The sequence below is a fragment of the Dyella flava genome, assembly GCF_016904955.1.
Classification (GTDB): domain Bacteria; phylum Pseudomonadota; class Gammaproteobacteria; order Xanthomonadales; family Rhodanobacteraceae; genus Dyella_B; species Dyella_B flava.
Genome location: NZ_JADIKE010000035.1, coordinates 1 through 55,888 on the forward strand (window position 1 = coordinate 1; position 55,888 = coordinate 55,888).

The following is a 55,888-nucleotide window of genomic DNA, read 5'->3' on the forward strand; positions in this document are numbered from 1 at the left end:
CGCACGCCCAAGTCGAACCGAAGGGGCCGTATCAAGGGCGTTACAACGGGGAGTACGTGAGGTTGAATCCAGAGATCAAGGATTACCTCAAAACCCACGCCATCCCCTATGACTCCTGGAAATGCCCAGGCTTGTAACAGGAAACCCTGGAGATCATGGAGATGCTCAAATGCCCCCATTGTTGGGGAATCGAATATTAGCCAGTCACCTCGACGCGCGAGGGGCCAGGCCAAAGGCCGTAAATGTCGAATTTTGCCTTGCCCCGCGGAAGCTCGGTGCTGGGTGTCGCATACTCATAACGGTATAACGGGCCCAATATGAGTTGTATTTCGACAATGAGGTTCAATGCATCGCTCGGAATACCTTCGAGGGGTTTCACTTGCCCACCCGTGAGCTGGCAATTCATCGGTGACTTCGAGGGTTCCGATGCACTGTCGAAGGTGACCTTGCATCTGGCGGGGTAGCTGCCACGGTCTTCAAAGATCATTGAGAAGCTGTTCAAGCGTTGTCCCCTGTTCGTCATTGACGTCGGATGACAATAACGTGGCGATACAGGCGCCTACAACCCTGAAATCAGTGGCTGCCCGCCCCCCCCAACACCTTGAAGCTCTGCCCACCGCTTCTCTTACGGCTGCTTTTGACTTTCGTTCGCTCGGATATATGCCGCTCCGACCTGTGCGGCGTGCCAGGCCAGCGCATCTATCTGGCGTCGGTAGATTTGACAGGCTGGCATGCTCGCATCCACTTGATGGTCTTTCAGGTAGACCTGATACGCGGTCTGCTCCGCTTCCTTTGCCTCACCGGGCTTCCTCCCCAATTGGCGGTAGCGCGCCTCAACGATGTAACGCGCTGTCGCCATGACATCCAACGCTGTTTGGCGAAGGTCCGTTCGCTGGATGTGGCAGATGTCGAAAGACGCCCGGGTGGCGCCCAAAATCTGGATGAGTGAGATTTCGTCCATGTTGTCTTGGACGGGATCCTGAGCCCAGGCGCACGTCATCGTGAGCGCGGCCATCCCCAGCACGCCTACTGCCTGGACCACCCGTTTCATCGCATCGCCCCCTTTTGACCGTTCCTGCCCATTAGACGCCCGAAAAGTGGATTTTCAGTACGCGGAGGGTGACGTCGCCGTGGCTGGTGGTCGGCTTGCCAAGCGTCTAAAAACTGCTTCGATGGACCCCGGAAAATACGAGTCCATCGCCATGCGTAAAAACGAGGCCTGACTCCGCCGTTGACTGATGGCTGATTTTTAGGCGGATACCTCCCGGTGATAGGCTTTTGCTGCCAGCAAGAAGCCAATCAACCGGGAGGAATCCATGAGCAAGTGCCCGAAGTGCGAAATGACGATCTCGCGATTCAGAATGGAGCGAATCAAAGCACAGGAATCAGGCTCAGCATTGCTTTGGAACTGCCTGGCGTACAACTGCCCGCACTGCGGGACTGTGGTGTCCATGCAGATAGACCCCATCCTGGTTCGCGATGAGATAGTCGCCGAGGTCAAGGCGTCTCTCAGTCGTCAGTAGCAACCTAGTGCGTCGTATTGCATGGGCATGAAGTCGGATCACCGCCAGTGCCGCACGTCGGCTTGTGGTGCGGCTTCGTGTTCCAGGCATCGACTGGGCGGACCGTTGTTGTGCGGCCTCTGCGTTCGATCCCGAGTGACTTTGACGAATGGAAGGAAGCACGCCGCGATCTTTTCTCCATCGGGATCTCGTCAAGCACGATCAATGATCCCGCGCCGGGGTCGCCTGATAAAACACATTCAACCAGTGGCCACTCCGTTTCATCCATAGCGACGAGGCGTAACTTTCGAGCGTGAATGCTTTCCCATGATCAAGCCCGGAAGCCTTCACGTGATAAGTGAGAAGTGCGGCGTCCCCCGCCACAAAATGCACGTTGAACCCAGAAAGTTCGCACTGATCGAAACGCACCTGTGAGTCCATGGCGGATGCTTCACTGGGGATTCTGTCCACCACGCCGGTGCCGGTGACCGTAAAGAAATCCGAAGCATGAAAGGCTTTATACGCTACCGCATTTCGCTGGATGGCCAGGTTCCAGCTCGCCCGTTCTTCGCCCATCAAGCGTTGCCCGATCGCGCCGTTTACCGTGGCCGGCGTGAGACCGGGATCTGCCGTGGCATTACAAACGGCCGATGGGCCCGCATGGAGTGTCCATGGCAGCACCAGGCTGGCCAGCGCCAGCTCTATAAATAATATTCGCTTATTTGTCATGCAAATAGAATGATATTAGGATCATTAAATCGTCAAACGAATGATTTTCGACATTATGGCCGCCAGTATCGAGCTCGACCGAATAGATTTCGCCATACTGGGCCTTTTGATGAAGGACGCATGGCTCTCCAATAAGCAGATCGCAGCGGCGGTCGGCCTTGCGCCATCGAGCTGCCATGAGCGGATCAAGTCCTTAAGGGCGAGCGGGGTCCTGCTGGGGGGCTCACGCCGAGGTCGATCTCCAGGCGATCGGATTCCCCTTGGAGGCGGTGCTATTTGTGCAGCTGGGCAAGCTGGAAACGGCGGTGGTCGACCATTTCGTAAACGCCGTCGCCACCGTATCGGAAGTCCGCGGCGTGTTTCTCGTGTCTGGCCGCGCCGACTTGATTGTCCACGTCGTCGTACGCGATATGCAGCATTTGAAAGAGATTATTTCCGAGCATTTCAATCGCGATGCGGCCGTGCTGCGCGTGGAAACGTCTGTGGTGTTCGATCGTCGGCAACAGAGCACCATGCCGATTGTTCCCGCAAAGCGGAGTCAGGCTCGCTTTTGACGTTCTGAGAAGTCAAGCTAACCCCCTTGTTCGATTCCCACTCTTCAGCGAACTTTCAAGACTGGAGCTGCTCTGGAATGTGGAAACCCAGGATATAGACTGAAGTTCACTTTTTGGCCGACCGCAGGCGGTCCACCAAAAAACTCGCTAAGGTGGAAAAACAGGCGGCGCTGAACATCTAAATCGTCAATGTAACCGGACTTGCTCTTACCGCCGCTTGGGTAAGGAACCGCGTAAGACTTCACAACCCCTATATGACGATCTGCAGTCGAATAACACCATGAGCCACAACTCCGCAAAACATCCTCTGCCGTCGGCCTGCTATTTGGGTCGACTTGAATGCAGGAAGTAATAAGGGACCACAAGTCCTTCTCTAGTGCCGCAGTCGCTTCATGTTTCCCAAAGGCAACCGGGTGGACCAACTCAACCTTTCCGCTCTGCTCAGCGAAGACGACCTTTGCAATCGCTCCTCGACCGACACCAAACGGGGTTTCGCCCGTGACCAACTGGTAAGCGATACATCCTAGAGCCCAAATATCCATGGGTTGTCCTGCCCCCTTCCAGTTGGCCCAACATTCTGGCGCCATGTAGGGCACTGCGCCGAGCAGTGTATTTGACGTAGTAAGCGTAGAGTTATCTTCATCGAAACGCTGCATCTCTACCGCGAGTTCGGCTTCCGCCAACTTCGCGATACCGAAGTCAGTCAATTTAATGAAACGCATCCCGGGATCGGGAGATGTCATCACATTCCCTGGTTTCAGATCCCGGTGGCAGATTCCGACTCTGTGGGCCTCATATAGAGCACGCGCGATGTTGTGAATGACGTGCGCCGCTAAGAACGGATCGAGAAAATAGAAATCAGTATTTAATCGCTTACCTAGATCAAAACCGTTGATAAACTCTTCGACCATGTAAGTGCGCTTTTCATCTTCGAAATAATCGAAGGTAGCAGCCACGTTATGGTGACTAATCCGTGCACCCATCTCTGCACCGCGCCGAAACCTTCGATCACTGACACCGCCCTTTGGCGTTTTCAATACCACCCGTCTACCGAGCGACCTATCGTGGCAAATATAGACCTCCTGCATACCGCCTGAGGTCAAATATTGCTCAATCACATAGCGCTCAATCAGAACATGGCCATTCGGAATCAACAAATCACTCATAGAACGAGCTCAGGCTTTGAGGAGATAAAAGTGACCCATTGACGACTAGAACCAAGATCAGGAGTACCGTAAGTAAGCACACAAGCGTCGTGAAGAATCGCGCCGCTTTGAGCCGGAACGTTGTTGATATATACAGCGCCGCTAACTGCCGCCACACGAAAGGAAAGTCCGTCATAAGCGACTCGCAGATCGCCGAGCGTTCCAATCTTTATGCCCACATTCGGCTTTTCTGCCGAGAGCTCATAAATTGTCTCACTTCCCTGGACAAACAAGCCGCGATGTGCGCCCTTCAAAAGGTGTCGCTCCAATAGCTCACATATCTCGACTGCGCTTGGCCGACCAGAAGGATCCGGATGCAGGCAATTGTCCAACACAGCTAAAACAGCAGGGTTGATAGTGGTTCCGAACAAGGACTGTAAAGATGAGGCTCGACCACTCGTTTGCGGCGGGCGCTTAAGAAGTATTTCAGGCAGCTGGCTGGACGCCAGCGTCCAACAGCAAACTCCCAATGCGTAGATGTCCATAGCAGGGGTAATCTTCACACCTGCCTGATAGAGCTCAGGAGCAGCGTAGACCAGGGTGCCTCTGTTCTGAGTTGTGTGATAATCAGTGCCAGCGCAAGAGATGCCAAAATCGAAAACCTTAAGTATCCCAGCACTGGATTCCTTCATGTTTTCGAGTTTTATATCCCGATGGACAATTCCGGCTCCATGGAGATCTTTTAAGGCAACAGCAATTTGATATATCAACGTAAGATATTTTACAGGATCGCCAACAGCCTCAGTGTGGAACCCCAAATAATCCCGCCCGGTAAGCTGCTCGATGATTATTCCAACCACATTTCCATGAGTATCGTAGATCACATCATAAATATCGATGATATGCCTTGAACGAACAGATGACAGACCGCGAATTTCCTTTTCGAGCTGCGCATTCTCCTCTGGCACATGCATCGATTTGAACAATACCGATCGATCAAGATACTCGTCATGAACTGGGCGCACACTACCGAAGCCGCCAGGAATACGATTTTGCTGATTTGCTACATACCGTGTGGGCAACATTCAAGCATCATCCTGATAGGGTTAATCTTCGTTCGTTGAATCTTCTTTCTTTGAATCATTGCCCGTCGAAATTTCGACCTTTGGGCGCGCAGGAGTATGACGATGTAGCTGCGCCTCAGGCTCGGTCAGATCAAGCTGTGGATTTTTATTATCAGATTTTCGAGATTTTCGACGAACCTTCTTCTTTTGCTCTTTAGGGCCAGGGCTCGGTTCCTCATCCCCCAGTGGCCTGGCAGGTGCCGCGTTCACGCCCAAATTGACATGTTCGCCAGCTGTCAACCCGCCCTCCCTCAGGATAACTTTAGTATCGCCATACCAAGCGGTCACCACTGGCGCACTATATAAATACTTCCTTTGTTGAACGAACAGACGCCTGTCCGACACATCCTTCAGTGCGACAATTGACGCGTTATCTAGCCCCCCGCACCAAGCGGCAAGCGTGAGAGCGCGACGGACCAACTCCAGGGGACTGGAAGCATGCTTGGCAATTGCAGTGAACCCACCTTCAGAGCCCTTCCAAATGCCATCGCTGGCCAGAACCAATCCAGCATCGCCGAATCGCTCCTTTGGGATTACATTAAGGTGTAGATCAGCTGACGTTCGACCGGCCTGACCTAATGCCTGCGAAAGACTCCCTTTCAGCCCCCTCACATTGAGAACCGTAGGATCCTTAATATCGAGACCCTTTAGCTCATTCTCTAACGTATCATCAGTGCTTAGTTGAATGAGATCTCGGCCAGCACTCCAACTGAAGATCCTACTATCACCTACATTTACGGCGGCGGCATCGCCATCGTCTGAACATATCCAGATGCTGGCAGTCGTGGTTCCTCTTCCACTGAGGGATTCACGGATCACATCATCCATTCGGCGCACGAGCCGAACAATGAGATCCCTTGCCGGTAATCTACGCTTTAACTGTGCAATCTGATCAACGAGCGCGACCAAAGCCGTAGTCGCAGCCGCATCTCCCATTTCTGAGCCACCCACGCCATCACATACCGCAGCCACTGTGTAAATTTGGCCATTGGGGCAATTGACCTGAGCTAGCAGCGATCTATCTTCGTTTCGAGTGCGCCGCTGGCCGAGATGGGTACCAATGGCCGCGCCAAGTCCATCGACGGCACGTAAGGAGGGTGTGTCCCATGGTGTAGCGAGTAGCTCAGTCAGAAATTGATAGGCAAGATCACTGGTACCGCGAAATTCTGTCATTGGGTGATGTCCATCTTCGTCAACATGTCCCGGTTTAAACATGTGCGTTGCTATTAGCGAGCGCCCGAAGGCGAGAGGGTTTGCAGCCAAGTCAGCACATCTTGGAGTAATGGCATCGCCCCGCCATTAACCCATCTTCCCATGATTGTCATACAAACTGGTCCCGCGGGCACGCCCAGGCACTCAACCCCGACGTGACCGGCTCCGAAGGGCTTCTATGAGGTTATCCCCAACGCCTTTATCGCGCCCGGCATATCATCTGCCCAACGTAGCGTCGAAAGCGAACTAGGAAATTACCCAACTTGGAAGCCCGGATCAACGGTGACGAATGATTCTCGGGCAGCTTCAATGTCGATTTTTCCCTTAATAACGGGACCCACTCAGGCCGATGAGCTGAGATATCGTCGCTTGGAGCATTTGGGCAACGCGCTAGTTCGCGGCATTGGCATCTTGTTGCCGATCCCGCGTATGAAATTCTCGATCTTCTTTTGCAATGCGCAGCGCCTTTTCTGCTGCCCTATAGCTGGCCCAAGCAGCAGCAAATCCACCAAAGGCTGCAGCCAAACCAATCGCAACAGCTGCGCATGCGGCTTGCTTAGCAGCATTTAGGCCTAGCCACCAATAGATGCCAGGTACTGCATGATTTAAAGGTGGCTGCATGCAATTAAGGCAAATCATGTACGCCCCCTGCTATTCCGTATCGCGTTGGTGAAGGAAGTCATCTATCCCGGCAAGGCCCTGCCCCCGTGCGGCATATCCACGGGTACGCCTAACTCCCTACGGCTTAAGTGCGGCGAGACTCAGTCTGCACAGATCAGTATCAAAACAGAGACGCGGAGGTAATTAAGCGTACGTCCGCGCTGTAAGTGGATATGAAGCCGCTTTTACCGCCCCATCGCCCGCACAGCCAAGACTATTTATTCGTCTTACTTAAGGCCATCCAAAACCGCTTGACCCAAAGCGGATCGAGTTTTACTTTGGCCTAGTCGCTGCTAAATCAGCGACCGGGTGTAGGAACCCGTTGCTACGGCGCAGAAGCGCCAACTGGCGCTTTTTTCATGCGCTAACACTCCCGCGTTTATGGCGGGCGTGTCGGGCAGGCTTCGGCCTGACCGGTGACGTAGCTCCGGTTTCCTACCCCGGCACGTCCGCCGCCCGCGCTGTGCGAGCGGCGGCTTTCCGCATCGCAAGGAGCGAACGATGGAACAACACTTCTCCGGTCCCTGGATCCGTCTCAACACCACCTACTACGTGGCACCGGTTGGTGACCCCGCCGAGTTGCTGGAAGACGCCCAGCTGTTGCTTGGTGGGGCGAACGGCATTGCGCAGAGCCTGTCGGATTTATTGAGCCAGGATCTGGATGCAAATCCCGCTGATCTGGCCAACGCTTTATGGAGCGCGGCCTTGTTGGTGAAAATGGGGCAACGCAATACGCTGGAGGCGCAGTATCGTCTTCGTCAGTTGCGGGGTCCGATGGACGATGTTGATGAGGAAGAAGTTGCTGAGTCGTGAGTTCTTAGGCGACGTCAAAACTGCGGTATCGACAATGCCCCGCGAGGGGCATTGCCTTGTACCAGGGATGGTTTGAACGAGCCGGCCAGCTCGGCCCTTCACGTGGCGCGCGGATGAATGAGCCTGAGTGCGGCGCCTAACTCCCGGCGAGCGCATTCCAGCTCATAGCGCTGCTGGAGATTCAGCCAGAATTCGGCCGAATTACCGAAATAACGGGAAAGACGCAAAGCCATGTCGGCGCTAATGCCACGCTTTTCCTGCACGATCTCGTTGATGCGCGCGGCGGTCACGCCCAGCTCTGTAGCCAGCACGTTACCTGACAGCACAAGTGGCAGCATGAATTCTTCGCGAAGCATTTCGCCGGGATGAATGGGAGGCAGCAACTTTTTACTCATGGTCAATGCCTTTCAGTGATAGTTCCCTGATCGCTTCTTGACCGTATGTCGATCAAGGCACATGCAAAAAGTCATGCTAACTAACTAGCGTCCAAGGCTGACGCGTTGAACGGTTTATTTCAGACAAAAAGAAACCCGCCGTTTGGCGGGTTTCTTTTTGCTTGCGATGTTCCCGCTAAGGAACCCGAAGCTTTCGATTGGTGCCCAAGGGGGCAACCAAATTGGCTTAGTGGCGCGGCTTACGGGCCATCGAGTGCAAAATATGTGCAGTGAAATGCGTGTGCCTTACGCATGAACACCTTGTAGTTCCTTAGTGCCACGTCAACTGCGGACACTCGTACACCAGTCTTCAATGGAGTGATAATCAGAAGTATCGCTAAATCTGGATGCAGAGATATGATTATTTTTTTTGTTATAAATCAAACAATTAATTCATAAAAAATGTCCATATGATCATTTTTGATCAATCCGTATGAGTATCAGTTGCGCAACTCATAGGAAACAGGTAGGCTATCTCCCAACTTACCGGACTTACGCATATGAGCGACTCGACCGAGACCAGTGCCAGCGTTGCTGACTCCAAATCAAGCGCCCCAAAAAAGGCTGTCAAATCCGGCTTGGCGAAAGTAATCCCAACTGATCGAGTTAGTTTCGACAAGCAAGCGTCAGCCCTTCGCGCGTATGCAGCCGCCAGTGGCCGCGAAAAAAAAGCAGTTACTAATGAAGAAGTGTCCGCAGTAATGTCGGACCTTGTTGCTTCATCCATATCGTTGTGTAACCCGTTTTTTTCAGACGCGGGACTATTGGTTCAAGAAGGGCGCAAATTGCGGCCCGTTGAAGCTGTATTTGATTTCCAGCATGCGTACGAATGGAATGCGGATACAGCGGGGCACAAGCTAGGTCCGGTGTTTAGCCAGCACTGGGCAACAAAATGTCTCGTTCCTAAGCTGGCATTTCGGCAATTGAGCAAAGACGAAGCAATTTCATTCTTGGCCGAAGAGTCGAAGGCCACGACAAGCCATCGGAAGAATTTGGAAACGCTGCTTGAGTTCCTGAGTTTCGCGGGGGTAATTCGATTAGACGGCAATGCGGTTTTCAAAACAGCGAATCAAAACCCGCCTGCAACAGGTAAGGAAGCTACAGCTGCTGCAACGCCCTCCCCCTCAGAACCTCCGCCCACTGCAAAGGCCATTGATGATCCCACTGCGGATCTAGACCCGATGATTCAAGGGCTTTTTAAAAAGCTTCCAAAATCGGGGGACTGGGGCGTGGCTGATCGGATCAAGTGGTTACAAACGGCAGCCAGCATTTTTGGGTTGATCTATACCAACAGTGACACAGACGTATCAGATGAGATCAGCGTGATGGGAAAGAGCTCCAACAACAAGAACAAGGACCCGCAACCATGAGGAGACAATGAGCCTTTGCACACCGCTCTCCGCGAGCGACCGGGCATCCCGTGTGTAAAGGCCCAAAATGAAGCGACCCCGAACTGGTCAGAGTCCGAGGTCGCGTGGGAAGCGAGTCGCTCACCTTGTTTCAACATGCCCGTGTGGCGGAACGGTAGACGCAGCGGTCTTTAAAACCGATAGCTGGCAGGCTGTGTGGGTTCGAATCCCACCGCGGGCACATCTCAATACTAGCAAATTAAATCGAAAGCCGTGTGCATTTGCGTGTGCAGCGTATGTGCAACATGTGCAATTTTTAGCAATTTAAAGCAACTCAAAACAACTTAGGCCACCTTGATAAGGTGGCCTAAGTATGTATTTTTCAGAGAATTGCTGCTTTTAGCCAACTTCTGCTAACTACAGCAACTCTAAATGTGGTGCCCAAGGGGGGACTCGAACCCCCACGACTTGCGTCGCTACCACCTCAAGGTAGTGCGTCTACCAATTCCGCCACCTGGGCAGGTGTTGTTACGTTTTTTAGTGCTTACTCGTCGCTGCCGCTGCCGGAGCCGTGGCTGCCGGGACTTCGCCCTGCTGCGCCTTGGCCGGAGCCGGTTGCGCGGCGGGGACTTCACCGTTGCCTGCGGCCGGGGCGGTGGGCGCCGGGATCGCTGCCTGAGGCTGGGCCGGGGCGGCGGGCTGCGCATTTTGCGGTGTCGCGGACTTGTTGCCAAGACCCGCCATGACGCCGAGATCATGATTGGCCTGCTCGGCACGAATGGTGCTGCCGTTCGACTTCAGGTAGATGCCCATGCCGAGGCTTAGCGCAAAGAACAATGCGGCGAGCACGGCGGTGGAGCGGGACAGGAAGTTGGCCGAACCGCGGGCACCGAAGACCGTGGCGGAAGCACCGGCGCCGAAGCCGGAACCGGCATCAGCACCTGCGCCGCGCTGCATCAGGATCAGCACGATCATCGATGCAGCGATCAGGATGTAGAACACGCTGAGGATGACGAACATGGTGTCTCGCGTAGGGTTCGAGTCGCTTAGTGGGCGGCGTTGCAGATGGCCAGAAAATCGGCTGCGACAAGTGACGCGCCCCCGATCAAACCTCCATCCACGTCCGGCTGCGCAAAGAGCTCTGCAGCATTGGCCGCCTTGACGCTGCCGCCATAAAGCAGCCGAGTCAGACGGGCGATCATAGCATCCCCTTGGGCGAGTTGGCTACGGATGAATGCGTGCACATCCTGGGCCTGCTGGGGTGTGGCGGTCTGGCCGGTGCCGATGGCCCAGACGGGTTCGTAGGCAATGACGGCGGTGTCGAAGCTGGCGATGTCGTTGAGCGCGAACACCGCTTGCAGCTGGCGGGCGATGACGGTTTCGGTTTCGCCGGCCTCGCGCTGTTCCAGGGTTTCGCCGACGCAGAGGATGGGGGTGAGGCCGGCAGCCCGGGCGGCAGCGAATTTGCGGGCCACCTGTTCGTTGGTTTCGCGGTGGTACTGGCGGCGCTCGGAATGGCCGACCAGGGTCCATTGGGCGCCGACGTCGGCCACCATCGCCGCGGCCACTTCGCCGGTATAGGCACCCTGCCCCTCGTGCTCGCTGACGTCCTGCGCACCGAAGCCCACCCCGGCGCCGGCATGGGCGGCGGTGAGCCCGGCCAGATAAGGAAACGGCGGGCAGACCAGCACATCGGCGTGGGCGGGCTTGGTTCGTACGATCTCGTTGACCAGGCCTTCGGCCATGGAGCGGCTGCCGTGCATTTTCCAGTTGGCGGCGACGAGTTTCTTGCGCATAGCAGCATCCCCTGCGGCGAAAACGGGCAAGCTTAACCAGCGTCAATGTACGCGGCAATTCAGTTATTCGGCTGGTATTACAAAGGTTTTGCTGTATCGACTCGTGTGCATGTTAGTGCTTGTGCGTCGACATCGTTGTCATCCCTGGTGCAGCGGGTTGCTTTCAAACAAGGCCGATAACGCACCAAGGCGCGGGAACATTCACTGCCATCGTGCATGCGGGTTTTAAACAGCACGAAGTGATCGCCTTCACCGCACGACTTCGATGCGGGCATGTACTTCGATCTTTCACGCGCATGCTTTGCAGCCAACTGGGATCTGGATGAGCGCCGCCGTCGGTGACATGCTCACAGCCTTGCCGCATCGCGGCCACCGCCCTTCTGCCGCCCAAAGGACATGTCATGTCTCAAGCTCGACCGCTCAGCCTGATTACAGGTGCTTCCGCCGGTATTGGCGAAGCCTTCGCCCGCGCGCTTGCCGCACGTGGCCATGATGTGGTGCTTACCGCGCGGCGTACCGAGCGCCTGGAAACGTTGGCGGTGGATTTGCGCAAGGCACACCGTGTGAATGCCACGGTTATCACCAACGATCTGGCCGATCCGCATGCGGTGGAGCAGCTTTGTCGGACATTGGATGAGCGTGGCCTGCAAGTGGACTGGTTGATCAACAATGCCGGTTATGGCGTGCCGGGGCGTTTCGATCAGGTGGATTGGCCGGTGCATGCGGATTTCATCCGGGTGTTGATGACGGCGCCAACGGAACTGGCGTGGCGATTGATTTCTGGCATGCGTGAGCGGCGCTTTGGGCGCATCGTGAATGTGGCGTCGCTGGCCGGGCATGTGCCGGGTACGGCGGGTCATACGCTGTATGCGGCGAGCAAGGCGTACATGATCAAGTTTTCACAATCGCTGGCGCTGGAAGGGCGAGCGCTGAATGTGCATGCGTGTGCGTTGTGTCCGGGGTTTACCAAGTCGGAGTTTCATGACGTGACTGGCACGCGCGACATGATGAACAAGCTGCCGGGGTTTATGTGGCAGACGTCGGAGCAAGTGGTGCAGGAAGGGATTGATGCGGTGGAGCGTGGGGATGCGGTTTATGTGACGGGGCGGTTTAATCGGACGGTGAAGAGCTTGTTCAAGTTGATGCCGGACAAGATGGCGATGAAGGTGTCGGCGCGGCAGTCGAAGCGGTATCGGGCGCAGTAGTTGTTGAGCCTACGAGTCGTAGGCTGCGTTAGCACGGCGCTTTTCTTCCTCTCCCCTCCGGGGAGAGGATCGAGGTGAGGGGTCAACCTCGCGAAGAAGTCACTTACGTAGCTTCGAAACATCGAAGCAAAGATGTGTCGCAACGACGGCGTGTATGGCAAGCGCGGCCCCTCACCCCAGCCCTCTCCCCGGAGGGTAGAGGGAGTAGTACAAGGCGGCGTTAGAACTGCCCGCAAGCTTGACGCTTTTCTTCCTCTCCCCTTCGGGGAGAGGACCGAGGTGAGGGGGGCAACCTCGCGATGAAGTCACTTGCGTAGCTTCGAAACATCGAAGCAAAGCTGCGTCGTAACGACGGCGTGTATGGCAAGCGCGGCCCCTCACCCCAACCCTCTCCCCGGAGGGTAGAGGGAGTAGTACAAGGCGGCGTTAGAACTGCCCGCAAGCTTGACGCTTTGCTCCCTCTCCCCGGAGGGGAGAGGGAGCAAAGCGGCTACGAGCCGATCCAGCGAGCGAGCAGGAATGCGGCGGCGGATGCCAGGCCGCCTACCAGCACAGTTTGCATGGCGCCGCGCCACATATTGATACCGGTGAAGCGACTCTTGGCTGCACCAAACAAAGCCAGCGCGATCAGCGTGCAGATGACGGATACGCGCAGCGCCGGCTGCAAGCCTTCGATCAACATGTAAGGCGCCAAGGGTACGAGACCGCCAACGATGTAGGCACCGCCAATAGTCAACGCGCTGCGCAGTGCGCGGCCTGGCTCCGGCTTTTCGAGGCCAAGCTCGAACCGCATCATGAAATCGACCCAGGCTTCATGGTCCTGATGAAAATGCGCGAGCACGGGTTTGCAGGCTTCGCGGTCGAGACCGTATTGGGCGAAGATCTGCACGATTTCCAGTTCTTCTTCGCGCGCCAACTCGCGTACTTCATGCACTTCGCGACGACGTTCGGCAGCGTAGTGATCGGCGTCGCCGCGTGCGGCGAGGTAGCCGCCCAGGCCCATGGCGATGGCGCCGGCGGCGATTTCTGCCACGCCTGCCACCACCACGACGCGGCTGGCTACGGCAGCGCCGGACAAGCCGGCCGCGAGTGCGAAGGGTACGGTGAGGCCGTCGGCCATGCCGATGACGAGGTCACGTACGACGTCGGAGGCGGTGAAGTGTTTTTCGGTATGGCGATGTTTGGCGGCCATGGCTGTGCTCCCTGGAACGGGGCGTAATGTAGCGGCTGATGGTTGGGAGTGGGGCAATGAGAAGCGCACGCATTGCGGTTTGCAATGGGGTTTTGTTTGGGGGGACGTAACGCAAGCTGCGAGTGAATGCAGAGTCACTGTGCACCGTCGTCCCGGCGAAGGCCGGGACCCAGCGACTTGCAGAGCCCCAAAGACACTAGATCCCGGCCTTCCTCGCTCCTCAAAGCCGGGCACATCCATGTGCCCTCTCCGCGTGCGCCGGGGCGACGGGGTGTGGTTTGAGGTGTGGTTTGGGCTCGAAGAGTGCGAGTTCTAAGCGCGCTGGTGACGCAGCGCTCAGATCAACTTGATCTCACGCAAGCGCTGCATCAGGTAATCGTGCGAGCTGATCGCATCGTCGTAGCGCCGAGGGTTATCCGGTGTAATGCACTGCGGCAGTGGGTCGAGCATCACGTCGGGGTTCGGATGCAGGAAGTACGGCACCGAGTAGCGCGGCTTGCGGGCGTTGCTGTTCTGCGGATTCACCACGCGGTGGGTAGTGGATGGATATACGTGGTTGGTGAGGCGTTGCAGCATGTCGCCGATGTTCACGACGATGGCATCGCCTTCGCTGGTAATGGGCAGCCAGTTGCCTTCGTGGGTGAGCACTTCCAGGCCTTCGGCGCTGGCGCCGACCAGCAAGGTGATGAAGTTGATGTCTTCGTGGGCGCCCGCGCGCACATTGGGAATGTTTGCTTCGGTGATCGGCGGGTAATGGATCGGACGCAGGATGGAGTTGCCCTGGTCGATCTTGTTGTCGAAGTAGTCTTCCGGCAGGTCGATATGCAGGGCCAGCGCGCGCAGCACGCGGGTGCCGAGCAGATCCAGCGCATCGAACAGTTCGTAGCTGAATTCACGGAAGCCTGGCACTTCAGCCGGCCAGATGTTCGGCGGCATGACCGCGGCAAAGGGGGAGTTGCGATCGATCTCGCGGCCGATATGCCAGAACTCCTTGAGATCGGGATAACGGCTGTCCTTGGCGGTTTCGATCTTGAATGGCGTGTAGCCGCGCGCACCGCCGGTACCGGGCACGTGGTATTTCATCTTGGTTTCGGTGGGTAGCGCGAAGAAACGCTGGAACGCGTCATACGCGCCATCGATCAGATGCGGGGTAATGCCGTGGCCGCTGATGCAGCAGAAACCAAACTCGCGATAGGCCGCGCCCAGCTCGGCGACGAAGGCGTCGCGGTCGGTGTCGTAGCGGCGGATGTCGAGGGTCGGAACCTTTTTGATGCGTGAGTCCATGACGATTTCCACAGGTAGGCGTGCGGTCAGTTTGTGTTCCGCCACCGCAGGGGCGGTGCACGTCGGGCCTCGGAGTCTGTCTGGATGCAACGTTAGACAGGCTCCACTCCATGGCGACCTGGGGACCTGGGTGTAATGCACGCCCGTTGTCGGGGCGGGCATTACTGGTTCACGAGCGTTCGGCTACGGATTTTACGACGGCAGCGAGCTGTTCTGCCAAGTGCCTGACTTGCGCCTCGTCGGCGGCTTCCACCGTGACGCGAACCATGGGTTCGGTGCCGGAGGCGCGTAGCACGACGCGGCCACGGCCTTGCAGTGCTTGTTCCGTCGCGGCCAGCGCCTGCTGCACGGCGTCGCTTTGCAGGGCTTGCTTGGCGCCGGCAGCGCGCACGTTGATCATTACCTGCGGCAATTTGTGCAGGCCCTGGCGGGCAGTGGCCAGATCCTGGCCATCGAGCTTCAGCGCTTCGAGTACGGCCAGTGCCGCCACGATGCCGTCGCCGGTGGTGGCGCGATCCAGGCACAGCAAATGGCCGGAGGTTTCGCCGCCCAGCACGCCGCGATGTTCCTTCAGTTTCTGCAACACGAACCGGTCGCCGACATTGGCGCGAATCAGTTCGACGCTGAATTCGCCCAGCGCGAGTTGCAGGCCGAAGTTGCTCATCAGGGTGCCGACGACCGGACCTTTCAGCAGGCCGCGCTTGTGCCAGTTGCGCGCAAGCACGTAGAGCATGTCGTCGCCGTCGCCGAGCACACCGTTGCGATCGACCATCTGCACCCGATCACCGTCGCCGTCGAAAGCGAAGCCGATATCGGCGTGATGGGCCAGCACGGCGCGTTGCAGCGCATGCGGATGCATGGAGCCGACGTCGTGATTGATGTTGAAACCATCGGGCTTGTCACCGATCACGTGCAGCTCGGCGCCCAGCTCGGCGAAGACCTTGGGCGCGACCTGATAGGTGGCGCCATGCGCGCAGTCCAGCACGATTTTCATGCCGGCCAGGCTGAAATCTTCCGGTACGGTGGATTTGCAGAATTCGGCATAACGCGTAATAGCGTCGGTGACGCGTACGACCTTGCCGAGGTTTTCCGAATCGACGGTGGTGAATTCGGCGTCGACTTCGCGCTCGATGGCTTCCTCGATCTCGTCGGAAAGTTTTTCACCGAAGGCAGAGAAGAATTTGATGCCATTGTCGTGATGCGGATTGTGCGACGCGCTGATCACGATGCCGGCATCGGCGCGCAGGCTGCGGGTGAGATAGGCCACGGCGGGGGTCGGCATCGGGCCAAACAGGCGGACGTCGACGCCGGCTGCCGCGAGGCCGGCTTCCAGCGCGGATTCGAACATGTAGCCGGAGACGCGGGTGTCCTTGCCGATCAGTACCAATGGGCGGCCCGGCGTCTTTTTCTGTGCGCTGAGCACTACGCCGAGCGCGCGCCCCAGGCGCAGCATGAAGTCCGCGCTGATGGGCCATTGCCCAACCCTGCCGCGGATGCCATCGGTACCGAAGTATTTGCGTTGCGTCATGAAACGTCCTGCTTTACTGCTGTTTTTTTACTTTCTCCCCTGTTGACAGGAGAGGCTGGGGTTGGATCCAACAATCCGGTGATAAAGCAGCCTAAGCGTTTTACTCTCTGCTGTCCCAATAATGCGCACTCAAGGCTTGCACATTCAAAGGGTCACTTCCTTACACCGATCGTCGTCCCGGCGCAGGCAAGGATCCAGTGTCTTTCCGCACCGAAGTCGCTGGGTCCCGGCCTGCGCCGGGACGACGGGGTGGCAACATGGTGGCCAGGTTCAAGCTTGGAGCATGGCCTCCTGGCTTCGTCCTGCAAAGCCCGGACCGATAAATATGAAGAGCGCTGCCGGCACTCAATCATCATCCGGCCAGCGCGGTGCCTTGGGCACATCCTTCCGCTCCGGCTTGTCGCCGGACTGCACGGCATGCCACACCTTCAACGCATCCACCGTGGCGGCGACATCGTGCACGCGCACCATGCGCGCACCGCGTTGCACGGCGATCAAGGCCGCGGCCACCGAACCGGCGGCGCGGTCGGCGGGGTTGGTGTGGCCGGTGATCGTGCCGATCATCGATTTGCGTGACAGGCCAACGTAGACACCGCTGCCCAGGTCGCTGAAGCGTTCCAGCTTGCGTAGCAGTTCCAGGTTATGTTCGAGGTCTTTGCCGAAGCCGAAGCCGGGATCGACCATCACTTTGCGCCGGTCGATACCCGCCAGCTCGCAGGCGAACAGGCGGTCGGTGAGGAAGCGATGGACTTCGCCCACCACGTCGTCGTAATGCGGTTCGTCCTGCATGCTGCGCGGTTCGCCTTGCATGTGCATCAGGCAGACCGGCACGCGCAGTTCGGCCACGGCATCCATCGCACCTTCGCGGCGCAGGCCGTAGACGTCGTTGATCATGCCGGCGCCGGCGGCCACGGCGGCGCGCATCACCTCGGGCTTGGAGGTATCGACGGCGATGGGCAGGGACGTGCGCGCGACGAGTTGTTCGATGACCGGAATGACGCGCTGCAATTCGTCTTCGACGGATACATCGGCCGCACCGGGGCGCGTGGATTCGCCGCCGATGTCGAGCATGTCCGCACCCTCTTCCGTCAGTCGCAAACCGTGGGCGACAGCCGATTCCAGATCGGCAAACTGGCCGCCATCGGAAAACGAATCGGGGGTGACGTTGACGATGCCGACCACGCGCGGGCGGTCCAGCGTCAAGGGACGGCCGTTGCAGTCGAGCACGGTGGCGAACAGATCGATCGACATGCCGCCTTACTCCGCGCCGCCCAGTTGGCCCATGAACTGCCGGTAGTAGCGCAGCTCGTCGATGGAGTCGCGGATATCCGACAAGGCCGTATGCGCCGAATCCTTGTTGAAGCCACGGGCCACGCTCGGTGACCAGCGGCGGGCCAGTTCCTTGAGCGTGGATACATCAAGATTGCGGTAGTGGAAAAAGCGCTCCAGCAGCGGCATCTGCCGGTGCATGAAACGGCGGTCCTGGCAGATGGAATTGCCGCACATCGGCGACTTGCCCTGGACCACCCATGGCTTGAGGAATTCCAGCGTGGCCTGCTCGGCCTCCGCGTGGGTGACGCTGGAGTTGATCACCTGCTCCCACAGGCCGGAACGGCGATGCTGGTTGCGGTTCCAGGTATCCATGGCCTCCAGCCGCTCCACCTCGTGGCGTATCGCGAAGACAGGACCCTCGGCCAGGATGACCAGATCCTTGTCGGTGACGATGGTGGCGATTTCGAGGATCGAATCGTTATCGGTATCCAGACCGGTCATTTCCAGATCGATCCAGATGAGATTGTCTTCGTTGGCTTGACTCATGCACCCTCCCGAGGCGGGCAGTCTAGCAAAGCGGGGGTGAGGGATGGCCCCTCACATGCCCCGTCTCGTACGCGGGTTGCCCCCTTGCCGCTTCATGCGATCATTCCGGGCATGCAGACCCTCTTCTGGCACGACTACGAAACCTTCGGTACGGACACGCGACGGGATCGTCCGGTGCAATTTGCCGGTATCCGTACCAATCTGGAGCTGGAAATCATCGATGAACCGGTGATGTTCTACGGCAAGCCGCCCCACGAGATGCCGCCCGGCCCGATCTCCTGCCTGATCACCGGCATCACCCCGCAGAAGGCCGAGCAGGAAGGCGTGATCGAAGCCGAGTTCGCCGCGCGCGTGCACGAGCAGCTGGCGGCACCGGGGACCTGTGGCGTGGGCTATAACTCGCTGCGCTTTGACGATGAATTCTCACGCCAGCTGTTCTACCGCAACTTCTTCGAGCCCTATGCACGCGAATGGGAAAACAGCAATTCGCGCTGGGATCTGATCGACCTGGTGCGCATGTGCGCGGCCTTGCGCCCGGAGGGCATTGTGTGGCCGACGCATGACGATGGCGCGCCGAGCTTCAAGCTGGAGCATCTGGCCACCGCCAATCACCTGCAACAGGAACGCGCGCACGATGCCTTGTCGGACGTGCATGCGCTGATCGATCTGGCCCGGCTGATCCGGGTGCGCCAGCCGCGACTGTGGGATTGGCATTACGCGTTGCGCCGCAAGCAGCGCGTATTCGAACTGCTGGATGTGACCAGCATGACGCCGCTGGTGCATGTGTCTTCGCGCTATCCGGCCAGCCGCTACTGCCTTGCGGTGATCGTGCCGCTGGCTGTGCATCCGAGCCGCTCGGGTGAAATTATTGTGTACGACCTGGCACAGGATCCGAGCGACCTGCTCAGCCTGGATGTCGAGGAGATCGCCGACCGCATGTTCACACCGCGCGCCGATCTGCCCGAAGGCGTGGAGCGGATTCCGCTGCGTACCATCCATGCCAACCGCTCGCCTGCACTGGCGCCGCTGTCGGTGCTGAAAGGCGCGGATATGCAGCGACTGCAACTGGATCTGGATCGTTGTCTTGCGCATGCCGACACCTTGCGTGCCGCGGCCGGCCTGGGCGATAAGCTGCGGCGCATCTTTCAGCAGGCTGCCGACTTGCCACCACCGGAAGATCCGGAACTGGCGCTTTACGGCAGCTTCCTGCCCGATGCCGACAAGCGCCTGCTGCGCGACGTGCGTACGACACCACCGGAGCAACTGGCGCAGCAAGCGTTCCCATTTCGCGACCCGCGCTACGCCGAACTGCTATTTCGCTATCGCGCGCGCAACTGGCCGAACACCTTGTCTGCCGACGAACGCGCGCGCTGGGAGAGTTTCCGCACCGAACGTCTTACACGCCCTACCCCGCTGACTACGCTGACGCTGAGTGACTACTTTGAGCAGCTGAACACGCTGCGCAGCGATCCCGCCCACAACGATAAACATGCCCTGCTCGACCAGCTTCAGGCCTGGGGCGAACAGCTCGCCGCCGAAGCCGGCATTGCCGCCTGACCCTCGGATTTGGACCCATGCCCAGCGCTTATTTCACGCCCGCCACTTTCAAGTTTCTACGTGCCTTGGCACGCAACAACAATCGCGAATGGTTTCTGAAACACAAGGCCGAATACGAACGCGACGTGCGCGACCCCTTCCTGCAACTGATTACCGATATGCAGGGTCCGCTGGCGAAGATCAGCCAGCATTACCGTGCCGATCCGCGCAAGAACGGTGGTTCGCTGTTTCGCATTTATCGCGATACGCGTTTTTCGGGTGACAAGGATCCGTACAAACCGTGGGCTAGCGCGCGTTTTTTTCATGAGCGTCGGCATGAGATTCCGGCGCCGTCGTTTTATGTGCACATCCAGCCGGGTGATTGTTTTGTCGGCGGTGGCATGTGGCATCCGGAGTCGGATGCGTTGAAGCGGATTCGTGCTTTTCTGGCGGACAATCCGGCGGCGTGGAAACGCGCGACGCAGAGCAAGGTTTTCCGCGAGCATTTCGAGTTCGGGGGTGAGTCGCTTACGCGTCCGCCGCGTGGCTTCGATCCGGAGCACGAGTTGATGGAGGATTTGAAGCGCAAGGATTTTGCGGCGGGGGAAGGTTTTGACGAATCGCTGGCCTGCTCGGCGGAGCTGCTGCCGTATATGGTGGAGAGCTATAAGCGGATTGCGCCGATGATTGATTATTTGTGTGCGGCGCAGGAGCTGGATTTCTAGCGTTTACTCCCTCTCCCCGGAGGGGAGAGGGAGTATTAGCGTTCGTACTTTTCTTCATCGCCCCTTTGGAGAGAGGGAGAGCGCGCATTACGCTTCAGGGCGCATGTACGGGAACAACAACACATCGCGAATCGATGCGGAATTGGTGAGCAACATCACCACACGATCGATGCCGATGCCCAGACCACCGGTGGGCGGCAAGCCCACTTCCAGCGCACGGATGTAATCGGCATCGAAGTGCATGGCTTCGTCATCGCCGGAATCCTTCGCATCCACCTGCGCCTGGAAGCGCGCAGCCTGATCTTCCGGATCGTTCAATTCGGAGAAGCCGTTGGCGAGCTCCTTGCCGTTGATGAACAGTTCGAAGCGATCGGTGATGCCCTTGTCGGTGTCGTTTTCGCGGGCGAGCGGCGACACTTCCACCGGGTGGTCGGTGATGAAGGTGGGTTGCACCAGGGTGTGTTCCACCGTCTTCTCGAAGATTTCCAGCAGCAGCTTGCCCCAGCCATAACCCGGCTTGACCTGCGCACCCAGGCGCTTGGCATGGGCAGCCATGGCTTCGCGATCGCGCAGTTCTTCGCGCTTGATCTCGGGGTTGAGTTCGAGCACGGCATCTTCCATGCGCCAGCGGCGGAACGCCGGGCCAACGTCGATGTTCGTGCCTTCCCAGCTGAGCTCGGTGGTGCCGAGCACGTTCTTCGCGGTGTCTCGGATCACGGACTCGGTGAGGTCCATGATCTCGTGATAGGTGGCGTAGGCCTGGTACAGCTCCAGCATGGTGAATTCGGGGTTGTGCCGGGTGGACACGCCCTCGTTGCGGAAGTTGCGGTTGATTTCGTAGACGCGATCGAAGCCGCCCACGACCAGACGCTTCAGATACAGCTCCGGCGCGACGCGCAGGTACAGATCGATATCCAGTGCGTTGTGATGGGTGATGAACGGGCGTGCGGTGGCGCCGCCGGGGATGATGTGCATCATCGGCGTTTCCACTTCCATGAAGCGGCGCGGCTCGGCTTCCAGCCACTTGCGCATGTAGCCGATGATCTTCGAGCGCAGCGCGAAGGTGCGGCGTGCTTCCTCGGTGACGATCAGGTCGACGTAACGCTGGCGATAACGCTGTTCCACATCGGACAGACCATGGAACTTGTCCGGCAGTGGACGCAGGCTCTTGGTCAGCAGGCGCAGCTCATTGACCTTGATCGACAGCTCGCCGGTCTTGGTGCGCATGAGCACGCCTTCGGCGCCGACGATGTCACCGACGTCCCAGCTCTTGAACGCTTCGTACACGTCACCGACCGTACCGGCGTGGATGAACAGCTGGATGCGGCCGGAGAAGTCCTGCATCTGCACGAAGCTGACCTTGCCCTGCACGCGCTTGAGCACGATGCGGCCGGCGACTTTGACGCGGCGGCCAGCGGCTTCGATCGCTTCGGCGGTGTGGGTGTCTTTGTCCGCAAATTCCGTTTGCAGATCGCCGGCAAAGGCGTCGACCTTGAAGTCGTTCGGAAATGCGATGCCCTGCTCCCGCAGCGCCCGCAGCTTTTCGCGGCGCTCGGCGATCAGCTTGTTTTCGTCGATGGGCAGGTTGTCGGTGGGTTCGGTCATGGAGATTCCATTGGCAGCCGACGCTCGCAGCAGCTGCCGAACGCCTTGTTATATGTCGCTTGGTTGTAAAAACAGTGCGGGCAAGCTTTCATCCAGAACAGCACACTCGTCAATCACCGCTGTGGAACACGTGCTTGACCGCGTGCGTGGTGGCGTTCCAGCCCTCGCGTGCACCGTGCGCAATGCCGTGACCGACGTCCGCGGCGCCATGTCCAACCGTCCTGGCGGCGTTCGCCGTGCCATGGCCGATCGATTTGGCGACGTTTGCAGTGCCGTGGCCCACTTCGCGCGCGCCGTTGCCGATACCCTTGCCGGCATCCTTCGCATCCTGCTTGACGGTCTGGGCGGGTTGCGCATCGGCCTGATAAGTGACCAACGCGAACACGGAGCACACTAGCAGGATTGCGCAGATCTTCTTGCCGTTCATGCGGTGACTCCATGCTCGGGGGTCAGGTCAGGCACACCTATTATTCATGCATCGAGACGCTTGGCTCCGGCATCCAGGCCGGATTTCAAGCTGGCTTCGACGAATTCGTCCAGATCGCCATCGAGCACTTTCTGCGTATCGGTGCGCTCGATGCCGGTACGCAGGTCCTTGATGCGGCTCTGGTCCAGTACGTAGTTGCGGATCTGGCTGCCCCAGCCGATGTCGGATTTGGTTGCTTCCAGCGCGTCCTTCTCGGCGTTGCGCTTTTGTATCTCGATCTCGTACAGCTTGGCTTTCAGCATCTTCATCGCGCGGTCGCGGTTGGCGTGCTGGCTGCGTTCGGTCTGGCAGGCCACCACGACGCCGCTGGGCACGTGGGTGATACGTACGGCCGATTCGGTCTTGTTGACGTGCTGACCACCGGCGCCGGACGAGCGGTACACGTCGGTCTTGAGGTCGGCCGGGTTGATCTCGATGTCGATGTCGTCGTCGACTTCGGGCGAGACGAAGACCGAGGTGAAGCTGGTGTGGCGGCGGTTGTCGGAGTCGAACGGGCTTTTGCGCACCAGGCGATGCACGCCGATTTCGGTCTTGAGCCAGCCATAGGCGTAATCGCCTTCCACGCGAAAGGTGGCGGACTTGATGCCAGCCACTTCGCCCGCGCTTGCTTCCATCAGCTCGACCTTCCAGCCGCGCGCTTCGCACCACCGCAAATACATGCGCAGCAGCATTTCGGCCCAGTCCTGCGCTTCGGTGCCGCCGGCGCCGGCCTGGATGTCGACGAAGGCGTTGGCCGAGTCCATCTTGCCGGAGAACATGCGCTGGAATTCCAGCTTGCTGACGTCGGCGTCGATCTTGGTGACGTCTTCGACCACGGACTGCACGGTGGCCTCGTCGCCATCGGCGGCGGCCATTTCCAGCAGTTCGCCGGCGTCGTCGAGGCCGGAGGTGATGCGGTCGATGCCGCTGACGATGGTGTCGAGGCGGGCGCGTTCACGGCCCAGTTCCTGTGCGCGCGGCGGATCGTCCCAGACAGTGGGGCTTTCCAGTTCGCGGCTTACTTCTTCCAGACGCTCACGCTTGGTGGCGTAGTCAAAGATACCCCCTAAGCGACTCGATGCGGCCCTTGAGGTCCGCGATCTGCGCAAGGATCGGATTGGTTTCGATCATGTTGGGCTAAACCTGATATGGCGGGCGCCCATGCGGGCGCGAATCAAACGGTTATCGTAGCAAACCCGCCATTCACACGCCTAGCTGAGCCGCGCCCCTTGCGCACCGCAGGTGGTTTCCCGGAGTACGCAGGGGGCGGCGGTGTTTTGCAAGAGGGTTACGCGGTGGCCTCCAGTGCGTGCGCATGGACGTCACGCACGGCACGCCCGGATGGATCGGCCATCGCGGCAAACGCGGGATCCCATGCCAGCGCCGCCGGCGAGGAACACGCAATCGACTTGCCGCCCGGCACCGTGGCCGCGCAGGCTTCGCCTGGAAAATGCTTCTCGAAGATCCGGCGATACAGATACGCCTCTTTGGTGGCCGGCGTGTTGAAGGGATAACGCGCCGCGGCGGCGGCAAATTCGCGATCGCTGATCGCCTGTTCCGCATGCGCCTTCAGGCCATCGATCCAGCCATAGCCGACACCATCGCTGAACTGTTCCTTCTGCCGCCACAGGATCGACTCCGGCAATGCGCCATCGAAGGCTTCGCGCAGTACGGCTTTTTCGATGCGACGCTTACCCACCATCTTGTGCGCGGCGTCCATGCCCATGGCCACTTCCATGAATTCCAGATCGAGGAAGGGAACGCGCGCTTCCACGCCCCAGGCCATCATCGATTTGTTGGCACGCAGACAGTCGTAGCTGTGCAAGGCGTCGATCTTGCGTACGGTTTCTTCATGGAAGGCTTCGGCGGATGGTGCTTTGTGGAAATACAGGTAGCCGCCGAAGATTTCGTCCGAGCCTTCACCCGACAGGACCATCTTCACGCCCATCGCCTTGATGCGGCGTGCCAGCAGGTACATGGGGGTGGATGCGCGAATGGTGGTGACGTCATAGGTTTCGATATGGCGGATCACTTCCGGCAGCGCGTCCAGCCCTTCCCAGAAGGTGTAGACAAAACCGTGATGCACGGTGCCCAGCGCATCGGCCACCACTTTCGCGGCCGCCAGATCGGGCGAGCCGTCCAGGCCAATGGCGAAGGAATGCAGGCGCGGCCACCAGGCTTCGCTGCGGTCTCCGTCTTCGATTCGCTCGCGGGCAAAGCGGGCCGCGCACGCGGCGACCAGCGAGGAATCGAGGCCGCCGGATAGCAGCACGCCGTAAGGTACGTCGGTCATCAGCTGGCGATGCACGGCTTGCTCGAACGCCTTGCGCAGTTCGCCCGGTCCCGGTGACTGGCCTTTCGTCGCGGCGTAATCGCGCCAGGGACGTTGGTAATAACGTTGCAATTCGCCGCTGGCGCTGTCGTAGACATGCCCGGGTGGAAATGGTGTGACGTCAGCGCAGATGCCGACCAGCGCTTTCATTTCCGAGGCGACGCAAAGGCGCCCTTGCCCATCGTGTCCCCAATACAGCGGGCAAACGCCGATCGGGTCGCGCGCGATCAGGTAACGCTGCGCATCGCCGTCCCATAAGGCGAAGGCAAAAATGCCGTTGAGCTTGTTGAGGAATTCCGCGCCGTGTTGCTGGTAGAGCGCGTTGATCACTTCGCAATCCGAACCGGTGGTGAAGTCGTAGTCGCTTTTCGCCCGCCATTCGCGGTGGTTGTAGATTTCGCCGTTTACCGCCAGGGCCAGATGGCCATCGCGCGAGCGCAGCGGCTGGGCGCCGCTGGCCGGATCGACAATGGCCAGGCGTTCATGGACCAGGATCACGCCGGCATCGACGTAGACACCGCTCCAGTCCGGTCCGCGATGACGCTGGCGTTGCGAGAGTTCCAACGCCAGCTGGCGTAACGCAGCCAGGTCGTCGCCCGGCTGAAGGTCGAAGATTCCGAAGATGGCACACATGGCAGGTTCCTTTGATCCGTCGGTCGTTGGGTGGATCGGCAAGCGGTGGTGAAGCGACAAAAACAAAAGGGCCCGCACTTGGCGGGCCCTTTTGCGTGTGTATGGTTGTTGCTTTCGTCTACACGCCGGCCCACCCGTAGTGACGGGTATTGTTATTGGCGTTGTTATTCAGGCCGACGGCAGCCATGCACATAGCCACCGCGAGAGCGGTAAGGCTGAAAAGCAGGGTGGTGGCGAAAGTGTCCATGGCTCGACTACAGCACATGCCAGGCTCGCGCGCAAGCTGTAACAGCTTTGATACAGGCAACCACGCGCCGCCTCCATGACAAGCCGTGGGACAAACAACCGGCCGCCATTTTTCACGCGGTGTTAGCCTCACATTTGCTGAGATTGGGGCTATAGCCGTCCAATCCCGGCCTAGCGCCGGTCGATCAAGATGGCCAGGGGACATTGAAGTGCCGCAGTAGAACGTTGGTGTGCATTGCCTCACTACCTTCGGTGCAGGTCGTACGCTCAATAAAGGGAGCGAGCGATGCGAATGAAATGTCTGACGGCCTTGCTGCTTCTCGCTGCGCTCTCGCCTGCCCATGCGCAGGACCAGACGCAAACGCAGAAACTGCAAAAAGAAGTGGATGACCTGCAAGCCACGGTCAAGGAACTGCAGGCCGAGGTGAAAGAACTGCGCGCTGAAAAAGCTCCGGCGACGTCAGCAGCCCTACCCGCCACGGCAGCTAACGCACCACCGGCAGGCGCCGCCAGCCCAGCTCCTGCTGCGGTAACGCCACCTGCCGCCAAGCTCACCGAAGTGCCTAGCGGACAGGTCAACGCATTGGAACTCTCCGATGCGGAACGCTCGCCCCTGCCACCGGAGCAAAGCGTTTCTGAAAACGAGGATTCTGCCTCGCGTATCGATAACGAGGCGCCGCCGACCAATCCGGATCTGAAAGGCTTCGTGCAGATCCCTGGCACTGAAACACTGATTCGTCTGGGTGGCTACGCCAAGCTTGATGCCATCTACGACACCGGCGCCATTGGCTACCCCGATGCGTTTGTCACTTCGACCATCCCCGTGCCCAAGCCGCATGACGACAGCGGCAACTTCACCATGCAGGCGCGCCAGACCCGCCTCAGCATGGAAATCCGGCGGCCGACGATTTTCGACGAAAGCCTGCGCTTCTATTTCGAGACCGACCTGTTCGGCGGCGGTGCGGGCAACTATGGATTACGCCTGCGCCAAGCTTATGGGCAACTCGGCAACACCTACGCAGGCTTTGGCTGGTCAGCCTTTGCCGATCTGGATTCGCTGCCCGACACGCTGGATTTTGAAGGTCCGCCCGGCGCCATCGCACCGCGTCAGGCCGGCATCCACCAGTTTTTCCGGCTGGGTGAAAACAGCAGCCTGACGATTGCAGCCGAGCAACCGACTTCGGAAGTCAGCCTGTATCAACCGGTTGCTCCCGATGTGGTCGTCGACACCCCGCATGGCACGCAGCACGTACCCGATCTGGTTCTGGCCGTACGCACGGAGGGTGGTTGGGGGCATGTGCAATTTGGCGGTGTGGTGCGGCAGCTCGGCTATACCGATTACCAGCAAAGCGATCGCGTGGTCGGCGGGGGCGCACAGCTGAGCGGCTCGTTCAAGGTCGGCCCTTCCGATCCCTACAGCGACTTGCTGATGTTCGGGGCTGCCTGGGGCAGAGGCATCGCACGCTATCTGGCCGATACCGGCGGCCTCAATCTGGATGCCGTGGTGGGGCCGGATGGCAAGCTCCATCCGCTCGACGGCGTGGGCGCGCATGTGGCCTTTGCACACTATTGGAGCAGCAACTGGCGCAGCAATCTGGTGTACGGCATTGCGCGCATCCAGAACTCACCCTTGCTGGCCGACGACGTGTTCCATCACAGCGATTACGGCGCGCTCAATCTGCTTTGGACGCCCGCTCCCACCTTTACCGCGGGCGTCGAAGTGCTGCATGGCCGCTTGTGGGAACAGGACAATCGCACCAACGACGACACGCGCATCCAGGGCTCGGTGCAGTACAGCTTCATCAAGTGAGGTTGCGGGCAGGTCAACCGGCCTGCCCCACACTTGCCTGCCTGCTGGCCTAAGGCGTTGCCATCCAGCGCAGCGCCTCGTCGAATTGGGCATTGGTGAAAAGCTTGAAATGTGTCGGCATGGCAAAGCCGAACATGCTCGACATCACGCGTACCCAGCCGACATCGGTGACCAGGGCGGTGCGTTCCCAGCCGGAGATATGGCGAAAACCCAGTTTGACATCGTCCCACATGGCGCCCGGCGCAAAGCCGGTGAAATCCTCGCCGAGGTGGATCACCAGGCGCAGCTTGCGATTGAGTGCAAAGGCCGCCTCGATATCGGGCACCATCACACTCTCATAGTCGTCAGCGGTAACAATGCCGCGCATGCGAAAACCCAGGATGCCGGCTGGCAGATTGGGCAGTTGCTCGATCATGGCGATCACCCCTTGCAGCGGTTTGCGTTATCCAAACGCGATTTGCACAGCGGCACAAGTGACGAGATGTGAAAGATGCGTTCAGCACAGCCTGAAAACGATCAAACCGCCTCGATATAGCGCAGCAACAAGCGTGGCGATTCGCGCCCCTGCCAATCATTGATGGTCAACTCATACGCCGCACGCAACATGCTTGGCGGTGGCGTTCCGTCGTAGGCGTTGAACATCACGGCGTCATAGAGTGCAGCGTCGCGCGGATCGCGCAAACTCATGCGCAGATGCTTTTCGCCCATCTGCTTCCAGCTGAAACACTCGAACCGGTTTTCGAACACCGGCTCCGGAAAAGCCTGGCCCCACGGGCCGGCATAGCGCAGCATGCGCGCCATATCCAGGGTAAACAGACCGGCAGGCATTTCGCCGTCGGTGTAAAGCACGGCCTGCAGCTGTTCCTCGCTCAGCCATTCGCTGGCGATGGCATCGAAAGCGGTGGCGAAGCGTGGATAGTCCTGCGCACGCAAGCTCAGGCCGGCAGCCATGGCGTGTCCGCCGAAGCGCTCGATCAGGCCGGGATGCTGCGCGTCGACCGCCGCCAGGGCGTCGCGGATATGAAACCCGGCAATCGAACGCGCCGAGCCGCGCAAATGATCAGGATCGTCTTCAGCTGCCGGGGCGAAGGCGATCACCGGACGATGCAGCCGCTCTTTCAGTTTCGAGGCGACCAAGCCGACCACGCCCGCATGCCAGCTCGGCTCAAACAAGCTCACGCCAACGACGCGATCGTCCACCCGAGCGGCCTGGGCGACCATGATCTCCGCCTCGGCCACCATCGTCGCTTGCAGCTCGCGGCGCTCCTGATTGATCGAACTGAGCAACTCGGCGTAATGGCGCGCCTGCCGGGCGTCATCGGTCAGCAGGGATTCCACGCCAAGCCGCATGTCTTCCAGGCGCCCGGCGGCATTCAAGCGCGGGCCGACTGCATAGCCGAGATCGCTGGTGCAGAGCGTGGCAACGTTGCGCTGGCTAGCCTCGATCAGCGCCGTAATGCCCGCGCAACCGCGGCCACTGCGTAGACGCTTCATGCCGGCTTCGACCAGCACACGGTTGTTGAAATCCAGTGGCACCAGATCCGCTACCGTGCCCAGCGCAACCAGATCCAGCAACACCGACAGATCCGGCGCGGCATTCTCACCGAAGCGGCCTTGTTCGCGCAGGTGTGCGCGCAAGGCGAGCAGCACATAAAACATCACCCCGACACCGGCCAGCGCCTTGCTGGGAAAACCATCGCCGTGCAGATTGGGATTGACGATGGCGTCGGCCGCAGGCAGGTATTCGCCCGGTAGATGATGATCCGTGACGATGACGCGCATGCCACGCGCCCGCGCGGCGGCAACGCCCGCCACACTGGCAACACCGTTATCGACCGTGACGATAAGCTGCACGTGATCGGGTAACGACGCCACCAGCTCCGGCGTCAAACCGTAGCCATGCACGAACCGGTTTGGCACCGTGTAATCGACCCGGCGCGCGCCGAGCAAGCGCAGACCACGTACCGCGACCGCGGTGCCGGTGGCGCCATCGCAATCGTAGTCACCGGCGATCATGATCGACGCCTCATCGCCGATCGCCTGTGCCAGCAAATCGACGGCCTGCTGCATGCCGCCGAGCTGTTGCGGCGAAAGCATGCGGTTCAGACGATGCTCGGCCTGCTCCGGACTGAATACGCCGCGCGCGGCATAAATGCGTTGCAGCAGCGGATGCAGGCTATCGCCCCATCCCGCCGGTTCGCCCAGCAATGGACGCCGCCGCAGTTGCAGTTTGCTCATCGTGCGGCCCGCCGCCAGAAGCGCAGGTGATGCCAGGGGCGTATAAGCCAGCGTTCGCCGCTGGCAAAGCTCAACATCAGCGGCTGGCGCCTGGTCTGCACCTGCAACAGCGGCCACCAGTTGGCGGCGATATCGTCGGCGGTCAGATCCTGCAGATCGATCAACCAACCCGCTTGTGCGGCGCTCACGGACGCTTGATCACGGGGCTGCACCGCAATGCCGGCCCGCTTTGCCAGGGCAAGTAAAAGCACGTCTTCGCCCATCACGCCCGACAACGTTGTGCCCACACGCGAAGGCAGCGCACCACCACCCCACAGCCACACGCTGTTGACCGGCGGCAAACCGCGCGCACGGCGCTGCGCATTGGCCGGATGCTGATGCAGCAACACCTGTACCTCATTCAACAGGACACGCCAGCGGCGGCCATCCGGTCCCTGTGGCAGATGTTCGTAGAGGTCCTCGCCCAGCGCCTGTTCCGGCGCAGCGAAATCCGGCAAAGGCATTGGCGTCAGCAAGCGCAGGTGCCAGCGGTCGGGCGATGAAATTTCCAGTTCCATGCCGGCGTCGCTAAACACCGGCTTCAAGGGTTCAGCCAATGCCTGCGCTTCAGCCATGCTCAGTTGCAATTGGCCACAGGCAAGCAGTCGCGCGCCGCTGAGATCCGGCTGCACCCAGGCCGGATCGGCACCCAGCCAACTGGCGGTACCGGCATCGCCTAGCAGGTGTTCGCGCGTAAGCGCGGCCGCGGGCATGCCCTCAGTGCATTGAAAATAGCCGGCGAGGCCACCGAGATAACCGACGGCGCCGTTATCCAACCGATCCGCGCGTGGCAGCAGCGCTCGCACCGGATGCGCCGAATCAAAACGCTGCAGGTCGGGCAGCCAGCATTCCAATGGACGAGAGGCTAGATCCGCCATTGGCTCAGGCTTCCAATAGTTCGTAAAGCTCCAGCCACTCGGCTTCGAGCGTGTCCTTTTCCTTGCGCAGTTCGGCTTGGCGCTGACCCAGCTTCATCAACTCGGCGGTGGAACCGTTATAGGTTTCCGGATCGGCGAGCTTCTGCTCCAGTGCGGTCAGGTCGGCATCGATTGCGGCGACGCGCGTCTCGATTTTCTTCACACGCTGACGGGTGGTTTTTTCGTTTTCGCGTTGCGCGGCAGCGGCGCGACGCCGATCAGCGGCCGATTCAACCGGCTTCGCGTCAGCTTCGGCGGTTTTCTTGGGCGCCCCGCCACGCGCACGCAACCAGCGCGCGTAGTCGTCCAGATCGCCATCGAACGGCTCGACCTTGCCATCAGCCACACGCCAGAAACTGTCGCAGACCATGCCGAGCAGATGGCGATCGTGCGACACCAGCACGAGCGCGCCGTCGAAATCGGCCAGCGCATCGGCCAGGGCTTCGCGCATGTCCAGATCGAGATGGTTGGTCGGTTCGTCGAGCAGCAGGAGGTTCGGCTTTTCCCAGGCGATCAGCGCCAGGGCGAGACGGGCGCGTTCGCCGCCGGAAAATCCGTCCACCGATTCGAAGGCGCGATCGCCGGCGAAATTCCAGTTGCCGAGAAAATCGCGCAGCACCTGTGCCGAAACACCGGGCGCCTTGTCCTGCAGATGGTCGAACGGACTGGCGCCCTCGCGCAGGCTTTCGACGGTGTGCTGGGCGAAGTAGCCGATCTTCAGGTCCTTGTGCGCCTTGCGCTCGCCACCCAAGGCCGGGAGTTCGCCGACCAGGGTTTTGACCATGGTGGATTTACCCGCTCCGTTGGGGCCGAGCAGGCCGATGCGCTCGCCGGCTTCCAGGCGGAAACGTACGTCCGATAGAACAATCTTTGCTCCTTCTCCCCTCTGGAGAGAGGGTTGGGATGAGGGGACACTTTCGCGATGATTTATATCAACGCCGCGCTCTGATGCTGGTTCATCGCCAGATTGGCCCCTCACCCCAGCCCTCTCCCCGGAGGGGAGAGGGGGAAGAGCATAACCGGCCTGAATTTCTTCCAGTTGCAGCATGGAATCGGGCACACGCTCCGGCACGGCAAACTGGAACCGGAATGGCCGCTCGGCCCGAACCGCTTCGGTACCGGCCATTTTTTCCAGCCGCTTCATGCGCGACTGCGCCTGCTTCGCCTTGCTGGCCTTGGCCTTGAAGCGGTCGATAAACGATTGCAGATGCGCGCGTTCGACCTGTTCGCGTTCGTGGGCGATCTGTTGCAGGCGCAGTTGCTCGGCACGCTGCAATTCGAATGCGCTGTAGTTGCCGGTGTAGAGCTTTGCCCTGCCCTCATTGAGATGCAGGGTGTGGGTGATGACGCCGTCGAGGAATTCACGGTCGTGCGAAATCACCAGCAAGGTGCCCTGGTACCGGCGCAGCCATTCCTCCAGCCACAGCACGGCGTCGAGATCGAGGTGGTTGGTGGGCTCGTCGAGCAGCAACAACTCGGACGGCGCCATCAGCGCGCGCGCCAGGTTCAGGCGCACGCGCCAGCCACCGGAGAATTCGCGCACGGCGAGTTCGTGCGTTTCGGGACTGAAGCCCAAGCCATGCAGCAGGCGGCCGGCGCGCGCCCGCGCGTCATAGCCATGCAGTTCCTCGATGCGGTGATGGGCACGCGCCATCGCTTCGGTGTCGCCGCGGGCCTGGGCATCGAACTCGTCGCGCAGCGCGGCGGCCAATTCCACATCGCCGCCCATCACGTATTCGATCGCCGGATCGGGCAAGGCGGGGGTTTCCTGCGCTACCGATGCCAGGCGCAGCCTGGACGGCATGTCCAGCTCCCCGGCATCGGCTTCCAGTTGCCCCTGCAGGGCAGCGAACAGGCTGGACTTGCCGCAGCCGTTGCGACCGATCACACCCAGGCGCCAGCCGCTCTGGATGACCAGGTCGATATCGGAAAGCAGCAACCGGCTGCCGCGGCGCAAAGCGAAGTGGCGAAAGGCAATCATTGGAGCGGACTCGAGCCGGGCCTGAACGCCCGTAGCCGCCCATGATAACGGTTGGCGGGCATACCCACCGAAGGCCGTGCAAAGCGTTTCGGATCATGCCCAGGTCACATCTGCCGGCTTTGCTCGTGGCGTGGCGCAGACAGTTCTGATACAACGGCGCAGCAACGCTTTTGCGTGGAGAGGGGATCATGTTCAAGCACCGTTACCACCTGCCCTTGCTGGCAGCCGTCGCCATCAGCACCGGCCTGGCCGTGACGCAGGTGGCCCATGCCCAGGAAACGCTGACCCAGCGGGTGCAGGACGAGAAAGGCATGAACCTGCCGGCGCGTGGCCTGTCCATGGCCCAGGTCGAGAAGGACTACGGCGCGCCGTTGCGCAAACTTTCGCCGCGCGGCGGCGACTCGGCCAAGCATCCCACCATCAATCGCTGGGAATACTCCAATTTCATCGTGTATTTCGAAGGCAGCCACGTGATTCATTCGGTGCTGAATACGCCGGCCGGTAATAACCAGAATCCCGGGGCCGTGAATTAAGCGGAGCGAGTAGGCCCGTTGCGCAAGGCGAGCCGGCGCACGCTCACTACTCGCCCCTCGCACCTGCTTGTAAACTTGCGCACTTGCCTAGCCCGGATCCTTCCGGGCATCACCCCTGCGCGAGTGTCATCCCCATGACTGATTCCAGCTTGCGCCTGCCGGCCGAATGGGAGCCGCAGGCCGCCGTCCTGATTGCCTGGCCCCATGCCGATACCGACTGGGCCGAGCGGCTCGACGAGGTGGAATCCACCTATGTCGCGCTCGCAGCGGCGGTGACGCGCTTTCAGCCGCTGATCATCGTGGTCGCCGACGCCACCCTGCACGCGCATGTCGAGGCAAAGCTGCAAGCGATCGGAGCGGACCTGACGCGGATTCGTTTCGTTGAGCTGCCTTATGACGATACCTGGCTGCGCGACTCCGGCCCGATCACCTTGCGCGACGGCAATCGTTTCCAGCTCACCGATTTTCATTTCACCGGCTGGGGCGGCAAGTTTGGCGCCGAACAGGATGATGCGCTGATCGCAGGGCTGGTCGACGCTGGCGTGTTCGGCTCGGCCTCACACCAGCGCATCGACTGGGCGCTGGAAGGCGGCGGCATCGAGAGCGATGGCGAAGGCACGATCCTCACTACCTGGCGTTGCCTTACGCAGCGTCACCCGGAGCAGTCTCGCGCGGACATGAGCAGCATCCTGCGCGACAGCCTGCACGCCAAGCGCGTGCTGTGGCTCGATTACGGTTATCTGGAAGGCGACGACACCGACGCGCATATCGACACGCTGGCACGGTTTGCGCCAGGTGAACGCATCGTCTATCAGGCTTGCAACGATGCCGGCGATGCGCACCACGACGAACTGCAGCGCATGGGCGAGGAACTCGCCGCGCTTCGTACCTCCGATGGCAAGCCGTACACGCTTTATCCGTTGCCGTGGGCCAAGCCGATCGTCGACGAGGGCCGCCGCCTGGCGGCGTCGTATGCGAATTACCTGATCGTCAACGGTGCCGTGCTGGTGCCGGCGTATGGCGACGCGATGGATAACGAAGCGGCCCGCATCATCGGCCAGGCGCATCCCGGCCGCGAGGTGGTGCAAGTGCCCTGCCGTCCGCTGATCTGGCAGAACGGCAGCCTGCATTGCATCACCATGCAGTTGCCGGCAGGCTTGATCGGCTGATTTCCGCGCCCCATCTCACTGGGCGCAACCTGGAGATCCCGAGTCTGGCCCATGCGTGTCGCAAGACGGTAAAGGGCCGGCCCGCTACACTATTGCGCTTTCGCCAGCGTGGCGAACAGGACACAAGCATGACCCGCAAGACACTCAAGGTCGCGCTGCTGCAGGAGACCCACCGCGGCAGCCGCGATGCGAATCTCGACGCCATTGAAACCGGCCTGCGCGAAGCCGCCGCCGCCGGTGTTGAACTGGTACTGCTGCAGGAACTGCATAACGGGCCGTATTTCTGCCAGCACGAATCGGTCAAGGAATTCGACCTCGCCGAAAGCATTCCCGGCCCCAGCACGGCGCGCATCGGCAAGCTGGCGGAAGAGCTGAAGCTGGTGGTGGTGTCGTCGCTGTTCGAAAAACGCGCAGCAGGGCTGTATCACAACACCGCCGTGGTCTTCGACCGTTCGGCGAACATCGCCGGCAAGTATCGCAAGATGCATATTCCGGACGATCCGGCGTTCTATGAGAAGTTCTACTTCACGCCGGGCGACCTGGGTTTCGAGCCGATCGATACCTCGGTGGGCCGCCTTGGCGTCCTGGTGTGCTGGGACCAGTGGTATCCGGAAGGCGCGCGCCTGATGGCGCTGGCCGGCGCGGAACTGTTGCTCTATCCCACCGCCATCGGCTGGGATCCGAACGACGACCAGGCGGAAAAGGATCGCCAGCGCGACGCGTGGATCACCGTGCAGCGTGGTCACGCGGTCGCCAATGGTCTGCCGCTGCTGTCCTGCAACCGCACCGGCTACGAGGCCGACCCGGCCGGCGTGGGCGCGGGCATTCAGTTCTGGGGCAGCAGCTTCGTCGCCGGCCCGCAGGGCGAATTCCTGGCCCTGGCGGGCACGGACCAGCGCCAGCTGCTGGTCACCGAGATCGATATGGAGCGCAGCGAGCACGTGCGCCGGATCTGGCCGTTCCTGCGCGATCGCCGGATCGACGCCTATAGCGACCTGCTTCGCCGTTTTCGTGATTAACTGCGCTTCAGCGCGCTAGGCTTGGCAAGTCGGAAACGTCCGGCTTGCGCCGCGTTTCCCGCATCCCCATGCTTGGTTCATCCCCACCCCTGGTTGCATCGACTGCATGAGCGTTACCGAGACCGCCGTTCTCTCCACTCCCGGCCTGCACGGCCAGCCGATCGAGCGCGTGCACCGCGATGGCGTGGAGTATGTGGTGCTCGGCACGGCGCATGTCTCGCGCAGCAGCGTGGAAGCGGTGCAGGCCCTGCTGGCGACCGAAAAGTTCGACGCCATCGCCGTGGAGCTGTGTGAAAGCCGCGCCCAGGGCATGCGCGATCCCGAGTCCTTCAAGCAGATGGATCTGTTCCGGGTGATCCGCCAGGGCAAGGCCGGCATGGTGGCGGCGAGCCTGGTGCTGTCCACCTTCCAGAAACGGCTGGCCGACCAGTACGGCATCGAGCCTGGCGCCGAAATGAAAGCGGGCATGGATGGCGCGCAGGCGCACAACGTTCCGTTGTGGCTGATCGACCGCGAAGTGGGCACCACGCTCAAGCGCGCCTGGCATAGCGTCAGTTTCTGGCAGCGCTTCGGCCTGCTTGGCGGTTTGCTCGCCAGTGTGTTCGAGCGCGAAACGATCGACGAAAAGGAAATCGAAAAGCTCAAGCAGGGCGATATGCTGGAAAGCGCATTCAGCGAATTCGCCACCGAATCGGCGCCGCTTTATCGCAGCCTGATCGCCGAGCGCGATGCCTTCATGGCCGCACGCCTGCGCGAAGAAGCCGGGCGTTCGATCACCGCCAACCCGTGTCGCGTGCTGGTCGTGATCGGCGCCGGTCACCTCAAGGGGCTGTGCGAACATCTGCGCATCCAGCAATCCGATCCGGCTGCCACAGTGACCGAGTTGGCGCAGACACCGCCCAAGGCGCAGTGGCCGAAATGGCTGGCCATCAGCGTGGTGCTGCTGATATTTGCCGCGATTGGCTATGCGTTCCATCGCAATACCGCGCTTGGCGCACAGGCGCTGCGCGATTGGGTGTTGTTCACCGGCGGGTTCGCAGCGCTGGGCGCCATCGCAGCACGTGCTCACCCATTGAGCATTGTGGCGGCGTTTATCGCTGCGCCGATCAAACCTTTCCGTCCAGGCATTCCTTCCGGTGGCATCAGCGCCATGGTCGAAGCATGGGTGCGTCGCCCACGCGTGGCGGATTTCGAATCGCTGCGCGATGACATCGTGCATTGGAGCGGCTGGTGGACCAACCGCGTTGCGCGCACCTTGCTCAACTTTTTCCTGGTCTGCCTGGGCACGATCGTCGGCGAGTACGCTGCCGGCATCCATATCCTGAAAAGCCTGTTCTGACCTTCCAGAACCGTCTGGGCCAAGACCGAAGCGGCCGAAAGGAGCGCGGCTTTTTGCCGCGATCCAGCCCTTGCCACATCCCATTGTGACGGCTAAGGGGCACCTCTATACTCGGCCAAATACGTTGCATGCGTCCGCTGGAACCGTGGGGATCCTCTTGATGACTCGATTGCAATTGTTTGGCCTGGCTGCTGCCGCTCTGCTTCTCTCAGGTACCGCTCACGCCACTGGCGACAAAGCCAATGGCCGCACATTGATCTACACCTGCAATGGTTGCCACGGCATTCCCGGCACCAACAACGCCTATCCGCAGTATCCCGTCCCGAAGATCGCTGGCCAGAACGCGCAGTACATCATCAGTGCGCTGCATGAGTACAAATCAGGCGACCGCACGCATCCGACCATGATGGCGCAGGCACAGAGCCTCTCCGACCAGGAAATCGAGGACATCGCCGCCTATCTTTCCAGCATCTCTCCGAAGTAATCGGCTCAAGGATTCCACTGCATGAAATGCACGCTTACGCTGCTCTCGTTCGGCATGGCCCTTGTGCTGGTTTCGACGCCGATTTTCGCCAGCGGCAATATAGAGAACGGCAAGACCAAGGCCGCTGCCTGCGTCGCCTGCCACGGTACGGATGGCAATGCGGTCGATCCGCAATATCCTCGTCTCGCCGGCCAATACAACGAATACATTCAGCAGGCCTTGCACGAATACAAGGACGGCCGCCGCAACAATCCGATCATGAAGGGTTTTGCCGGCACGCTTTCCGATCAGGATATCGAGGACATCGCGGCTTACTTCTCGTCCATGCCGACCAAGCTGGATACGCTGAAAGGCCACATCCAGGGCGATTGATCCCGCGCGACAACCATGCCTGGTCGACGCTCGACGACTGTCAGGTGAAAACACGAAAGCCCGCGCCATCAGTTGCGGGCTTTTGTTTTGCGCGTGAAGATGCACCCTTGCGTTTCAGGAGAGCGGCCATGGGTTGCCTGCCCTTGATTATTCTGTTCGTGCTGGGCGCGCTGATCGGCCGCGTATTCTGGGGCAATACGGGATTGCTGTGGGGCAGCGGTATCGGCTTGGCGCTCGGCGTGATTTCAGCTGCCTGGCTGGTCTGGTTGATACGCAAAGCCAAGGGAGAATAGCCGCGCTATCAGGCTTAACAGCTCAGCCCATCGCGGACTGCCCTTCCTTCTTGCGGTAATACGGATTGGCGCCACCTTTGTGATCCGTCGCGTCACGCACTTCGGTGATTTCCGGCACACGTTCGCGCAGCGTTTTTTCCACACCGTGCTTGAGCGTGACATCAACCATGCCGCAACCGTGGCAACCGCCACCGAACTGCAGCAGCACCACGCCGTCGGCATCGATCTCCAGCAGACTCACGCGGCCACCGTGCGCGGCAATGCGCGGATTCACTTCGGCATCCAGCACGTAACGCACACGCTCGACCAGACCTGCTTCCATGCCAGGAAGCTCGCCCTTGATCTTCGGTGCACGGATATTCAACTGACCGCCGGTCTGGTTCGGCTCGAAGTCGATGGTGGCGCCTTCCAGCCAGGATGCGCTATCGCCTTCGATATGAAAATCGAAGCCGCTGCATTCGACCGTCCACTCACCGCCGGTGAGTTCCTGCGGCTCGCAGAATTCCAGCTCGCAATCGGCCGCCGGGGTGCCGGGCGCGATAACGCGCAGGCGAATACTCAGCCCCTCGATGCCTTGTTGCGAAAGAAGGCGCAGGAAGTGCTGCTGCGCGCGCTCGGAAATCTCGATCATGCCTGCTCCGGAACCAGCTTTTTGACCCGGTCTGGCCGGGCTATACCGCACCATTTTAGTCCTGTTTCGCCATGAATGTCCGATTTCATTTTTTTCGCGTACAGTTTCGACGCTTCAGCGAATGACTTTGGAGATCGCCATGACCAGCCTTCCACTCGCCACCCAACACTGCCAGCCCCGTAAAGGCAAAGAGCACGCGTTGGACGAGGCGGCCATCGCCGCCCTGTTGCCGATGGTGCACGGCTGGAAGCTCAGCGAACAAGGTGATGCTTTGGTGAAGGATTACCGCTTCGAGAACTTCCATCACACGCTGGGCTTTATCAACGCCGTCGGCTTCATGGCCAATCACGAAGATCACCACCCGGACATCGAGGCGGGCTACGGCCATTGCAAGCTGCGCTGGTCTACACACGATGTCGGTGGATTGTCGTTGAACGATTTCATCTGCGCTGCGCGCGCCGACGCCCTGCTCGCTCGCTAAACGGCGCCTCCATTGGACTGGCGGCGGCGTCTGCACAAGCTATGGATGCTCGCCAGCTACGTGCTGGCCGCGATCTGTATATGTGCGGCGCTGAGCTGGCTGGCGGCGCGAATCACCTCGGCCCGCCTGCTGCAACAGGCCGATCAGCAATTGGCGCGCGTCGAATCGGACCAGCCATTGTGGCAATGGCATCTGCGCAAGCCCCGCGACCTGATTGCCGGGCGCGCGTTTGGTCACGCCACGGTGACCAGCGATGCAGACACGCTGAGCATCACCAGCATCGATGGCACGCCGTTCGAACTCGGCCTGCCGGTGGACTGGGCGCTGGACCTTGCACACTGGCCGATTCTGCAAATGCAACTGCAAAGCAGCGCAGCGGGCTCGCTCGGGCTGCTATGGGGTAGCGGCCACACGTCGACATGCCTGGCAGCCACAGCCAGTGTGCTGACGCCAGATGCTCGGACCTTGCGCATCAATCTGCGCGGCCTGGCCTGGCAATCGGTTGCGCGGGATGCCTGTACGTCACCAGGTATCGCACAGATGTTGCGACTGCGCGTACAGATTCCTGCTCACGCAACCTTGCGCCTGGCATCGGTCGCACTACTGACGAACGAACCGATGGGGCATGCGCAAAACGCCGCCATCGATCTGCCCAAGGGCGACATCCAACCCGCTCTCGCCCTCGCCCAAAACTTGCCGATGCCGCTGTTTCGTCTTCCGGAGGGCTTGAGCGTGGAAGCCATGCTGACGTTGCGCGATCAGTTGCGGTCACACTGGCCTGCGGCATTGATCGTACCTGCCGGCGCGATGCCACAGCCGGCGCCGCGAACATCGCATGCCACCGCAAGCTGGTTCGGCTGCATCCTTTATTTGTGTGCCCTGGTCTGGCTCGCGCTACGGCCGGTGAAAGGCGCGCTGCGGCCGTGGCTGGAGATAACCGGCTGCCTGTTGGGGCCCTTATGGCTGGTGATTGGGCTCAATTGGGGCCTGTATCCCACCCCGCTGGGTGTACTCGCCTTCGGCGGAGGCCTCGCCTACGCGCTGTTCATTGAGCGACGGCATTTGCCGCGACTATGGCGGTGGCCCGCCAGCGGGCGCGACTGGCTCCGGCCACTGGCTACCTTGCCGGTCGCCCTGCTGCTGATTGCGCTTCATGGCCACCGGCTGCAGCCGCTGCCGCTGGCACATGTCCTCACCTATTTTGGCTGGGCCTGGCTGCAACAGTGGCTGATGCTGGTAGTGCTACTGCGGCGTTTCGAGCAAGTCGGCCACCAGCGGGCGGCCCTGGCCATCGTCGCCACGGCCGTTGCCTTCGCCCTGCTCCACACGCCGAATGGCATGTTGATGCAACTGTGTTTCGTGGCTGAGCTGTGGTGGGGCTGGTGCTTTCTGCGTTCGCGTAGCGTCTTGCCAATCGGGGTGGCTCACGCCTTGGCTGCTCTGCTGGTCGAATCCGGGCTGGTGGGCGGACTGGTGCGGTCGCTGGAAGTCAGCGCCCGCTTCTTCTTTTAGCCGCCAGCGTATCGAGGAAGTTCTTCAGATCCTCTGGCAGCGGCGCCGAGAATCCATACGCGCGCCCGTCGAGTTCGAAGGACATATGTGACGCGTGCAGGAACAGGCGATGCAGTCCCAGTTCGCGAAAGCGCTTGTTCGCGTCACGATCGCCGTACTTCGTGTCACCTGCCAGCGGATGACCGATGTGGGCCGCATGCACGCGGATCTGGTGCGTGCGGCCGGTGCCCAGGGTCGCCTGCATCAGGCGGGCGCCCGGGTACTGCTCCATCTCGCGGAAGAACGTAAGCGAGGGCTTGCCGCCTTCGGACACGCGCACCATCCGCTCGCCGCCCTGCAAGATCGACTTCTGCAACGGCGCGTTGACGTCAAAACGGGCCTTGGACGGGTGGCCGACCATCAGGCAGAGATATTGCTTGGTCACCTCGCCGGCACGGATCGCCGCTTGCAGTCCGGTCAGCCCGGGGCGGGTACGGGCGAAGACCAGCACGCCGCTGGTGTCGCGGTCCAGGCGATGGACCAGCTCCAGGTGATCCTTGGGGCGGGCCTGTCGCAACAACTCGATCGCCCCGTGGCTCACCCCGCTGCCGCCGTGACTGGCCATGCCGGTGGGCTTGTCGATCACCAGGAAGTGCTTGTCCTCGAAGATCACCGCCTCGGCCACCGCCTCGATGGCCCCCTGGGAAGCCCCCAGCTCCGCCGGCCGCTCGGCTACCCGTACCGGCGGGATACGCAGCATGTCACCCTGGCTGAGACGGGTATCCGGCTTGGCGCGCTTGCCGTTTACACGCACCTGGCCGGTGCGCAGCAAACGGTAAATCATGCTCTTGGGCACGCCTTTGAGGATGGTCATCAGGGCGTTGTCGATGCGCTGACCGTCACGCTCCGGACCGATCTCAAGTTGACGCACCCCTTGAGGTGCATCAGGGGAAGTTGCCGTCTGCATTGAAAAAAACCTGGGTTGAGAGGATACTCGTATAGCGCTTGACCCGGTCGGCCGACGTTTGTGAAGGCCGGGTGCCCGCCCCGCGACGCTGGTGAGGTTTGGCTCGGTCGCCATCACGGCAGCCCTTGCAAACACCCTGTAATCGTAACGGTTCGGGTAGCCACTTGTCCGGTCTCATCTGCAGACAGACAACGCGCCCTGCGTGCCAAAGAATCACCCCGGTATCGGGAACGTTACCGTTTATTTGCCGCTTTACCGCTGCGGCGCGATCCGAAGGCCGGCCGCCACACCAGGCGCCACCGCGGCGCGCGACGCGCGGCCAAGCCGAGGAATCACAATGAAAAGAATGTTGATCAACGCGACTCAGCGTGAAGAGTTGCGTGTGGCTATCGTTGATGGCCAAACCCTTTACGATCTTGATATCGAAATCCCCTCTCGCGAACAGAAAAAGGCCAATATTTACAAGGGCCGTATCACTCGCGTTGAGCAATCCCTCGAAGCCTGCTTTGTCGACTATGGCGCCGAACGCCACGGCTTCCTTCCGCTGAAGGAAATCGCCCGCGAGTACTTCACGCCGGGCCTGGATCCCTACAAATCCAACATCCGCGAGTTGTTGAAGGAAGGTCTGGAAGTCGTCGTCCAGGTCGAGAAGGAAGAGCGCGGCAACAAGGGTGCCGCCCTTACCACCTTCATCAGCCTGGCCGGCCGCTACATGGTGCTGATGCCGAACAACCCGAAGGCGGGCGGCGTATCGCGTCGCATCGAGGGTGAAGACCGGCAGGCCCTGAAGGAAGCACTGGAACACCTCACCGTTCCGGACGACATGGGCCTGATCGTGCGCACCGCCGGCATGGGTCGTGACGCCGAAGAGCTGCAGTGGGATCTCGATTACCTGATCCAGCTATGGAAGGCCATTTCCGGCGCTGCCCAGGCGCAGAAGGCGCCCTTCCTGATCTACCAGGAATCGAAGCTGTTCATCCGCGCCCTGCGCGACTACCTGCGCAGCGACATCGGCGAGATCCTGATCGACGAGGAGTCGCTTTACCACGACGCCCGTGAGTTCATGCAGCAGGTGATGCCCAACGCCTTGCGCAAGCTCAAGCTCTATAAAGACGATACGCCGCTGTTCTCGCGCTACCAGATCGAAACCCAGATCGAGAGCGCCTTCGACCGCAGCGTACGCCTGCCCTCCGGCGGCTCGATCGTGATCGACCAGACCGAAGCGCTGACCGCGATCGACATCAACTCCTCCAAGGCCACCAAGGGTGGCGACATCGAGGAGACCGCGTTCAACACCAACCTGGAAGCGGCGACCGAGATCGCCCGCCAGCTGCGCATCCGCGATGCCGGCGGCCTGATCGTGATCGACTTCATCGACATGGACAGCCCCAAGCACCAGCGGGAAGTCGAAGAGCGCCTGAAGGACGCTTCCAAGCTGGACCGTGCGCGCATCCAGATCGGCCGCATCTCGCGCTTCGGCCTGTTGGAAATGTCACGCCAGCGCCTGCGCCCCTCGCTGGGCGAAGCCACCCAGATCGTCTGCCCGCGCTGCGAAGGCCATGGCCATATCCGCAGCGTGGAATCGCTGTCGCTATCGACCTTGCGACTGATCGAAGAGCACGCCATGAAGGACAACACCGGCCAGGTGCTGGTGCAGGCTCCATCGAGCGTGGCCAACTTCATGCTCAACGAGAAGCGCGCCAGCGTGGTCGAGATCGAGCTGCGCAACAAGGTGCACGTGGTGATCGTGGCGGACGACAAGCTCGATACGCCGCACATCGAGATCCAGCGCATCCGCGAAGCGGACATGGGCGAGCACAGCAAGCCCAGCTACGAACGCATCACCGCGGAAGAACCCAACGCCATCCGCAAGATGGGCCAGATGCTCGGCAGCAGCGAGCAGCCGGCCGTCAGCGGCATCGTGCCGGCCAGCCCGGCGCCGGTACGTGAGGAAGAGCCCACGCCTGCCGCTGCGTCAGCCCCGGTCGCAAAGCGCCAGCCTGTCGCTGCACCCGCTGCGGCACCGGCGAACAGCGGCGGCTTCTTCTCTCGCCTGTTTGGTATCTTCCGCGGCAGCAGCGCTGCCGAACCAGCCCCGGCGCCTACACCGGCTGTGCGCCAGGAGGCGCCACGCGGCAAGCAACAGGACAACCGTCGCAACGAGCGTCGTGCCGAGGGTGGCCAGCAGCGCCAGGGTCAGCAGCGCGAGGCACAGCAAGGCGGTGCCCGCGGCAATGCCCAACAGCAGGCCAAGAACCAGAATCAGCAGCGGCAGCGGAACGAACAGCAAGCTCAGGCCCGCCAGCAGCAACAGCCGCAGCAACAAGGCAACAAGCAGGAACAGCGTCAGCAAAAGCCGCAACAGGCCCAAGATGCTGTGGCCAACGAACAGCGCAATAAGCAGCAGAACACCCAGGCTGCCAAGCAAGCGCAGCAGGAACGCCAGCCGCGTCAACCGCAGGCCGAACGTTCTCAACAAGCGAACGTGCAAGCTGTTGCCAAACCGGCCGAAGCACCGAAGCCGGTCGTTGAGCCAACCGTTCCAGCCGCGGTGACCGTGCCCGAAGGCATCGAAGCCCCTGCCACCGAGACAGCTGAAGGCGGTCAGGCGCGCCGCCGTCGCGGCCGTCGTGGTGGCCGCCGCCGTCGCCGTCACGATGGCGCCGCAGCAGCAGCCGGTGGAGTGTCCAACGACCAGTTGAACGATGTGTTGGATGATGAGGATCGCGACGAAAGCGACGAGCTGGAAGTCAGCCATGCCGAACAAAGCGTATCCGAGCCCAAGCAAAGCGTAGCCATCCAGCCGCCTGCGAAACCCGCGGACGCAGCACCTGCGTCTGCGCCGGAAGTAGTGGTAGCTACTCCAGCAGCCGCTGCCCCGGTGGAAACCTACGTACCGCCAGCAGCCAAGCCACAAGTTATCGAATTTGAAACGGCAAAGGCTTCCTTTGAAGAAGCGGATGTCGGTCAAGCTCCTGCTGCCGAGGATCGCAAGGAGGCACCGCTGATCATCGCTTCGGCGCCGGTGACTGCTTCGTTCAATCTGCCAGTATTGCCGCCCATTCCGGTGCGCGAAGTGGCTGAAAAACTCGAGGCGTCGGTTACCGAGACAGCCGATGAGCCGCAGGTGGACACACCTGTCGCACCGGCGGAAGTGGTCACAGTTACCGTGCCGCACGACATCACACCCGACGTCAATGAAACCAAAGTCGCTGCGGCCTCGATCGTGACCACTGAAACGGTACTTGCCGAGCCAGTCCGCGAAGAACCCGCAGCTACCGAGCCCACACCCGTCTCTGCGCCGGTAGTGGTCAGCCCCGCACCGCTGTTCCATCAGCCCGAACAAGGCGATCTGCTTTCCCAACCGATGCGCCATCACGTATCGGCCACGGAGGAGCACAGCCACGAGAAAGCTAGCGAGCCGCTGCCTGAAGAAGACGAAGCGCAACCGGCCCATCGTGACAACCGGCTGTCCTGATACACCGGTCAACACGACGATTCCAAACGAAAGGGCCGGACAATGTCCGGCCCTTTTGCTTACAGGAGCATTCGAAGCATTCGCTCAGTTGCCGACCTGGTTGTTGTGGGTGTCCAGCAAGCCGTGCACCGTCATCAGGTGCGCCAGACTGATCACGTGATCCACCTGCAGCTTTTCCATAAGGCGCTGCTTATAGGTGGAAACCGTCTTGGGGCTCAGACTGAGCTGCTCGCCAATGGCCGTGAGCGGCTTGCCGCGTACCAGCATCATGGCCACTTCCAACTCGCGGCTGGAGAGCACGTCGAAAGGCGAACCTTCGCCATCAAGCGTGGCCAGCGCCAACTGCTGCGCCACGGCCGGAGCCAGATAACGCCGACCGCTCGCGACCTGGCGGACGGCATTGAGCAATTCTTCGGCAGCGCAGCTCTTGGTCAGGTAACCATGTGCGCCAGCATCCAATAAACGCTTCGGAAAACGAGCATCGTCCACGATGGTTACGACGATCACGCGTGTAGGCAGATTCGCTCGCGCGATGCGCTCGGTCAGCTCGATACCGCTCATACCGGGCATGTGCACATCGACCAGCGCGATGTGTGGCTTGGCGGCCCGGATCTGACGCAAGCCCTCTTCCGCCGTACCCGCCTCGCCACAAATGCGAATATCCGGCTGCTGCAGGATCATTCTGAAGCCGGTTCGGACCAGCTCGTGGTCATCTACGAGTACAACGTCAATCATCGTGCGCCCTCCCTGGATAGGTATTGTGCACCTGCAAAGTAGGCGGGTGGCCGACACATTGCAAGCCCGTAACCCCTCGTCCAGCAAGGATTTTCCATATAGCGCCAAACCTCACACGAGTAGTAGGGAATCACCTACATACATGCCCCAATTTAAATGTCATCATTTGGTATATAGAACGTCGTAAGTCACGCAAGTCGTAGTCCCCCTGCAAGGCTAGTTCGCACTACCCGATGGAGGTATCGATGGTGATCTACTCGCTCAAGCAATCTCCGGATGGGGATTGGAGCATCCGCCGAGAGTCTGCAACCCTGTTTAGCCAGCTCCGGCTGGGCCCTGCCATCCAACTGGCGCGTGAAGCAGCCCGCGACGAACACACCCGTTCCGGCCGCAGCACCTGCGTTGAGATGCCAGGCCCCGCTTCCACGATTCGTCTGGCGCAGTACGCGCGTCCGGGTGCGCCGATTGAAAGTGCCGTAGCCTGAAGTCGTTCAAATAAACGGAGCGCCCTGCTCCGCTGAATGGTAGGCGCATGTTACGATCCGCGCGCCTGCAGCCTCCATCACTCGGTAGCTGCCTCCAGCCCGGATGGCGAAACAGGTAGACGCAAGAGACTTAAAATCTCTCGACCGCAAGGTCATGCCGGTTCGATCCCGGCTCCGGGCACCATCAGCTTCAAGCATTTAGGCATTCGCCCGACTGCCTGCTCCTCTCCCAAAATCCCATGGCTCCGACGCGGCTTCGACTATTTGCCAGTGGCAAATAATCGGTACGGCACGCAGAGGAATGATCAGGCATGAGGCGCACAACTGCGATGTCCATGGACATTCTGTTGCGCGAAATTACATAGCTCGACGAGCTTGTGCCTCGATTGATCACAACACATGGTGATCTTCTTCGTCAGGCTTATTCGGCATGCTCAAAGAACGCATGCGCTGCTTTTCCGAAGCGACGCTTTTGCCCGCATTGCTTCCAGCATCCCCGTCCTCTTAGGGTTTTCCAAAAAAACGGCCATAGGCGAACTAATTGCCGCCCACCTCGCCCACACACCTGTGAAACGGCGGTTTTGCGTCGCCTCGATCTTTCCGAGAAAACGATTCGGTGATCACTGACACCCTACTGCTGCATACCTTCTAGACGGCGCCAGTCCTAGCAAGAACGCGACCGTCTGGCCGTGTGCCTTACCGGTTGACATAGGCTCGCTTATTAATGAGAATTATTCCCATTAACACGATTTAACTCCGATATCACGGCGCTTGAAACCGGGTATCGCGACGCGATGGCCGGGAATTTCGCTACATGGTGATTGTTTGCGCGTTTTTATTGAGCGTCTTGGGCGCGGTGCTGCTTTATCTCTCGCATGAGCAACAGCGTTTGCTGCGTAGGCCGCTACCCTTCGGCGCACGCATGGCCGGAACCGTCATTGTCTTTGCCAGTGTGTGGATCTGGTGGGCCGCCTCAGGGGTTGCCGCAGGCATCGCCGGTACGCTGACTTCACTGATGCTCGCCTGGGTTGCGCTGCCCTATCTGGCCTGGTGGCGCGACAGGCGTGCCGTTGCAGCACGGGCGCAGAAACGGTGATCGGGCGTTGTCTGGCCGGGGTGCTGCTCGGTTTTCCGCTCGCAGCCGTGATCTTGCGCCTGGTGCTGCATGCATTGCCGAATGACGGCGCGGACTGGCTGATTCCGGCACTGATTCTGTTCTTTCCACTGTGGATGACGCTGATGATCGGGGCCTACGCCTTTCGTCATGCGGCGCGTGCGTGGCTTGCGCTCGGTGGCGCCAACGTCGTGGGGTTTCTCGCGCTGTGGCTGCTCGGCCATGCTGCATAAGGACGCGACGCGATGAAAGCGAGCACGCATCGCACGTTTCAGACCGTGCACACCTGGACCGGATTGCTGGCCGGCTTTGCACTGTTCGTGGCGTTCTACGCCGGCGCCTTGACCGTTTTCCACGACGCGATCGCCGCATGGCAAAACCCACCGTGGCGGAGCGCATGCGATGCCAATATCCCGGTCACGGTATTGATCGACCGGCTTGTGACGGAGCACCCCGAAGCGAAAGACGATTTCGGCATCGTGCTGCCGGTCGATCCTTCGCATGCCGCTTACGCCTATTGGCAGGATAGCCAAGGGACACGTTTTGCCAGGTATAGCGAGATGGCCAAGCCGAGCGAAGAGGCAAACCCGGGCGATCTGGCTGATTTCATCTACGCATTGCACGACTCGCTGGGCATTCCCATGGTTGGGCTTTATCTGATGGGCATCGTCAGCGTGTTGTACGGCCTCGCGCTGATTTCGGGATTTTTGATCCACCTGCCGCATCTTTTGAGCGATCTGTTCGCCATGCGCGTGGGGCACAATCTGAAGCGGCTATGGCAAGACGCGCATAACGCGATCGGTGTACTCAGCCTGCCGTTTCATATCATTTTTGCGGTGACCGGTTCGATCCTCTGCCTGTTCACCCTTACCCTCGCCGCACTCAACACCATTGCTTTTAACGGCAAGCTCTACGGTGCATTCGCGCAAGCGGTTGCAACAGCGCCCACGCTGCCGGCAAGCAACGTAGCCGCCACGATGCTGCCACCTCACGTGTTGATCGCGCACGCCAAGGGGGCTGCCGTCGCGGGCGAAGTCAGCAACTTCGAGCCGGACTATCTGCACTACATGCATTACGGCGACCGAAATGCCGTGATCGAAGTACGCGGCCTGTCGCAACACACGCTGGGCACCTACGGCACCGTGGCGCTCTCGGCGGCGGATGGCAAAGTGCTGGCGACGCATGTGGGCACGCAACACACCATCAATGGCATCACCAACTCGGCCATGTATGGCCTGCACTTCGGCACCTTCGGCGGCAACCTTGTGCGCTGGCTGTATTTTGTACTTGGCCTGGCAGGTGCGTTCCTTTTCTACTCCGGCAACCTGCTGTGGATCGAATCACGACGCAAGCGCCGCCATGCTGATCAGCCCAAGCGCACGCGCGTCATGGCGCGCGCCACGATCGGCGTTTGCATGGGTACGTGTCTGGGTATCTCTGGCGCGTTCGCCGCAACGCTGGTGGCTGCACATCTGGACATCGAAGCGGCCATGCCACAACGCATTACGTGCTATGGCCTGTTTTTCGCTGCATGTCTCTACGCCAGCCTGCGCCCCATTCCGCGCGCCGCGATAGAACTGCTTGGGGCCATCAGTGTGCTGACGATAGCGGTCGCCTGCACTGACCTGCTTGCCAATGGCACGGCATTCACCCAAGCCCACTCGCCGCAGACGCTTGCCGTACTTGGCGTCGATCTGACAGGTCTGGCACTGGGCCTGATATTCGCAACCTTGGCGCGTGCCGCAGCGCGGCGTGCCCGTCATGGCGATCCCAACAGCGTGTGGTCGACCGCCGTCACCTGATTTTCTTTTCATCTCCGATCGGCCAGCCAGCGCCAGCCGGATCATCACTCAAAGGAGTTCCACATGTTCGTGGCCGACCAACGTCGCGCGCTGTCTTGCCTGCCGTCACGCCGCCGTCTTGCGGTTTTCGTTCTCTGCGCTCTGGCTACCGGCGCGGTGCATGCGGATGACAGCGATCCACAGAATGCCAAGGTGCTTGATCAGGTCAACGTTACCGCCGCCACGCCATTGGACGTTTACCGCGCCAGCGAAGCGGATGCCGGCGCACTCGGTCAGCGCAGCCTGCTCGACACGCCTTTCAGTATCGACGCGGTGACCTCAGACCTGATCCAGAACCGGCAAGCTATCGATATCAATGAAGCATTCGCGACCGACGCCGGGGTGACTCCGCTGTCCAATGGCTACACCGGCGAATCTTCCGGTTTTGCCGTGCGCGGCCTGCCGGTGGACCTGCTCAACGGCTACAAGATGGATGGCCTGTCGATACCGAACTGGGGCAGCGATCTGCCGCTGGAGCCTTTCAGCCAGATCGAATTGCTGAAAGGACCCGGCGGTTTCATGTATGGCTTTGGGCAACCAGGCGGCATCGTCAACTTTATTTCCAAACAACCCACGCTCAAGCCGTATGCCAGCGTTACGCTGGGCTATCTCGCCAATGGCGTATTCCGGGAAGCGGTGGATTTCGGCGGTACCCTGGGCGGCCAGGGCGGCTGGGGTTATCGCGTCAACCTTGTGCATGAAGACGGCGATACCTTCGTACACGGCGGACATATCAATCGCAACGCCGCGTCGCTGACGCTCACCAAGGACATCACTTCCAACCTGCACTGGCACTTCAACAGCATCTATCAGGATCGTGATGTGCGAGGCGCCTATTACGGCATCATCCTCGGGCAGGATTTCGGCTACGCCCTCCCCGAGCCGGTGCATGTACCCGCACCGCTTCCGGGCGACCAGCGTGTGAGCCAGCCGTATACCGGCTACCAGACCACCTACCGCGTGGCCAATACAGGCCTGAAGTGGGACATCTCGCCCAACTGGAATTTCAGCCTGGATTACAGCTATGCCGAACAGACGCGCGAGAACCACGATAGCGCGCTGATCCTCATGAATAATCAAGGCGACTACACCGACCTGAACTTCCTGGGTTACTCGCGCTACAACTACCAGCAATGGCAAGGCATGTTCACCGGCAGCGTGACCACCGGCCCGATCACGCACAATCTGGTGTTCGGCGCTGCCTGGCAGGCTTTGGACGAACATTATCCGCAATACAGCGGTTCGGATTTCGGCGAAGTGGTGCTCGGCAGCGGCAATATCTACGATGTGCCGGTATTCCCCAATCCCAACACGCCGGTCAGCCGCGCAACCTACCTGGCGGAAACCACCACGCAACGCGCGCTGTTCGCCAGCGACACGCTGACTTTCTCGCAGCAGTGGTCCGCCCTGCTCGGCCTGCGCTACATCGAATATATCGATACATCGTATAACGACGGCAGCACCACGCCCGCCGCCCGCTACAACCAGAATCCGGTCACCCCCACGGCCGCGCTGATGTACAAGCCGATCGCGCCGGTCACGCTGTACGCCAGCTATGTGCAGTCGCTGGAACAACCCGCCAGCGCACCGGAAACGGCGGTCAATGCCTACCAGACCTTTGCTCCCACCATGAGCAAGCAATTCGAACTCGGCGCCAAGACCGAATTCGATACCTGGAGCACCAACCTCGCCCTGTTCCAGGTGCAACGCGGCCTGCAATACCTCACCAGCGACAACGTCTATGTGCAGAACGGACAGACCCGTTATCAAGGCATCGATTTATCCACGCAGACCAGCCTGGGCAAGAACTGGACGCTGATGGGTGGTGTGATGTACCTGGATGCCACCAACGTACTCGCTGCCCCAGACGTAAATGGCAAGCGCGCTTATGGGGCGCCGCGGCTGCAAGGCAATGTGTATGTCGAATACCGCGTGCCGCAGATTCCCGGCCTGTTCCTGACCGGAGGTGCCCGCTATGTGGGTAACGAAGCGGTCGAGGCCGACAACAGCAATTTCATCGGCGCGTATCACACCTTCGATCTCGGTGCCCGCTACACCACGATGATGGGCAACCATCCGGTGACCTATCGCGTCGGCGTCGACAACCTGACCAACGAGAAATACTGGCTGACCAGCTTCGGTTTCATTCTCAACCAGGGCACACCGCGCACGGTGCGGGCAAGCGTGACGTTTACGCTATAAGGCATAACGGCGATGGTCACCACGGATCGCATCACCGCCTAAGGGAGTAATAAGTAACTCCGGGCAAGCTTGGTCTACCTCATAGACCGAGCTTGCCTCATGCATCGATCCCCGTTTGTCCCTATCTGCGCCGCCGTACTGGCTTCAGTGGCGGGCCTTGCCGCCACCTTGTCGCTGGCCGACAGCCCTGCGTCGTCCAGCCTAAAAGTGATCAGCCAGCTGAAGCTGGGCGGCGCGGGTGGCTGGGACTATCTCAGTTTCGACGCACAGCGCCGGCACTTGTTTGTCAGCCGTGGTGATCACGTGGCCGTGATCGATGTTGATGCCGGCAAGCAGATCGGCAGCATCCCCAACACGTACGGCGTGCATGGCATCGCCGTTGCGCAGGATCTGCATCTTGGCTTTACCAGCAACGGCAAGGCCGACTCGGTGACCGCATTCAATCTGGATACGCTCAAGACCGTTGCCACCATCACTGGGACGGGACAGAAGCCGGACTCCATCCTTTACGACAGCGCCTCGCACCACGTTTTTACCTTCAACGGCAAGAGCGGCGATGCCAGCGTGATCGATCCAGCCAAACACGCGGTGATCGCCACCATTGCCCTGCCCGGCAAGCCGGAGTTTTCGGTGACGGACGAGGCTGGCCATCTCTACGTCAATCTCGAAGACAAATCCGAATTGGCGCAGATCGACAGCCGCAGCAATAAAGTGCTGCATACCTGGTCGCTCGCACCATGCGAATCACCCAGCGGACTGGCGATGGACGTGGCGCATCAGCGCCTTTTCTCGGTATGCGACAACCGCACCATGACTGTGCTGGACGCCAATGACGGCCATCGCGTCGCGACCGTGGCGATCGGCGACGGCCCGGACGCGGTGACCTTTGATGCCGCACAGAACACGATCTACAGCTCCAACGGTGAAAGCGGCACGCTCACCGTGATCCACGAAGACGATCCGGACCACTATAGCGTCGTTGCGAACGTACCGACGCAGGTCAGCGCGCGCACCCAGGCGCTGGATCCGCAGAAGCACCGCATCTATCTGTCTGCCGCACAACTGGGCAGCGGAAAAGATGCACGCGGACACCGGCAGATCGCGCCGGGCAGCTTTGCGATTCTGACCGTAGGCCAGCCGTGAACGCATGCAGGGGCGATGCTTGGCGCCCGCCCCTGCTTACTCCATATCCGGCGATGACGCGATGTCCACCGCGCCCGAGCTGGGAATGGTCACGCGCACACGCAAACCACGGCCGGATGGTGCATCCAGCAATTCAATCGTTGCATTGTGCAGCTGCGCAGCGCGCTGCACGATCGAAAGGCCCAGACCATAGCCATCGCCACTGCTGCTGGCTTCCCGATGAAACCGCGCAAAGACACTGGCACGCCGCTCGGCGGGAATGCCCGGCCCGTTGTCGATCACTTCGAGCACCACGTTGGCGGCGTAGCGCTCCAGCGACAACTGCACCATGCCCTGGCTGGGCACGTGGTGCATGGCGTTTTCGATCAGGTTGCGCAATAACGCCGCTAGCGCCGCCTCATAGCCCTGCACCTTCAGGCTTTCCTCGTGCTCGAGGAAGGCGAAATCCACCCCGCTTTCGCCGAGCAGCGGAGCGAGTTCGTCGATCACATTCATGGCCACGACCACCAGATCGACCTCACTGCGCTGGCCCGCAGCCACGCCGGCTTCAAGTCGCGCCAAGGCCAGCAACTGCTCGATACGCCGCGCCAGTCGTGACAGCCCCAATTGCGCGCTGCTCAAGCGCGCCCGGGTATCGGCGGACAGCTCACCGGACATGGCGGTGTCCAGATGAATCATGGTCGATGCCAGCGGCGTGCGCAGCTCATGCGCCACATCCGCGCTGAAGCGGCGCTCACGCTCAAGCGCATCTTCCAGACGCCCCAGTTGCGAGTTCAGCGCCTGCACCACCGGTTGCAATTCCTGCGGCGCACGATCCAGTTGAATCGGCTGGCGGCTGCCTGGTGCGCGCGATGCCAACGCCTGCGTGAGCCGCTGCAACGGATCAAGACCGCGTCCCACGGCCCAGCCGACCAACAAGGCCAGCAACGGCAGACCGATCAGCTGCGTCAGGCCCAGATCAACCGACAGCGCATGCGTGATATCGCGGCGGCTATCGTCGCGCTCGCCCATGCGGATAACCACGCCGTTGGACTCATCCACCAGGGTGAACACACGCCAGCCGTAACCCTCGAAAAAATAATCCTCGAAACCGGATATCAACGTGTGCGGCAACGGCAATCGGGCAAAATTGGCCGTGCTCAGCTGCATCTGGCCATGCAGATCGAATACCTGATAACCCACTTCCGTTTCGTAAGTGCGCGCGTGCAGCAGCAGCTCCTCGGCTTCGCGACCGATGATCGGCACAATCAACGGCTCCTGCCCTGGCTTGCGCAACGCGTGGACACCGCCGTTCTGGATCAGCACATCCAGCGTACGTGCCGATTGCGCCAAACGGCCATCGAGCAACTCGCGCGTTTCCTTCAAGGTGCTCTTATAACTGTACAAGCCGAGCGGCAGCAGCACGGCCACCAGCACGGCGATAATCATCCAGCGCAGGCGTCCGCGCAGACTCAATGGACTCACGTGGGATCCCTGGGAATCATGTAGCCCACACCGCGAATGGTGCGGATGGCGTCGAAACTCAATTTGCGGCGCAGGGCATGGATCTGCACCTCCAGCGCGCTGCTGCCGACGGAGTTATCCAGGCCGTAAAGCGAGTTTTCCAGATGCTCGCGGCGTACGATGCGCCCGGCGCGTTCCATCAGGATGCGCAGCAGCGAAAACTCACGCCGGGTCAGCTCCACGCGCTTGCCGCGGTACTCCGCTTCGGAGGTGCCGATATCCAGGCTGATCACTCCGACATCGATGCGATTGGCGGCGAGTCCCTGCGCTCGCCGCGTCAGCGAACGGATGCGTGCACTGAGCTCGTCCAGGTGAAACGGCTTGACCAGGTAATCATCGGCACCCGCATCCAGACCGCGCACGCGCGCCTCCAGTGCGTCGCGGGCGGTCATCACGATCACCGGCGTATTGACATGGGCACGGCGTGCCTCGGCCAGCACTTCCAGGCCGTCCTTGTTGGGCAGTCCCAGGTCCAGCAAGACAAGATCGGCAGTCTGGTCGCGCAGGGCCAGCAGCGCCTCGCGTCCATCGCGCAGCCAGGTCACCGCATAGGAAAGCTGCTCAAGCGCATGCTTGATCGCCGTGCCCAGTTGCAGGTCGTCTTCGACCAGGATGATGTGCATAACGTCGTTACCTTCGGCCAACCATACCGGGAGGTATTGCCCCAGTCGATCATTGTGCAGAGATTAGCTTAGGGCGGTCTTACCGTTGTCATCACGGGCCGTCGACAGTTTCAGGGAATGGCGGTTTTCGTGATCCGCCTGACAGACCGCCTCCGCCGTGGCTCAAGAACGGTGAGATGTGTCTTGGTGCACATATCGCACATAAAGAAAAACGTGCGCACGTCCGGTTCACACCCGCTGCACGCCGCGATCGCGACATTACCCCGGCTTTGAACACCAAAGCACATGCCATGGAAAGTTGGCTGGGGAGTCGCCCTATTTCATGAGGTTACGTTTCGCTGCGCTATGAGGGGCAACGCCCTTCGTCTGCGATGGACCGCTTTTTTCATTACGTAGAGGAGTGCGCGATTTATGAAACCCTTTAGTTCCAGGCGTATGGCGTGGATGAGCAGGTGGATGCTCGCCGTCGTGTCACTGGCAAGCATGGTGGGTCTGGCGCAAGCAGCCGACGACACCCAGGCACAGGCCACGCTCACCACGGTCAGTTCAATCGCCCCTGACCTGCGTCCGCAAAATGTTCCGCTGGATTACGTCATCACGCCCAACGGCTATTTTGAATGCGGCTTGGTATCGCAAGACGCAAGGTGACCTGAAGGCGTTCATGGAAGCCTTTGCGGCACGGCTCGACGGCGCCATTCCCGGCCGGGTCGCGGTGGAATGCCATAAGGACGGCCTGTTCGCCAAGGCCAGCCATGCGGCCAGGATCAGCGTCGAAGCCCACGATCACATCTACGTGCTAGAGCCGCAAACGCGAAGTGGGCTGGGGTGAGGAGCCCATTCTGCGAAAGAATCACATTAAGGCCCATGGTCCCGGCAGCGATATGCTATGCAGCCATGACACAGGCCACCCCACCCCGCCTTGGTGAAGACAACCGCGCGCTGCAGACCCTGCAACGCGAATACGCACGAGGCACACATATCGAACCGCATGTGCATGCCTGGGCGCAGGTGCTCTACGCCGTGCAGGGCGTGATGTGGGTGGAAATCGAACACGAAGCGCTGGTGGTGCCCCCGCAGCGTGCGGTCTGGCTGCCGGCCGGCCTGTCCCACTC

At 60.5% G+C, this 55,888-nt stretch carries 54 protein-coding genes, 2 tRNA genes and 1 pseudogene (1 of these 57 cut by a window edge); 28 read left to right on the forward strand and 29 right to left on the reverse strand.

Going from position 1 to position 55,888, the window contains the following annotated elements:
* Positions 1-625: 625 nt before the first annotated feature.
* Both ISP19_RS09670 and ISP19_RS09675 read right to left on the reverse strand, forming a co-directional pair.
* Positions 626-1,051: a hypothetical protein gene (locus ISP19_RS09670; protein ID WP_204681204.1), complete on the reverse strand. Its 426-nt coding sequence runs from the start codon at positions 1,049-1,051 to the stop codon at positions 626-628.
* A gap of 673 nt (positions 1,052-1,724) precedes the next feature.
* On the reverse strand, positions 1,725-2,231 hold the full coding sequence (locus ISP19_RS09675; RefSeq protein ID WP_204681206.1) for a nuclear transport factor 2 family protein: 507 nt from the start codon (positions 2,229-2,231) through the stop codon (positions 1,725-1,727).
* A 55-nt stretch (positions 2,232-2,286) separates the two neighbouring features.
* Between ISP19_RS09675 and ISP19_RS21640 the strand changes: the two are divergent.
* Both ISP19_RS21640 and ISP19_RS09685 read left to right on the forward strand, forming a co-directional pair.
* Positions 2,287-2,430 (forward strand): annotated as a pseudogene (locus ISP19_RS21640) (Lrp/AsnC family transcriptional regulator); the annotation flags it as partial.
* Positions 2,431-2,509: 79 nt separating this feature from the next.
* Positions 2,510-2,785: an Lrp/AsnC ligand binding domain-containing protein gene (locus tag ISP19_RS09685; protein WP_204681208.1), complete on the forward strand. Its 276-nt coding sequence runs from the start codon at positions 2,510-2,512 to the stop codon at positions 2,783-2,785.
* Between the two features lie 44 nt (positions 2,786-2,829).
* Here the strand turns inward: ISP19_RS09685 and ISP19_RS09690 are convergent, their stop codons facing one another.
* The 4 genes from ISP19_RS09690 to ISP19_RS09705 all read right to left on the reverse strand — a co-directional run bounded on the left by ISP19_RS09690 (position 2,830) and on the right by ISP19_RS09705 (position 6,905).
* Entirely contained in the window at positions 2,830-3,951 is a 1,122-nt protein-coding gene (locus ISP19_RS09690; protein WP_204681210.1) for a serine/threonine-protein kinase, read from the reverse strand.
* Positions 3,948-5,015 carry a serine/threonine protein kinase gene (locus ISP19_RS09695; protein WP_204681213.1) on the reverse strand — a complete coding sequence of 356 codons (1,068 nt, stop codon included), beginning with the start codon at positions 5,013-5,015 and terminating at the stop codon, positions 3,948-3,950. The genes ISP19_RS09690 and ISP19_RS09695 overlap by 4 nt, the downstream gene beginning before the upstream one ends.
* A 21-nt stretch (positions 5,016-5,036) precedes the next feature.
* Positions 5,037-6,269 (reverse strand): PP2C family protein-serine/threonine phosphatase, encoded by a 1,233-nt coding sequence (locus tag ISP19_RS09700; RefSeq protein ID WP_204681215.1) that lies wholly within the window; start codon positions 6,267-6,269, stop codon positions 5,037-5,039.
* 387 nt (positions 6,270-6,656) lie between these two features.
* Positions 6,657-6,905 (reverse strand): hypothetical protein, encoded by a 249-nt coding sequence (locus ISP19_RS09705; RefSeq protein ID WP_204681217.1) that lies wholly within the window; start codon positions 6,903-6,905, stop codon positions 6,657-6,659.
* A gap of 522 nt (positions 6,906-7,427) precedes the next feature.
* Here ISP19_RS09705 and ISP19_RS09710 point away from each other — a divergent pair.
* Positions 7,428-7,739, forward strand: a complete 312-nt coding sequence (locus ISP19_RS09710; protein ID WP_204681219.1) for a hypothetical protein — start codon at positions 7,428-7,430, stop codon at positions 7,737-7,739.
* A gap of 98 nt (positions 7,740-7,837) precedes the next feature.
* Here ISP19_RS09710 and ISP19_RS09715 read toward each other — a convergent pair whose 3' ends face one another.
* Positions 7,838-8,134 carry a HigA family addiction module antitoxin gene (locus ISP19_RS09715; protein WP_204681221.1) on the reverse strand — a complete coding sequence of 99 codons (297 nt, stop codon included), beginning with the start codon at positions 8,132-8,134 and terminating at the stop codon, positions 7,838-7,840.
* A gap of 539 nt (positions 8,135-8,673) precedes the next feature.
* Between ISP19_RS09715 and ISP19_RS09720 the strand changes: the two genes are divergently transcribed.
* On the forward strand, positions 8,674-9,543 hold the full coding sequence (locus ISP19_RS09720; RefSeq protein ID WP_204681223.1) for a hypothetical protein: 870 nt from the start codon (positions 8,674-8,676) through the stop codon (positions 9,541-9,543).
* Positions 9,544-9,957: 414 nt separating this feature from the next.
* Here ISP19_RS09720 and ISP19_RS09725 read toward each other — a convergent pair.
* The 3 genes from ISP19_RS09725 to tpiA form a co-directional block, all read right to left on the reverse strand.
* Positions 9,958-10,042 (reverse strand) — tRNA-Leu (locus tag ISP19_RS09725).
* A 17-nt stretch (positions 10,043-10,059) separates the two neighbouring features.
* On the reverse strand, positions 10,060-10,542 hold the full coding sequence (gene secG, locus ISP19_RS09730; RefSeq protein WP_204681231.1) for a preprotein translocase subunit SecG: 483 nt from the start codon (positions 10,540-10,542) through the stop codon (positions 10,060-10,062).
* 26 nt (positions 10,543-10,568) lie between these two features.
* Positions 10,569-11,318, reverse strand: a complete 750-nt coding sequence (gene tpiA, locus ISP19_RS09735; RefSeq protein ID WP_204681233.1) for a triose-phosphate isomerase — start codon at positions 11,316-11,318, stop codon at positions 10,569-10,571.
* Positions 11,319-11,719: 401 nt separating this feature from the next.
* On the opposite strand from tpiA, the gene ISP19_RS09740 reads away from it, so the two are divergent.
* Positions 11,720-12,523 carry an SDR family NAD(P)-dependent oxidoreductase gene (locus tag ISP19_RS09740; RefSeq protein WP_204681235.1) on the forward strand — a complete coding sequence of 268 codons (804 nt, stop codon included), beginning with the start codon at positions 11,720-11,722 and terminating at the stop codon, positions 12,521-12,523.
* A gap of 490 nt (positions 12,524-13,013) precedes the next feature.
* Here ISP19_RS09740 and ISP19_RS09745 read toward each other — a convergent pair whose 3' ends face one another.
* The 5 genes from ISP19_RS09745 to orn form a co-directional block, all read right to left on the reverse strand.
* A complete protein-coding gene (locus ISP19_RS09745; RefSeq protein WP_204681237.1) occupies positions 13,014-13,715 on the reverse strand; it encodes a VIT1/CCC1 transporter family protein in 702 nt (233 codons plus the stop codon).
* 336 nt (positions 13,716-14,051) lie between these two features.
* Positions 14,052-14,987: an isopenicillin N synthase family dioxygenase gene (locus ISP19_RS09750; protein ID WP_204682171.1), complete on the reverse strand. Its 936-nt coding sequence runs from the start codon at positions 14,985-14,987 to the stop codon at positions 14,052-14,054.
* A 181-nt stretch (positions 14,988-15,168) separates the two neighbouring features.
* The gene (gene glmM / locus ISP19_RS09755; RefSeq protein ID WP_204681239.1) at positions 15,169-16,527 is read right to left on the reverse strand and encodes a phosphoglucosamine mutase; all 1,359 of its coding nucleotides are present in this window, start codon (positions 16,525-16,527) and stop codon (positions 15,169-15,171) included.
* Positions 16,528-16,872: 345 nt separating this feature from the next.
* Positions 16,873-17,778 (reverse strand): dihydropteroate synthase, encoded by a 906-nt coding sequence (folP, locus tag ISP19_RS09760; RefSeq protein WP_204681241.1) that lies wholly within the window; start codon positions 17,776-17,778, stop codon positions 16,873-16,875.
* Between the two features lie 6 nt (positions 17,779-17,784).
* The gene (orn, locus tag ISP19_RS09765) at positions 17,785-18,345 is read right to left on the reverse strand and encodes an oligoribonuclease (RefSeq protein ID WP_204681243.1); all 561 of its coding nucleotides are present in this window, start codon (positions 18,343-18,345) and stop codon (positions 17,785-17,787) included.
* A 111-nt stretch (positions 18,346-18,456) separates the two neighbouring features.
* On the opposite strand from orn, the gene sbcB reads away from it, so the two are divergent.
* Together sbcB and ISP19_RS09775 are read left to right on the forward strand one after the other, a co-directional pair.
* The gene (sbcB, locus tag ISP19_RS09770; RefSeq protein ID WP_204681245.1) at positions 18,457-19,902 is read left to right on the forward strand and encodes an exodeoxyribonuclease I; all 1,446 of its coding nucleotides are present in this window, start codon (positions 18,457-18,459) and stop codon (positions 19,900-19,902) included.
* Positions 19,903-19,919: 17 nt separating this feature from the next.
* Positions 19,920-20,606, forward strand: a complete 687-nt coding sequence (locus ISP19_RS09775; protein WP_204681247.1) for a DUF2461 domain-containing protein — start codon at positions 19,920-19,922, stop codon at positions 20,604-20,606.
* 87 nt (positions 20,607-20,693) lie between these two features.
* Here ISP19_RS09775 and lysS read toward each other — a convergent pair whose 3' ends face one another.
* The 5 genes from lysS to ISP19_RS21405 all read right to left on the reverse strand — a co-directional run bounded on the left by lysS (position 20,694) and on the right by ISP19_RS21405 (position 25,889).
* Positions 20,694-22,211, reverse strand: a complete 1,518-nt coding sequence (gene lysS / locus ISP19_RS09780; RefSeq protein WP_204681250.1) for a lysine--tRNA ligase — start codon at positions 22,209-22,211, stop codon at positions 20,694-20,696.
* Between the two features lie 109 nt (positions 22,212-22,320).
* Entirely contained in the window at positions 22,321-22,638 is a 318-nt protein-coding gene (locus ISP19_RS09785; protein WP_204681252.1) for a hypothetical protein, read from the reverse strand.
* A gap of 44 nt (positions 22,639-22,682) precedes the next feature.
* Positions 22,683-23,808, reverse strand: a protein-coding gene (gene prfB, locus ISP19_RS09790; RefSeq protein ID WP_204681254.1) for a peptide chain release factor 2 whose coding sequence is annotated in 2 segments (ribosomal slippage) — positions 22,683-23,732 and positions 23,734-23,808 — 1,125 coding nt in all. Because the reading frame shifts where the segments join, the coding sequence is not laid out codon by codon here.
* A gap of 157 nt (positions 23,809-23,965) precedes the next feature.
* Positions 23,966-25,642 carry an asparagine synthase B gene (gene asnB, locus ISP19_RS09795; RefSeq protein ID WP_204681255.1) on the reverse strand — a complete coding sequence of 559 codons (1,677 nt, stop codon included), beginning with the start codon at positions 25,640-25,642 and terminating at the stop codon, positions 23,966-23,968.
* A gap of 118 nt (positions 25,643-25,760) precedes the next feature.
* A complete protein-coding gene (locus ISP19_RS21405; protein WP_275577122.1) occupies positions 25,761-25,889 on the reverse strand; it encodes a hypothetical protein in 129 nt (42 codons plus the stop codon).
* A 291-nt stretch (positions 25,890-26,180) separates the two neighbouring features.
* Between ISP19_RS21405 and ISP19_RS09800 the strand changes: the two genes are divergently transcribed.
* The gene (locus ISP19_RS09800; RefSeq protein ID WP_204681257.1) at positions 26,181-27,698 is read left to right on the forward strand and encodes a DcaP family trimeric outer membrane transporter; all 1,518 of its coding nucleotides are present in this window, start codon (positions 26,181-26,183) and stop codon (positions 27,696-27,698) included.
* 49 nt (positions 27,699-27,747) lie between these two features.
* On the opposite strand, the gene ISP19_RS09805 is transcribed toward ISP19_RS09800, so the two are convergent.
* From ISP19_RS09805 to ISP19_RS09820, 4 genes are all read right to left on the reverse strand, one after another.
* A complete protein-coding gene (locus tag ISP19_RS09805; protein ID WP_204681259.1) occupies positions 27,748-28,113 on the reverse strand; it encodes a SpoIIAA family protein in 366 nt (121 codons plus the stop codon).
* A gap of 101 nt (positions 28,114-28,214) precedes the next feature.
* Positions 28,215-29,936 carry a single-stranded-DNA-specific exonuclease RecJ gene (gene recJ / locus ISP19_RS09810; RefSeq protein ID WP_204681261.1) on the reverse strand — a complete coding sequence of 574 codons (1,722 nt, stop codon included), beginning with the start codon at positions 29,934-29,936 and terminating at the stop codon, positions 28,215-28,217.
* Entirely contained in the window at positions 29,933-30,853 is a 921-nt protein-coding gene (locus ISP19_RS09815; RefSeq protein WP_204681264.1) for a phosphoglycerate mutase, read from the reverse strand. The genes recJ and ISP19_RS09815 overlap by 4 nt, the downstream gene beginning before the upstream one ends.
* 4 nt (positions 30,854-30,857) lie before the next feature.
* Positions 30,858-32,873 carry an ABC-F family ATP-binding cassette domain-containing protein gene (locus tag ISP19_RS09820; protein WP_204681271.1) on the reverse strand — a complete coding sequence of 672 codons (2,016 nt, stop codon included), beginning with the start codon at positions 32,871-32,873 and terminating at the stop codon, positions 30,858-30,860.
* 188 nt (positions 32,874-33,061) lie between these two features.
* Here ISP19_RS09820 and ISP19_RS09825 point away from each other — a divergent pair, with 188 nt between their 5' ends.
* The 7 genes from ISP19_RS09825 to ISP19_RS09855 all read left to right on the forward strand — a co-directional run bounded on the left by ISP19_RS09825 (position 33,062) and on the right by ISP19_RS09855 (position 38,082).
* On the forward strand, positions 33,062-33,406 hold the full coding sequence (locus ISP19_RS09825; protein WP_204681273.1) for a hypothetical protein: 345 nt from the start codon (positions 33,062-33,064) through the stop codon (positions 33,404-33,406).
* Between the two features lie 134 nt (positions 33,407-33,540).
* Entirely contained in the window at positions 33,541-34,575 is a 1,035-nt protein-coding gene (locus ISP19_RS09830) for an agmatine deiminase family protein (protein ID WP_204681275.1), read from the forward strand.
* A gap of 128 nt (positions 34,576-34,703) precedes the next feature.
* Positions 34,704-35,594, forward strand: a complete 891-nt coding sequence (locus tag ISP19_RS09835) for a carbon-nitrogen hydrolase (RefSeq protein ID WP_204681277.1) — start codon at positions 34,704-34,706, stop codon at positions 35,592-35,594.
* 106 nt (positions 35,595-35,700) lie between these two features.
* Complete coding sequence (locus ISP19_RS09840; protein ID WP_204681279.1) at positions 35,701-36,933, forward strand: TraB/GumN family protein; 1,233 nt, start codon at positions 35,701-35,703, stop codon at positions 36,931-36,933.
* Positions 36,934-37,093: 160 nt separating this feature from the next.
* Positions 37,094-37,417, forward strand: a complete 324-nt coding sequence (locus ISP19_RS09845; protein ID WP_204681281.1) for a c-type cytochrome — start codon at positions 37,094-37,096, stop codon at positions 37,415-37,417.
* 21 nt (positions 37,418-37,438) lie between these two features.
* Positions 37,439-37,789: a c-type cytochrome gene (locus ISP19_RS09850; RefSeq protein WP_204681283.1), complete on the forward strand. Its 351-nt coding sequence runs from the start codon at positions 37,439-37,441 to the stop codon at positions 37,787-37,789.
* Between the two features lie 128 nt (positions 37,790-37,917).
* Positions 37,918-38,082, forward strand: a complete 165-nt coding sequence (locus tag ISP19_RS09855) for a hypothetical protein (protein ID WP_204681285.1) — start codon at positions 37,918-37,920, stop codon at positions 38,080-38,082.
* A gap of 22 nt (positions 38,083-38,104) precedes the next feature.
* Here ISP19_RS09855 and ISP19_RS09860 read toward each other — a convergent pair whose 3' ends face one another.
* Positions 38,105-38,713, reverse strand: coding sequence for an NfuA family Fe-S biogenesis protein (locus tag ISP19_RS09860; RefSeq protein WP_204681287.1), 609 nt, complete (start codon positions 38,711-38,713; stop codon positions 38,105-38,107).
* Positions 38,714-38,852: 139 nt separating this feature from the next.
* Here ISP19_RS09860 and ISP19_RS09865 point away from each other — a divergent pair, with 139 nt between their 5' ends.
* Together ISP19_RS09865 and ISP19_RS09870 are read left to right on the forward strand one after the other, a co-directional pair.
* Complete coding sequence (locus tag ISP19_RS09865) at positions 38,853-39,194, forward strand: 4a-hydroxytetrahydrobiopterin dehydratase (protein WP_204681289.1); 342 nt, start codon at positions 38,853-38,855, stop codon at positions 39,192-39,194.
* A 45-nt stretch (positions 39,195-39,239) separates the two neighbouring features.
* Positions 39,240-40,706 carry a CPBP family intramembrane glutamic endopeptidase gene (locus ISP19_RS09870; protein ID WP_204681291.1) on the forward strand — a complete coding sequence of 489 codons (1,467 nt, stop codon included), beginning with the start codon at positions 39,240-39,242 and terminating at the stop codon, positions 40,704-40,706.
* Here the strand turns inward: ISP19_RS09870 and ISP19_RS09875 are convergent.
* Positions 40,684-41,652: an RluA family pseudouridine synthase gene (locus ISP19_RS09875; RefSeq protein ID WP_204681293.1), complete on the reverse strand. Its 969-nt coding sequence runs from the start codon at positions 41,650-41,652 to the stop codon at positions 40,684-40,686. The two genes, ISP19_RS09870 and ISP19_RS09875, sit on opposite strands and share 23 nt — an antisense overlap.
* A 337-nt stretch (positions 41,653-41,989) precedes the next feature.
* On the opposite strand from ISP19_RS09875, the gene ISP19_RS09880 reads away from it, so the two are divergent.
* Entirely contained in the window at positions 41,990-45,130 is a 3,141-nt protein-coding gene (locus ISP19_RS09880; RefSeq protein WP_204681296.1) for an Rne/Rng family ribonuclease, read from the forward strand.
* 84 nt (positions 45,131-45,214) lie between these two features.
* Here the strand turns inward: ISP19_RS09880 and ISP19_RS09885 are convergent, their stop codons facing one another.
* Positions 45,215-45,865 carry a response regulator gene (locus ISP19_RS09885; RefSeq protein ID WP_204681298.1) on the reverse strand — a complete coding sequence of 217 codons (651 nt, stop codon included), beginning with the start codon at positions 45,863-45,865 and terminating at the stop codon, positions 45,215-45,217.
* A 245-nt stretch (positions 45,866-46,110) separates the two neighbouring features.
* Between ISP19_RS09885 and ISP19_RS09890 the strand changes: the two genes are divergently transcribed.
* The 7 genes from ISP19_RS09890 to ISP19_RS09920 all read left to right on the forward strand — a co-directional run bounded on the left by ISP19_RS09890 (position 46,111) and on the right by ISP19_RS09920 (position 52,650).
* Complete coding sequence (locus tag ISP19_RS09890) at positions 46,111-46,350, forward strand: hypothetical protein (RefSeq protein ID WP_204681300.1); 240 nt, start codon at positions 46,111-46,113, stop codon at positions 46,348-46,350.
* Between the two features lie 97 nt (positions 46,351-46,447).
* Positions 46,448-46,534, forward strand: a tRNA-Leu gene (locus ISP19_RS09895).
* A 630-nt stretch (positions 46,535-47,164) separates the two neighbouring features.
* Positions 47,165-47,446 carry a hypothetical protein gene (locus ISP19_RS09900; RefSeq protein ID WP_204681302.1) on the forward strand — a complete coding sequence of 94 codons (282 nt, stop codon included), beginning with the start codon at positions 47,165-47,167 and terminating at the stop codon, positions 47,444-47,446.
* Positions 47,443-47,697: a hypothetical protein gene (locus ISP19_RS09905; protein WP_204681304.1), complete on the forward strand. Its 255-nt coding sequence runs from the start codon at positions 47,443-47,445 to the stop codon at positions 47,695-47,697. The genes ISP19_RS09900 and ISP19_RS09905 overlap by 4 nt, the downstream gene beginning before the upstream one ends.
* A gap of 12 nt (positions 47,698-47,709) precedes the next feature.
* Positions 47,710-49,266 (forward strand): PepSY-associated TM helix domain-containing protein, encoded by a 1,557-nt coding sequence (locus tag ISP19_RS09910; RefSeq protein ID WP_204681306.1) that lies wholly within the window; start codon positions 47,710-47,712, stop codon positions 49,264-49,266.
* A 63-nt stretch (positions 49,267-49,329) separates the two neighbouring features.
* Positions 49,330-51,507, forward strand: a complete 2,178-nt coding sequence (locus ISP19_RS09915; protein ID WP_204681308.1) for a TonB-dependent siderophore receptor — start codon at positions 49,330-49,332, stop codon at positions 51,505-51,507.
* A gap of 99 nt (positions 51,508-51,606) precedes the next feature.
* On the forward strand, positions 51,607-52,650 hold the full coding sequence (locus tag ISP19_RS09920; RefSeq protein ID WP_239556715.1) for a YncE family protein: 1,044 nt from the start codon (positions 51,607-51,609) through the stop codon (positions 52,648-52,650).
* Between the two features lie 36 nt (positions 52,651-52,686).
* Here ISP19_RS09920 and ISP19_RS09925 read toward each other — a convergent pair whose 3' ends face one another.
* A complete protein-coding gene (locus ISP19_RS09925; RefSeq protein ID WP_284384576.1) occupies positions 52,687-54,114 on the reverse strand; it encodes a sensor histidine kinase in 1,428 nt (475 codons plus the stop codon).
* Positions 54,111-54,776 carry a response regulator gene (locus ISP19_RS09930; RefSeq protein WP_204681310.1) on the reverse strand — a complete coding sequence of 222 codons (666 nt, stop codon included), beginning with the start codon at positions 54,774-54,776 and terminating at the stop codon, positions 54,111-54,113. The genes ISP19_RS09925 and ISP19_RS09930 overlap by 4 nt, the downstream gene beginning before the upstream one ends.
* A gap of 444 nt (positions 54,777-55,220) precedes the next feature.
* Here ISP19_RS09930 and ISP19_RS09935 point away from each other — a divergent pair, with 444 nt between their 5' ends.
* From ISP19_RS09935 to ISP19_RS09945, 3 genes are all read left to right on the forward strand, one after another.
* On the forward strand, positions 55,221-55,424 hold the full coding sequence (locus ISP19_RS09935; RefSeq protein WP_204681312.1) for a hypothetical protein: 204 nt from the start codon (positions 55,221-55,223) through the stop codon (positions 55,422-55,424).
* A 13-nt stretch (positions 55,425-55,437) separates the two neighbouring features.
* Positions 55,438-55,605 (forward strand): hypothetical protein, encoded by a 168-nt coding sequence (locus ISP19_RS09940; RefSeq protein WP_204681314.1) that lies wholly within the window; start codon positions 55,438-55,440, stop codon positions 55,603-55,605.
* A gap of 65 nt (positions 55,606-55,670) precedes the next feature.
* Positions 55,671-55,888, forward strand: the 5' portion of a protein-coding gene (locus ISP19_RS09945; protein ID WP_204681316.1) for an AraC family transcriptional regulator. Its footprint extends 568 nt past the window's final position; the window shows 218 of its 786 coding nt (coding positions 1-218); the start codon lies at positions 55,671-55,673; its stop codon lies off the right edge, out of view.

Excerpts from the sequence above, each read along its gene's own strand:
- ISP19_RS09845 (WP_204681281.1), top strand. The coding sequence starts at position 37,094 with ATGACTCGATTGCAATTGTTTGGCCTGGCTGCTGCCGCTCTGCTTCTC.
- ISP19_RS09785 (WP_204681252.1), bottom strand. The coding sequence starts at position 22,638 with ATGAACGGCAAGAAGATCTGCGCAATCCTGCTAGTGTGCTCCGTGTTC.
- ISP19_RS09940 (WP_204681314.1), top strand. The coding sequence starts at position 55,438 with ATGGAAGCCTTTGCGGCACGGCTCGACGGCGCCATTCCCGGCCGGGTC.
- ISP19_RS09815 (WP_204681264.1), bottom strand. The coding sequence starts at position 30,853 with ATGGCGGATCTAGCCTCTCGTCCATTGGAATGCTGGCTGCCCGACCTG.
- ISP19_RS09745 (WP_204681237.1), bottom strand. The coding sequence starts at position 13,715 with ATGGCCGCCAAACATCGCCATACCGAAAAACACTTCACCGCCTCCGAC.
- ISP19_RS09915 (WP_204681308.1), top strand. The coding sequence starts at position 49,330 with ATGTTCGTGGCCGACCAACGTCGCGCGCTGTCTTGCCTGCCGTCACGC.
- ISP19_RS09900 (WP_204681302.1), top strand. The coding sequence starts at position 47,165 with ATGGTGATTGTTTGCGCGTTTTTATTGAGCGTCTTGGGCGCGGTGCTG.
- ISP19_RS09875 (WP_204681293.1), bottom strand. The coding sequence starts at position 41,652 with ATGCAGACGGCAACTTCCCCTGATGCACCTCAAGGGGTGCGTCAACTT.
- ISP19_RS09675 (WP_204681206.1), bottom strand. The coding sequence starts at position 2,231 with ATGACAAATAAGCGAATATTATTTATAGAGCTGGCGCTGGCCAGCCTG.
- ISP19_RS09835 (WP_204681277.1), top strand. The coding sequence starts at position 34,704 with ATGACCCGCAAGACACTCAAGGTCGCGCTGCTGCAGGAGACCCACCGC.
- ISP19_RS09695 (WP_204681213.1), bottom strand. The coding sequence starts at position 5,015 with ATGTTGCCCACACGGTATGTAGCAAATCAGCAAAATCGTATTCCTGGC.
- lysS (WP_204681250.1), bottom strand. The coding sequence starts at position 22,211 with ATGACCGAACCCACCGACAACCTGCCCATCGACGAAAACAAGCTGATC.
- ISP19_RS09855 (WP_204681285.1), top strand. The coding sequence starts at position 37,918 with ATGGGTTGCCTGCCCTTGATTATTCTGTTCGTGCTGGGCGCGCTGATC.
- ISP19_RS09720 (WP_204681223.1), top strand. The coding sequence starts at position 8,674 with ATGAGCGACTCGACCGAGACCAGTGCCAGCGTTGCTGACTCCAAATCA.
- ISP19_RS09920 (WP_239556715.1), top strand. The coding sequence starts at position 51,607 with ATGCATCGATCCCCGTTTGTCCCTATCTGCGCCGCCGTACTGGCTTCA.
- ISP19_RS09820 (WP_204681271.1), bottom strand. The coding sequence starts at position 32,873 with ATGATTGCCTTTCGCCACTTCGCTTTGCGCCGCGGCAGCCGGTTGCTG.
- ISP19_RS09910 (WP_204681306.1), top strand. The coding sequence starts at position 47,710 with ATGAAAGCGAGCACGCATCGCACGTTTCAGACCGTGCACACCTGGACC.
- ISP19_RS09935 (WP_204681312.1), top strand. The coding sequence starts at position 55,221 with ATGAGCAGGTGGATGCTCGCCGTCGTGTCACTGGCAAGCATGGTGGGT.
- ISP19_RS09870 (WP_204681291.1), top strand. The coding sequence starts at position 39,240 with ATGCTCGCCAGCTACGTGCTGGCCGCGATCTGTATATGTGCGGCGCTG.
- ISP19_RS09715 (WP_204681221.1), bottom strand. The coding sequence starts at position 8,134 with ATGAGTAAAAAGTTGCTGCCTCCCATTCATCCCGGCGAAATGCTTCGC.
- orn (WP_204681243.1), bottom strand. The coding sequence starts at position 18,345 with ATGAGTCAAGCCAACGAAGACAATCTCATCTGGATCGATCTGGAAATG.
- ISP19_RS09830 (WP_204681275.1), top strand. The coding sequence starts at position 33,541 with ATGACTGATTCCAGCTTGCGCCTGCCGGCCGAATGGGAGCCGCAGGCC.
- tpiA (WP_204681233.1), bottom strand. The coding sequence starts at position 11,318 with ATGCGCAAGAAACTCGTCGCCGCCAACTGGAAAATGCACGGCAGCCGC.
- ISP19_RS09930 (WP_204681310.1), bottom strand. The coding sequence starts at position 54,776 with ATGCACATCATCCTGGTCGAAGACGACCTGCAACTGGGCACGGCGATC.
- ISP19_RS09825 (WP_204681273.1), top strand. The coding sequence starts at position 33,062 with ATGTTCAAGCACCGTTACCACCTGCCCTTGCTGGCAGCCGTCGCCATC.
- ISP19_RS09840 (WP_204681279.1), top strand. The coding sequence starts at position 35,701 with ATGAGCGTTACCGAGACCGCCGTTCTCTCCACTCCCGGCCTGCACGGC.
- secG (WP_204681231.1), bottom strand. The coding sequence starts at position 10,542 with ATGTTCGTCATCCTCAGCGTGTTCTACATCCTGATCGCTGCATCGATG.
- ISP19_RS09860 (WP_204681287.1), bottom strand. The coding sequence starts at position 38,713 with ATGATCGAGATTTCCGAGCGCGCGCAGCAGCACTTCCTGCGCCTTCTT.
- ISP19_RS09880 (WP_204681296.1), top strand. The coding sequence starts at position 41,990 with ATGAAAAGAATGTTGATCAACGCGACTCAGCGTGAAGAGTTGCGTGTG.
- glmM (WP_204681239.1), bottom strand. The coding sequence starts at position 16,527 with ATGACGCAACGCAAATACTTCGGTACCGATGGCATCCGCGGCAGGGTT.
- folP (WP_204681241.1), bottom strand. The coding sequence starts at position 17,778 with ATGTCGATCGATCTGTTCGCCACCGTGCTCGACTGCAACGGCCGTCCC.
- ISP19_RS09740 (WP_204681235.1), top strand. The coding sequence starts at position 11,720 with ATGTCTCAAGCTCGACCGCTCAGCCTGATTACAGGTGCTTCCGCCGGT.
- recJ (WP_204681261.1), bottom strand. The coding sequence starts at position 29,936 with ATGAGCAAACTGCAACTGCGGCGGCGTCCATTGCTGGGCGAACCGGCG.
- ISP19_RS21405 (WP_275577122.1), bottom strand. The coding sequence starts at position 25,889 with ATGGACACTTTCGCCACCACCCTGCTTTTCAGCCTTACCGCTCTCGCG.
- ISP19_RS09710 (WP_204681219.1), top strand. The coding sequence starts at position 7,428 with ATGGAACAACACTTCTCCGGTCCCTGGATCCGTCTCAACACCACCTAC.
- ISP19_RS09775 (WP_204681247.1), top strand. The coding sequence starts at position 19,920 with ATGCCCAGCGCTTATTTCACGCCCGCCACTTTCAAGTTTCTACGTGCC.
- ISP19_RS09800 (WP_204681257.1), top strand. The coding sequence starts at position 26,181 with ATGAAATGTCTGACGGCCTTGCTGCTTCTCGCTGCGCTCTCGCCTGCC.
- ISP19_RS09700 (WP_204681215.1), bottom strand. The coding sequence starts at position 6,269 with ATGTTTAAACCGGGACATGTTGACGAAGATGGACATCACCCAATGACA.
- asnB (WP_204681255.1), bottom strand. The coding sequence starts at position 25,642 with ATGTGTGCCATCTTCGGAATCTTCGACCTTCAGCCGGGCGACGACCTG.
- ISP19_RS09670 (WP_204681204.1), bottom strand. The coding sequence starts at position 1,051 with ATGAAACGGGTGGTCCAGGCAGTAGGCGTGCTGGGGATGGCCGCGCTC.
- ISP19_RS09885 (WP_204681298.1), bottom strand. The coding sequence starts at position 45,865 with ATGATTGACGTTGTACTCGTAGATGACCACGAGCTGGTCCGAACCGGC.
- ISP19_RS09805 (WP_204681259.1), bottom strand. The coding sequence starts at position 28,113 with ATGATCGAGCAACTGCCCAATCTGCCAGCCGGCATCCTGGGTTTTCGC.
- ISP19_RS09690 (WP_204681210.1), bottom strand. The coding sequence starts at position 3,951 with ATGAGTGATTTGTTGATTCCGAATGGCCATGTTCTGATTGAGCGCTAT.
- sbcB (WP_204681245.1), top strand. The coding sequence starts at position 18,457 with ATGCAGACCCTCTTCTGGCACGACTACGAAACCTTCGGTACGGACACG.
- ISP19_RS09705 (WP_204681217.1), bottom strand. The coding sequence starts at position 6,905 with ATGATTTGCCTTAATTGCATGCAGCCACCTTTAAATCATGCAGTACCT.
- ISP19_RS09850 (WP_204681283.1), top strand. The coding sequence starts at position 37,439 with ATGAAATGCACGCTTACGCTGCTCTCGTTCGGCATGGCCCTTGTGCTG.
- ISP19_RS09890 (WP_204681300.1), top strand. The coding sequence starts at position 46,111 with ATGGTGATCTACTCGCTCAAGCAATCTCCGGATGGGGATTGGAGCATC.
- ISP19_RS09865 (WP_204681289.1), top strand. The coding sequence starts at position 38,853 with ATGACCAGCCTTCCACTCGCCACCCAACACTGCCAGCCCCGTAAAGGC.